Origin of the sequence: Halobacillus trueperi (assembly GCF_003386945.1) — a bacterium.
Classification (GTDB): domain Bacteria; phylum Bacillota; class Bacilli; order Bacillales; family Halobacillaceae; genus Halobacillus; species Halobacillus aidingensis.
Genome location: NZ_QUAE01000009.1, coordinates 115,343 through 161,815, shown reverse-complemented (window position 1 = coordinate 161,815; position 46,473 = coordinate 115,343). Strand labels below are relative to the sequence as shown.

Here is a 46,473-nt window from a genome sequence, read left to right as displayed (position 1 = left end):
CGAGGGAAGTCTCACTAGCCGCTAGGCGCCGGAACCGGATATCTAAGAGGAAGTGCGTGGTAGATGAGACCCCGCAGAGCGTTAGCTCGAGGAGGCTCATCACTCGCCCACGGAAAGCGAACCTTTTTCCGGAGCCCCTAAACTCACACAAAAGTCTCGAATTCGAGCCTTCCGCAATCCTGCCAGTTTGTTTAAGATCCTTTAAAGCTTTCGCATAAACGTGTAGCTATGACAAATGCTATGGAAAAAGGAGCACAAGCTTATGCGATATGGGATTATCTTTTTTACATGCCTATTTATATTGACCGGATTCAGTGCTCCTGAACCGAACGATGAAGTGACCATTATTGTCGAATTAGACGAATCACCCGAGAGTTTCTTAAAGGAAGTAGAACGAAGACTTCCTAGGCTTGAAGTGGTGACGAGTTACGATACGATTTTTTATGGAGTAGCGATTAGAGGGACAGCAGAAGAGTTGGAAAAAGTGGCAAGGATGGAAGCTGTGAAAAATCAATATCCTGTTCACACCTACGAAGCACTAGAGGTGGAAGAAGGTGTGTCTTTTTCTACTGAATCCATCAGAAATCAAATGCGCCATCCGCAAACAGGGGAAGGTGTGAAGGTCGGAATCATAGATACGGGGATTGACTACAACCACCCAGATCTAAAAGAGAATTTCAAAGGTGGCTATGACACGGTTGATTTTGACGATGACCCTATGGAAACCGAGGAGGAGGGGGCGACGATTCATGGCACGCACGTTGCCGGTGTTGTAGGGGCGAATGGAGAAATGAAAGGAATTGCACCAGATGCTGATCTTTATGCATACCGCGCGTTAGGGCCTGGAGGGGTAGGGTCGTCAGTGCAAGTCATTGCTGCGATAGAAGAAGCTGTCAAAGATGGAATGGATGTCATCAACCTTTCTTTAGGAAATGACGTGAATGGTCCAGACTGGCCAACGACCCACGCTGTTAATAAAGCCATAGAGTTAGGAACAGTTGTTGTCGTAGCCGCAGGCAATTCTGGGCCGGATGGCTGGACGATTGGTTCTCCCGCTACTTCTTCAGACGCGATCACGGTAGGGGCTTCTGCTTTATCTATGAAGGCACCTGTTCTGAAGGTCCCGGGTGAAAGGGAAAAGGTTTTGATTCAAACGATGTCTGGATCCGATCCTTGGGAATTAACGAAAAAATATCCGGTCACCTATGCAGGGACGGGGGAAGCAGAGTATGGTGATGTGCGTGGAAAGATTGTCTTGTTTGAAAGAGGTGGCATTCCTTTTAGCCATAAAGCTTTAAAGGCCTACCAAAAAGGTGCGGTCGCTGTACTGATCTTCAATAATGAAGAAGGCAATTTTCAAGGAGGGTTAGATGGAGTGAAACTGCCCATCCCTGTAGCCTCTCTATCGAACGAAGCGGGAAACTGGTTGAAGGAAAAAGTCATACAACAAAATCAATGGGTCGAAACAATAAATGTTTCTTTAGGTGATCAGGTTGCTCCCTTCAGCTCGAGAGGGCCGGTCACAACGAATTGGGAAATCAAGCCGGATATTCTGGCACCTGGGGTCGATATATACAGTACAGTTCCAGGAGGTTATCAATCGTTGCAAGGGACAAGTATGGCTGCCCCTCATGTGGCGGGGATAGCGGCGTTAATTAAAGAGGCCCATCCGGATTGGAAACCTGCAGAAGTCAAACGGGCGCTGACAACTACAGCGGATTTAATCCTGACAGGAAAACAGCCTTTTCCACCTACAGAACAAGGGGCTGGTTATGTCGATCTTAACGAAGCTCTGGAACCTGAACTGCTCATCGAGCAAAGCTCACTCTCTTTCGGAAAAATCGAAGACCGGATTTACCGTAAACAATTGCCTTTAACGATAAAGAACTTAAAAGACGAACCTGTTACCATTTCAATTGAAAAGCCGGTAATGGAAAGTGGAGTTTCTTGGACGGTGCCAATGTCAGCAAAAATAGATCCGGGACAAACGGAGGAACTGCCTGTTGAACTTCGTGTATCTGCCGCTTTTTTAGAAGATGGGGTTCATGAAGGTTTTCTTAAAGTCCAAGAGAGAGAGAAAGTGTACACCATCCCCTATGTGTATGTGAAAGAAACATCAAGTTATGAGATTGTATCAGGGTTTGAACTGGAGACGTCCTGGCAAAACGATCGGGTGGCGGCTTATCGTTTTCACTTAGCTGAAGGTGTAGATGAATTGAGAGTCGATTTATACCGGGCAGGTACGATGTTAACGGCGGGTACTCTATTGGATGTAAAAGATTTGCAAGCCGGACTGATTGAAGGTGAAGTGAATATCGATGACCTGAACTTAGAGGGAAGTTATCTTGCCATCATAACCATTGGGAAAGATAAAAAAGAGTCGATCTATCCGTTTCCTATTTATATAGAAGGAAGCCGGTAAAAACGTTGCGCATAGAAGCGCAGCGTTTTTTAATGAGGGAAAGGATTCTATGCGGAACCAGTGGTTGAAATAGATAAAAATTGTATTGTGTTCCATATATTTGAATGGTGTGTAAATTCGACGTAAATGTGACGAAAATGTGATCGAATTTTGTCTTTCATTTGTACTTTTACTCACAAACTCATTGACATCAAACCACCCCTATTGTATTCTTACATAGTGTGGAATGATAAGGTTTTCATAGGTGACAGACAAGGTTTTCAGCCACTATAAAATTGTGGAGGAAGAGCGGATGAAACAGACCGGACAACCCTTCAAAGCAATGGCGTTAACCAGTATGATCACTTCCCAACTCGCAGGCGGCCCTTTAGCCGGCGTTTTCCTCGGGAAATGGATCGATGGTCACTTTTCCACAGAACCCATTTTCTTAATCATAGGATTACTCCTCGGGTTAGGGGCAGGTACATATGGGACCATTCATTTAGTACGGACGTACACGGGAGACGATTGACATGCAAGGATATCAACAAATGATGACCCGTCAGCGAAAATGGATGTTCTACCTTCTGGCTTTATTTGTACTTGGTTGGGGCATCACCCCTTGGCAACCGATTTTCCTCGGACTTCTGTTAGGAAGTGCATTGAGTTTCTACAACCTCTGGCTCATGCAAAGAAAGATCCGCAAGCTTGGCGAAGCTTCCGCAGATAACCGCTCCGTTAGAGGAATAGGTACGTTTACGCGATTGGCTTCCGGCGCATTAGCCGTAGTCATTGCCCTTCAGTTTGAAGAATATTTCCATTTGATTGCAGTAGTATTGGGCTTAATGGCAGCCTATTTTGTCATTTTAATAGATTATCTGTTCAATAAATCAACAGTTTAGCATGATGGAAGGTAGGTGAACAGTTTGAATCACGAAGCACCGATGTGGGAGGATGCGTTTGGAATCTCTTGGTTGGATTTCAACTTATCAAACGTTCTAATGATGTTTGTCGCGTCATTGATCGTATTCATCCTCGGCGTAGCGGCGACAAGAAACATGCAGCGATATCCGACAGGTTTTCAAAACTTCATGGAATGGCTGATCGATTTCATTAAAGGAATTATCGGTTCCAACATGGATTGGAGAACAGGTAGGCTCTTTTTACCGCTGGGACTGACTTTATTCGCCTACATTTTCGTAGCGAACATGCTCGGGGTTGTCACTAACGGTGTTGTTGGACACACACTATGGTGGAAATCACCGACAGCTGATCCGGGGATCACTTTGACACTCGCGACACTAGTCGTCGTCTTGTCCCATTATTATGGAGTGAAACTGCGGGGCGGTAGAGAATATGCAAAAGGATTTGTACGTCCATTGCCATTCTTGCTACCATTCAAGATTATTGAAGAGTTCTCAAATACGTTGACTCTTGGTCTGCGTCTTTACGGGAACATTTATGCAGGTGAAATCCTATTAAGCTTACTCGTTGGACTTGCAGCGACTGGCGTAGGTGGGTTTATCGGAGCGACCGTTCCGATGATTGCATGGATGGGCTTTAGTACTTTCATTGGTTTCATCCAGGCGTTTATTTTCGTTATGTTAACGATGGTTTACTTGTCTCACAAGGTGAGCGAAGACCATTAATATAAAGCATTATATTAATTTTTTAAAAATATTGAGGAGGATTTTCATTATGGGTCTTTTAGCAGCTGCAATTGCAGTAGGTTTAGCGGCACTAGGTGCTGGTATTGGTAACGGTTTGATTGTTAGTCGTACAGTAGAAGGGATTGCGCGTCAACCAGAATTGCGCAGTGCACTTCAAACAACAATGTTCATCGGTGTTGCCCTAGTAGAGGCGATTCCTATCATCGGCGTTGTTATTGCATTCATCGTAATGGGACAATAATTAGGACGAGCATATACGCTTATGGCGAAGTTCAACTCCATCGATCTTCGCCTTTCCTTTATACCTTACGAAAACTTTATACCCGAAAGTCACGGTAAGAAAACTTCGACGGAAGCTGTATTTACAGCGGAAGCCGGGTTTTTCGCTTGTCTAGCCCTAGCACCAATGAAAGGGCTGCGGAATTAATGAAGTGTAAACCTGTTACGAGATGGTGTGGAGAGGAGTGAAAACTGTGCAAGGATTCACAGAGAGTCTGGTCCTCGGAGCTGGAGGGCTTAATATAGGTGACATGATCATTCAGCTTGTTTTCTTCCTTGGTTTACTTGCTCTTTTAGGTAAGTTCGCTTGGGGACCATTGATGAACATGATGAAAGAACGTGAAGATTACGTAGCAAATGAAATCAACACGGCCGAAAAAAGTCGTGAAGAAGCGCAGCGCATGCAGCGTGAAGCTTCTGAAGAGTTGAAAGCGACACGCCAGGATGCACAGAATATCATTGAGGATGCTCGTAAAACAGCAGGCCAGCAAGAAAGAGATATTCTTGAGTCAGCACGTGCTGAAGCTGAACGCATCAAGGAATCTGCTCGTCAAGAAATCGAGCAGGAGAAAGAAAAAGCTGTCCAAGCCCTTAAAGATCAAGTGGCAACCATGTCTGTCATGATTGCATCGAAAGTCATTGAAAAAGAACTTTCACAAAAGGATCAAGAGGCGCTGATCAACCAATATATTAATGAGGCAGGCGAAGAGCGATGAGTCAATCTATCATTGCTAAACGCTATGCAGACGCACTTTTTCAACTTGGAAAAGAAAAGTCGAAGCTAGAACAATTTGAATCCGAATTGGTAACTTTACGTGATGTTTTTCGTGGCAATAAGGAAATCATCTCATTCCTGAAACATCCACGGTTCTCCTTGGAACAGAAGAAAAAGTTTGTTGGCGATTCTTTTCAGTCTTTTTCTTCGGAAATCGTTAATACTTTGAAGCTGTTGGTGGAAAGACACCGTGAGGATATCATTGTTGATATGATCGGATTTTATATCGAAATGATGAACGATGCGAAAGGCATTGCAGATGCGGATGTTTACTCTGTAAGGGAACTTTCTGAAGCTGAAAAACAGCGCATTTCAGAAACATTTGCACCGAAAGTAGGTAAACAATCCTTGAACCTTACGAATATCGTAGACCCTTCCATTCTCGGCGGCCTTCGTCTGAGAATCGGTAATCGCATATTTGATGGTTCTGTCAGTGGAAAACTTCGCCGCATAGAGCGCAAGTTAGTTTCTGCGAACAATAGATGATAGGGGTGAAATGGCATGAGCATCAAAGCTGAAGAAATCAGTGCGCTGATTAAGCAGCAAATTGAAAACTATGAATCAGATATAGAAGTCAATGATGTGGGAACCGTAATCGAAGTTGGTGACGGTATTGCCCGTGCTCATGGTCTTGATAATGTCATGGCTGGTGAGCTCGTTGAATTCTCTAATGGTGTCATGGGATTGGCACAAAACTTGGAAGAAAGTAACGTTGGTCTTGTCATTCTGGGACCATATACAGATATTAAAGAAGGCGACGAAGTACGTCGTACAGGACGAATCATGCAAGTACCCGTCGGGGAAGAAATGCTTGGTCGTGTCGTAAACCCACTCGGACAACCGGTCGATGGACGCGGTCCGATTGAAACGACAAAAACACGCCCAATCGAATCACCGGCACCAGGGGTAATGGATCGTAAATCCGTTGATGAGCCACTTCAAACAGGTATCAAAGCCATCGATGCTCTTGTACCAATCGGACGTGGGCAACGTGAATTGATCATCGGTGACCGTCAGACAGGTAAAACATCTGTAGCTATCGATGCGATCCTGAACCAGCATGACCAGGATATGGTTTGTATTTATGTAGCGATTGGTCAAAAAGAATCAACTGTCCGTGGTACAGTAGAAACCCTACGCCGCCATGGTGCGCTGGACTACACAATCGTAGTAACAGCAAGTGCTTCTCAGCCTGCTCCGCTACTATACCTTGCACCATATGCAGGTGTATCGCTGGGTGAAGATTTCATGTACAACGGCAAGCACGTATTGGTCGTATATGATGACCTATCCAAACAGGCGGCTGCCTACCGTGAACTTTCTCTACTCCTACGTCGTCCTCCAGGCCGTGAAGCCTTCCCAGGAGACGTATTCTACCTACACTCTCGTTTGCTAGAGCGTGCAGCGAAACTTAGTGATGCGAAAGGCGGCGGTTCCCTGACTGCACTTCCTTTCGTAGAAACACAAGCAGGAGATATCTCTGCATACATTCCGACAAACGTAATTTCCATTACCGATGGTCAGATATTCTTGCAGTCTGATTTATTCTTCTCCGGTGTACGTCCAGCAATCAACGCAGGTCTTTCTGTATCTCGTGTTGGTGGTTCCGCACAAATCAAAGCCATGAAGAAGGTTGCCGGTACGCTGAGACTTGATTTGGCTTCCTATCGTGAACTGGAAGCATTCGCTCAGTTCGGTTCTGATCTGGACAAATCCACTCAGGCCAAATTGAATCGTGGTGCTCGTACGGTTGAAGTCTTGAAACAAGGTCTTCACCAACCATTAGCCGTTGAAAAACAAGTCATGATCATTTATGCACTGACAAAAGGATTCTTAGATGAAATTCCAGTCGGAGATATCACTCGCTTCGAATCTGAATTCCATAACTGGTTGGATAACAACCGCAAAGAGCTTCTTTCTCAAATCCGTGAGACAGGCAAGCTTGCAGAAGATGAAGATATGAGTGGTGCTGTGAACGAATTCAAGAAAACGTTTGTCGTTTCTGAATAAATGAATCATAGCTAGAAAGGGTGGTGAAACAGCGTGGCATCCCTTAGAGATATTAAAGGTCGGATTACGTCAACGAAAAAGACGAAACAAATCACGAAAGCGATGGAGATGGTATCTGCCTCCAAGCTGAACCGTGCCGAACAGAATGCGAAGAAGTTTGTTCCTTATAGTGAGAAAATACAGGAAGTTGTGGCAAGCATCGCCCAAGGTGGCGGAGATGCGAGTCACCCGATGCTTGAGGCCCGCGATGTCAAAAAGACAGGGTATCTTGTCATCACTTCTGACCGTGGTCTTGCTGGAGCATTCAACAGCAGCGTTCTTCGTAGGGTGTACCAGCAAATCCGAAGCAAACATACGTCAGCGGATGAATACACCCTGATTACGATTGGACGTATCGGGCGTGACTTTTTCCGTAAACGGAACATGCCTGTCGATATGGATATCACCGGGATTTCGGATCAGCCAGATTTCTCTGATATCAAAGATATCGCTTCAGATACTGTGCAACTGTACACGGATGAGAGAATAGACCAGCTTTTTATCTATTACAACCATTATGTCAGTGCCATCACTCAAGAAGTGACAGAGAAGAAAATTCTTCCACTGACAGATTTTAATAAAGAAGGCAAAGCGAGTCAAAGTTCGTATGAGTATGAGCCGAACCAAGAAGAGATTTTGGAAGTCTTGCTTCCTCAATACGCAGAGAGCTTGATCTATGGCGCTTTGCTAGACAGTAAGGCCAGTGAGCATGCAGCGCGTATGACGGCAATGAAGAGTGCGACAGATAATGCTGATGATTTGATCGGAGATCTTACTCTTTCTTACAACCGTGCCCGTCAAGCTGCTATTACCCAGGAGATTACCGAAATTGTCGGCGGTGCAGCTGCCCTCGAATAGGATCTCTTGGATTTTTGAACAGTAAGTTAGGAGGGAAATCGATGAGTAATGGACGCGTGACCCAAATCATGGGACCCGTTGTTGACGTAACGTTCGATGATGGACATCTCCCTGATCTTAATAACGCATTGCACGTAAGTTACGAAGCGAAAAACGAAAACGAAAAGAGCGTCGATCTTACATTGGAAGTTGCCCTTCACTTGGGTGACAATACCGTTCGTACCGTTGCCATGTCATCTACGGATGGTGTCATGCGTGGTACCACAGTTACGGATACAGGTAAGCCGATTTCTGTACCTGTAGGGGAAGTAACTCTTGGACGCGTATTTAACGTAGAAGGCGACACGATCGACCTTGATGAGCCACTCGGTGATGTCCGCCGTGACCCAATTCACCGCGAAGCTCCTAAATTTGAAAACCTGGCTACAGAAACTGAAATTCTTGAAACAGGAATCAAAGTTGTAGACCTTCTAGCCCCTTATGTAAAAGGTGGTAAGATCGGTTTGTTCGGTGGTGCCGGTGTAGGTAAAACCGTACTGATCCAGGAATTGATCAACAACATCGCACAGGAGCACGGTGGTATTTCCGTATTCGCAGGTGTTGGTGAACGTACACGTGAAGGAAACGACTTATACTATGAAATGACTGACTCTGGAGTTATCAAGAAGACAGCTATGGTATTCGGACAGATGAACGAGCCACCTGGAGCACGTATGCGTGTGGCCCTATCTGGACTAACGATGGCCGAGTACTTCCGTGATGAAGAAGGACAAGACGTTTTATTCTTTATCGATAACATTTTCCGTTTCACCCAAGGTGGTCTTGAAGTGTCTGCCCTACTTGGACGTATGCCATCAGCCGTTGGTTATCAGCCGACGCTTGCTACAGAGATGGGTCAGCTTCAGGAGCGAATCACATCGACAGACAAAGGATCCGTTACTTCCATTCAGGCGATTTACGTCCCTGCCGATGACTACACGGACCCAGCGCCTGCGACAACCTTCGCCCACCTGGATGCAACAACAAACCTTGAGCGTAAACTGTCTGAACAAGGGATCTACCCAGCCGTGGACCCGCTTGCTTCCACTTCTCGCGCTTTAGACCCTGAAATCGTCGGCGATGAGCACTATGAAATTGCCCGCGAGGTTCAGCGTACGCTTCAGCGCTATAAAGAGCTTCAGGATATCATTGCGATTCTAGGTATGGATGAGCTTTCTGATGAGGATAAATTGACGGTTTCTCGTGCACGTCGCGTACAATTCTTCCTTTCTCAGAACTTCCACGTTGCTGAACAGTTCACTGGCCAGCCTGGTTCTTATGTGCCTGTTTCAGAAACGGTTAAAGGCTTCAAGGAAATCCTTGACGGCAAATACGACGATATTCCGGAAGATGCGTTCCGTCTTGTTGGACGAATCGAAGAAGTCGTTGAAAAATCAAAACAAATGCAATAAACAGGTCTGGTGGATAGAGGGGCTTGAAAAAAAAGTTCCTCTTCCTCTTCATGATCAGCCAAGGAGGAATACGAATGAGCACACTGACGGTGAGTGTAGTCACTCCTGATGGCCCGGTGTTGGAAGATGCATTTGAAATGGTCAGCTGTAAGGCGGAAAGCGGTGAACTTGGAATCCTTCCAGGTCACATTCCGATGGTCGCGCCTTTGACGATCAGCGCTGTTCGTCTTAAAGGGGAAGGCAAATCAGATCGTATCGCGGTAAGTGGCGGTTTCTTGGAAGTTCGTCCAGATAAAGTCACGATTCTTGCGCAATCTGCTGAAAAACCAGCGGATATTGATATTGATCGTGCCCGTATGGCCAAAGAACGTGCCGAACGTCGCCTTCAGGACAAACAAGCCGACATTGATTTCCAACGGGCTGAATTGGCACTCAAGCGTGCCTTAAATCGCTTGAATGTTTATGAGAACAACTTTTAAACTGCTTTCTTTATGAGAGCAGTTTTTTTGTGAAAACTACCAGCTTTTTTCGCTAGCGAAATTTGGATAGTCCCGTCAAAAAGATGTAAAATGTCTATTATTACCCGGGAAATGGAGTGGAATATTTCCTCTTTTGTCAGTTTATCTTGATTAGTTGATGAAGAAATGAGGGATCTCGACATACACCAGGGAAGGAGCAACACCTATGGAACAATACTTCGCGGAAGAAGCGATTCTTAGCATGACCTCACATTTGATATTCATTATCATTACGTGGAGAGTTTTGCAGTCGATTAATTTTGATGCATTCTTCAGGAAAAACAAGGTCTTTGAAGCAAGAGCTTTGCTCATTTTAGTAACCATCGCTCTGGGTACAACAGTCAGCAATTTCTTTCTTGATTTTATTAAGTGGTCAAACAGCCTTATTTATTTATTTTAATGACGATAGGCAAATGTCTAAAGTTGTTAGGAAATGTTTCGTATGAATGTCTTCTTCTCAGGTCAAACTTATAGTAAGAACATGCTTGGGGAGGCATTCAAAATGAAAAGTGTTTTGGCTGGAATAATTGCTCTATTTATTATAGGAACAGGTGCTTATCCACAGGAAATGACAGGAGCTCAAGAAACACTCATGGAGTTTTCGTCATTTGCTGCGGATAAGCAGCTTGAAGTGAGTGGCTGGACGATAACGTTGAAAGAAAAGGTGTCTAGAAAAAAGGCGGACCAATTGAAAAAGGATCTCATGAATTTTTGGTCTGATCCTGTCGTTGCGGAAGAGATTACAATGAATGCCGTGAAGTACACCGTCAAAAACAGTCATAAAAACGAACAAATCATCGAAAGGTTTAGCATGGTTGTTCCAAAAAATGCGTGGAGCGATGTGGAAGTGGTTTATACCACTGAAGGACAGGGAACACCTTCATTAACAAGCATTAATCAAACAAACATGAATGAAATTTCTCGTCGATTTTTCTCAAAAAATGTCACTAAATTCTCTTGTATTAAGGCCAAGTTTAGTGGTATTATTGATGATGTTTTAGTGTATAAAAAATTCAAACAAGCTTTCGACATAACAACAATAGATGAAATCGACGAAAACGGTTGGACGAGCAGGACCGGATACACCAAAAAGTGGGATCAGGCCATTGATGCTGGGGATCGAATGATGAACGTTCAATTCGCAACCCGAACTTTGGGCGGGGAGACAAACATCACGATTGGCACACCCATAATAACTGCTGAATATTAATAATAGTGAATATGGACGCGGAGGAGAATGAACCTTGGAAAAAATCATCGTCCGTGGTGGGAGGCAGCTGAATGGTACCGTTAAAGCAGAAGGTGCCAAGAATGCCGTACTGCCTGTCATCGCAGCAAGTATTATTGCAAGTGAAGGAAAAAGCGTACTGCACGAAGTACCCGCTTTAGCTGATGTATATACGATCAATGAAGTGATCCGACATATGAATGCAGATGTAAATATGGTGGGGAATACAGTCACGGTAGATGCTTCTAGTGAATTGGAAACAGAAGCACCAATAGAATATGTAAGAAAAATGCGCGCCTCTGTTCTTGTATTGGGACCACTTTTGGCCCGGTATGGCCATGCTAAGGTTGCTATGCCAGGAGGATGTGCCATTGGTTCACGTCCGATTGATCAGCACTTGAAAGGCTTTGAGGCAATGGGAGCTGAAGTAACCGTTGGGAACGGCTATGTTGAAGCTGAAGTTAAGGGCCGTTTAAAAGGTGCTAAAATATACTTCGATGTCCCAAGTGTTGGTGCGACAGAAAACGTCATGATGGCTGCAGCTCTTGCAGATGGAAAGACGATTCTTGAGAATTGTGCGAAAGAGCCGGAAATTGTCGACCTGGCAAACTATTTGAATAAAATGGGCGCAAACATTGTCGGTGCAGGAACAGAAACCATTCGCATCGAAGGTGTTGAGAAGCTAGTTGGTACGACTCATACCATCATTCCAGACCGTATTGAAGCAGGTACATTCATGGTAGCTGCAGCGATTACTGGCGGGAATGTTCTCGTACAAGGTGCGATGCACGAACATTTACGTCCCCTTGTTTCCAAAATGGAAGAAATGGGCGTCATCATTCAAGAAGAAGAAAGTGGTTTACGTGTTATCGGACCAGATATTTTACAAGCAACAGATATTAAAACGATGCCACACCCTGGCTTTCCGACAGACATGCAATCTCAAATGATGGCTCTGATGCTGAATGCCGCAGGCACGAGCGTCATTACAGAAACCGTTTTTGAAAATCGCTTCATGCATGTGGAAGAATTCCGTCGTATGAACGCGAATTTGAAAATCGAGGGTCGCAGTGTCATCATTGAAGGACCATCATCCTTACAAGGTGCGGAAGTCGCCGCAACCGACTTGAGAGCCGGAGCAGCCTTGATCCTAGCTGGTTTAGTTGCCGATGGATATACAAGGGTAACGGAGCTTAAGCACCTGGATCGCGGATATGTGGATTTTGCTGAGAAATTAGCTACACTCGGCGCTGATATTGAGCGTGTTAGAGAAGAAGAAGTTTATTCAGAAGATCACGAACCAAGCGAATCAGTATCGACATTATAATATATACATCTTTATAGCTTGCCTGTTTCAATATTTTTGAAATAGGTAAGCTTTTTTAGTTCTATCATCTTCTATTTCTGGATACATTTTTAGTAGAGGGATTTACTTTGTAACCAGGAGGATGCGGATGAAAAAAAACAATGGAATTGGAATACTTGCCTTATGTGGTTTATTTGCAACAATACTTATCCTACCAACGATGATCGTCGTCCCATTTACGAATTCCGGGGGTACGGAAGAAGTGAAGGAAACCCCGCAAACAGAAGAAGTAGCTAGCGTGGAGGACTCTCCATTTGCTGTCAAAGTATTGCGTAGCACCACAAAAGAGATCGAGGAAGTTCCTTTAGAAAGTTATGTTGCTCGAGTCGTTGCTTCTGAAATGCCCGTAAACTTTGAAATGGAAGCATTGAAAGCCCAGGCCCTCGCCGCAAGAACTTATATTACCCGCCACTTGGTCCAGGGTGAAAAAGTTTCTTCAGAAGCAGACGTTACGGATACGGTCAGCCACCAAGTTTATAAAGATGAAGATCAACTCCGAAGTCAATGGAAAGACAATTATGAAGAGAATATGAAAAAAATCACAGAAGCTGTCAACGCGACAAAAGGTGAAATCATTACGTACGATCAACAGCCCATCACGGCAGCGTTCTTTTCAACGAGCAACGGTTTTACAGAAAACGCAGGAGATTATTGGGAGCATGACATTCCATACCTCCAAAGCGTAGAAAGTCCATGGGATCAGGAATCACCGAAGTTCGTCGATCAAAAAATCATTACCGTTGCTGAACTTGAACAGACCTTAGGTGTAAGCATAGGGTCAGGAATTCAACAGACAACGATGACGAAGACAGAAGGAAACCGAGTAGACGAAGTCCATTTTGGGGATCATACGTTTTCCGGAAGAGAAATCCGTGAAAAAATCGGGTTGCCATCCAGTGACTTCAGCATCAAGCAAAAAGGGGAACATGTCATCTTCACAACGAAAGGTTATGGTCATGGTGTAGGAATGAGTCAATACGGGGCCAATGGCATGGCGAAATCAGGTAAGGATTATAAAGAAATCATCCATCACTATTATCAAGACACAGAAATCGCCCCACTAAGCACACAAACAGCTTCGTTAACCATTGAAAAAGAAGACACAGTAAACTAAAGAGCTGCCCTGAGCAGCTCTTTTTCTTTGTTTAAAATGTATCCTCTTAAACAATATGGCAGGATTGTTGAAGACTCAGTTTCGAGACTTTTGTTGAGTGGATGGGGGCTGCGGGGAATGAGTCGCTTTCCGTGGGAGCGCGGTGAGCCTCCTCGGACTGCGTCCTGCGGGGTCTCCCCATGCACTTTTTTCTCTTAGGTATCCGGTTCCGGCGCCTAGCGGCTAGTGAGACTTCCCTCGCTTCTGTACGATAAGTCAACATCGAATCACTCCGTTCTTCGTGTTTCCTTTATCTCCGCCAGCTCAGTCCAGTCCATACGCCGCTGACCAAGGCGCCTCCACACTTAAGGTAGGAGTCTCCCCATTCCCCTCCGCCCTTTACCGTGTGAGGCTCTCGAAACCACTCTCGGAATCACTGCTTGTATGCTCAAGAGAAATAGATAATTTGAAACTCCTCCCATTGGTCATTCCGAGCGTAAAAGGTTGATTTGGAGCGCTTTATGCCTGATCCTGCGTTGGGGTGGAAGACGCCCCATCTTGGTATAGGGGTTCGTTTCTCACCTACATCGAATGGGGTGGTTGGGAAGCTGCGAGACTCCCGCGGGAATGGATTGACTGGCGAGACCCCGCAGAGCGAAGCTCGAGGAGGCTTGCTGTCATCCCCGTAGGAAAGCGAGTAGCTTCCCAGCCACCCCTGACGCCCAACATAGCAACGAAACCCGAAAGAGTCTCGAAACTGAGTCTTCCACAAACGGGAGCTATTGTGGAAGAAGGAGTCTATGATTTAATAAATTTTTCCTTTGGATGTATATAATCCCATAGAAGTGTTCAGAATGGTTTTTGAGGTGATGAACATGAAAGAGGAAGGTAAGAAAAGCGTGACTAAATTAAAGTTCAAACGCTTGATGCGCAAGAAGTGGTTGTATCCAGCATTGTATTTGTCAGTGGCTGCATTAGTACTTGTCGGAGTGTTCTGGTATCAACAAGGAGCTAGTGATTTGGAAGACCAAATCGCAGAGCAACCAGATTCCAAAGTCCAGGACGAGTTTTTGACGGCGGATAATGAGAAAGATACTGTACCAGTAATGGAACATCAGGAAAACTTGGAAATGCCTGTTGCTGATGAAAAGGCAGCATCCATTGTCACTAAATTCTATGATTACGACGCTTCCGAGCAAGATCAAGAAAGTGCACTGGTCCTATACAACAATAAGTATTACCAAAGCGAAGGCGTAGACATTACTAGAGAAGATGGAGAAGCTTTCGAAGTTACCGCAGCTTTGTCAGGAACAGTCACAGAAGTTAAAGAAGATCCGCTATACGGCAATGTTATTGAAATCACACATGATGAAAACATTTCAACTGTGTATGCTAGTTTAGAAGATGTCGATGTATTAGCAGGATCTGATGTAGCACAAGGTGATGTTCTTGGTTCAGCAGGTAAGAACTCCTTCGGTCAAGCGAGTGGTGTTCACGTACACTTTGAAGTACGCAGCGATGGACAGCCTGTCAACCCTGAAGAGTTTTTTGGTCAGCCAATGAGTAACATTATTGAGAATGCTGGACAGGAAGTTCAGGAAGAAGAAGATCCTCCAGCTGAAGAGCCACAAGAAGATGGCGAAGAGCCTTCTGAAGGTACAGAGCAATCTTCTGACGATGCAGAGCAGTCTACGGAAGAAGAATTAAATACGGATGAAGATCCAGCTGGTTCTGAAGATGAAGAGCAAACACCAGATGAAGATAGTGCCTCTTCCATCTCTACCACACAGACTTAAAAAATGAGGGTTCTGCCCTCATTTTTTTATTTGTTTGTATGATTACGGTGAAGCTGGTATCTGTTTGTTAGGGCAATGCGTTTAAGCATGTATGAAGCCTTTTGTGTTACATATGATGAAGAAATGGTTTTCAATGATGTGTATCAAGCATGAAATTACAAGAAATCACACCAGCCCATGCATCATCTGGCATATCTTAGAACTTTTATTAATACAATGAGGATAACCGAGCACTCGGTAACATCCAGGGTGATCCAGCATGAGTTAACTTCCAGAGTACACCCACACAACACAATTGAAACGCTTTCCTAAGAATCCCACCCCCTTGGATAGTCAATCACAGGAGGCGAGTGGAGTGCATGATTACATCAAAGAGAGGACCATCAAGATTGGAGAGCACATTATCGAAACGAAAAAAACGGTGAGAGTGATTGCCAAAGAGTTTGGTGTTTCAAAAAGTACGGTCCATAAAGACTTGACTGAAAGACTTCCGGAAGTGAATCCCGAACTTGCCAAGGAAGTGAAGAAGATACTCGATCATCATAAAGAAATACGCCACCTCAGAGGTGGAGAAGCCACCAGGAGAAAGTACAAAGCCCAATTTGTGGATGATCAACCTGTTCAACCTCTAGCATGAACTCTGATTTCCTCCCTTTGTCACATTTCCTCGATATTTGGTAACTTTTTTCATATCTCAAGAGACGGATTTCGTAATTTTGTGATAGAATAAAGAACTAGATGTGCATGATTTAAATCGAAAATAGAACTTGAAACAATAGGGAAATATAAGTTGAAGGAGATTGATCTCCATTGCCGGTGTAACGTAACGGATTACGAGGGTCCTGTACGTTACTTGGATTATGTTTTTTACAATAGGGAGGATCTACAGAACATGTTTGCTAGAGATATAGGAATTGACCTGGGTACAGCGAACGTACTCATCCACGTGAAAGGCAAAGGAATTGTATTGAACGAACCGTCCGTGGTTGCCATGGACCGTAACACTGGAAAAGTGCTCGAGGTAGGTGAAGAAGCCCGCCGGATGGTCGGACGTACGCCAGGCAACATTGAAGCCATCCGACCGTTGAAGGACGGTGTCATTGCAGATTTTGACGTTACGGAGGCGATGCTGAAGCACTTTATCCAAAAAACGAACGTGAGAGGATTCTTATCTAAACCGCGCATGTTGATCTGTTGCCCTACGAACATTACGAAAGTGGAGCAAAAAGCGATCAAAGAAGCGGCTGAGAAATCTGGTGGTAAAAAAGTATATTTAGAAGAAGAGCCTAAGGTAGCAGCGATTGGTGCCGGTATGGATATCTTCCAACCAAGCGGGAACATGGTTGTCGATATCGGAGGTGGCACAACGGATGTCGCTGTTTTGTCCATGGGCGATATTGTCACGGCTTCCTCCATTAAAATGGCCGGTGATAAGTTTGATCATGAGATTCTACAATACATTAAAAAAGAGTATAAATTGTTGATCGGAGAGCGGACAGCTGAAGACATTAAGATCAGCGTGGCGACGGTTTTCCCTGGGTCAAGAAACGAGGAAATCGAAATTCGCGGTCGAGACATGGTGTCCGGATTACCACGTACAATCTCCGTCAACTCTGAAGAAATTGAAAGATCTTTACGTGAGTCTGTACAGGTCATCGTTCAAGCAGCTAAACAAGTGCTGGAACGTACACCACCTGAATTGTCTGCGGATATTATTGACCGTGGAGTCATTATGACGGGCGGCGGGGCTCTACTACATGGCATCGATCAACTGCTCGCCGAAGAATTGAAGGTTCCTGTTCTTGTAGCAGAATCTCCGATGGATTGTGTCGCTACAGGTACAGGCATCATGCTTGAAAATATCGATAAGCGTATTTCAACGAAGCTATAGATTAGATGGGACGGAAGGAGTGAAGACACCTTGTTAAGGGGATTTTACACAGCAGCAGCAGGTATGATGGCCAACCAGAGGATGCAGGAAACGTTGTCGAATAATATGGCGAACGCGTACACACCAGGGTACAAAGCAGACCAGGGGACGATGCGTGCTTTTCCAGAGCTATTGATAGAGCGGATGGGAAGCAAGACGATCCCGACGAAGAATGGATTCAAAATACCTGATGGCGGCCATGTAGGATCCCTTAACACAGGTGTGTATATGCAGGAAGCGATTCCTTCTTTTGTTCAAGGAGACCTGAAAGAAACTGGGGTGGGGACAGACCTTGCCCTTGTCCAAAATGCAGTACCTGACGAATCCGGTTCTCTTTTCTTTCGTGTTCAGAATGAGGATGGGGAAGAACGTTACACACGTAATGGGAACTTCACCGTAGATGGCGAAGGTTTCTTGACGACAAATCTCGGGTATTATGTTTTGGATGGAAACGGAGACCCGATCGATACGGGTGGCATGGAGTTTAATGTTTCACAAACTGGAGAGCTTACGGTGGATGGACAGGCATTCACACTTGGGCTGTCTTATACACCGGATGCTTCTCAAATGGTCAAAGAAGGAAACGATCTATTTCGTCTTTCTGAAGAGGGGGATATCATTGTAAACCCTGGAGCGGAAGAGGGAGTGGATTACTCGATCCTTCAACACCATCTGGAGCGTTCAAATGTCGATCCAAACAGGACGATGACAGAAATGATGAATACATACCGTTCATTCGAAATGAACCAGCGTGTCTTAAAAGCTTATGATCAAAGCATGCAAAAAGCAGTGACGGAAATCGGAAGAATTAGTTAAGGAGTGTGGCATCTTTCATGAATCGTTCAATGATCCAATCGGCTGTGACGATGGGACAACTGCAGAAGAAGCTGGACCTTGTCGGAAACAACTTGTCCAACAGTGAAACGACAGGATACAAAAGCCGCAACGCCGATTTTTCTTCATTATTGTATCAACAAATCGACAACCAGTCTCATTCTGATGCAGAGGTCGGCCGGCTGACACCGGAAGGCATCCGGATTGGTTCAGGAGCAAAGCTTGGTCACACAAACCTCGACCTGACTCAAGGGAGCTTGAAAAATACGGGCAGGGAGCTGGATGTGGCTTTATTGGAAGACAGCCATATGTTCGGCCTTCGAGTCACAACGGAACAAGGGGAAGAAGTTCACTATACACGTGCAGGAAACTTCTATTTGAACCCGGTCGATGACGGTCAATTGCTGCTGACAGATGATAATGGTCACCCTGTAATGGGAGCGGACGGTGAAAATATTATACTTGAAGACAACTTTCAAGCCATCAATATCGATCCAAATGGAAGAATTCTCGTCACAAGAGACCAGAACCAAGTGGTGGAAGGTACGTTGGATGTTAGTGAAGCTGTCCGACCTCGTATGTTAGAATCGGTAGGGGCGAATCGTTTCCGTATTCCTGACAATGTAGAAGAGGATGGAATTATGGGAGATGTGCTTTCTGGAGATGTAAAAATGCAGTCCCAGACGCTTGAAACATCGAATGTGGATGTCGCGAAGCAAATGACAGAAATGCTGATGGCTCAGCGTGCCTATCAATTCAACGCCAAATCCATATCCACAGGTGATCAAATGATGGGGCTTGTGAGTCAACTGAGATCATAAACGTAAGGAGTTTGACGGACCATGGCAACAGATCCTAAATCAAAAGGCAAAAAGCTAAATAAAGAGCAGGAAAGAGAAAAAAAGCGTCAAGCTTTAGATGAAGCCACGAAGCAGAAGCCTGCGAAAGCATCGTCCAAAAAGCAGGAATCGGGAGCAAAAGAGAAAGCTCCGAAAAAAGGACGGCGGCGAGTCCTGCCGATATGGCTGCGTATCATTCTTGTCCTTCTTTTCAGTGCGGCTGCCTTACTGATTGGATTGATGGTCGGATATGGAGTTATTGGTGATGGGAACCCGACAGACGCGCTTGAAATGGATACATGGCGCCACATTTGGGATATCGTTACGAAAACAGAATAATCTTTAGCTTGTACTTCATTCTATGATATAAGCCTATTCAATATGCAGAACACGAGTCGTTACGGCTCGTGTTCTTTTTGGTTACATTTGTGATTACTTGAACACAAAGCCTGGTACCTCGCATACGGTTGAAGGTGCCTGGCACTGTTCACCGCCGATAGCATGGAGGTACGAATATTTCTGTCCTCGTACCGGTTAAGCGAAGCATCGAATGTTTTCAAGCTATGGATTAGGGAATTACATCCGTACAGAGGACAAAGCAGCGGGGAGGGATCATAATCATGAAGACAGATGTATTCATTGCAGGCGGTGGCGTAGGAGGGCTTGCTCTTGCTGCGAAGCTGGCGAGCCGTGGTGTTCACGTGGTCATAGCGGAACAGCTGAAAAGAGAATCTCCTGTATATAAAGGTGAACTTTTGCAACCGAAGACTTTGGCTATTCTTGAAAGGTTAGGCGTACTGGACGAAGTGGAAGAAAACGGTCATGTTATCGACCAGTTGCGTTTTCAGGAAGTTCATCGCAACCGCGGCAGTACTCCTGAAGAGATCAACCTGACAGAGTTGAGTTACAGCCGTGTGGCAAGCGTCTACGATCACGCGTTGATGGTTCCGCATGAAAAAACAAAAGAGATTCTCAGGAATAAGGGGAAGGAGTTTGATGAATTTTTTCACTACCTCCCTGGTGCAAGGTTCCTGGGGTTTGAAAAAGGGATGGCAAAAGTGAAGCGCAAGAAAGAGACATTCTACGTCCAGGCTCAAGTGTACATAGGGGCAGAGGGGCGGAGCTCACCGACGCGTGACGCAATGAATGTCCACGTTAAAAGAAAAGACTACAATCATCATTTTCTCACTGTCACTATTCCCCGGCCAGAATCATTCACAAAAGGGAAGATCATTACGACATCCAGCTGTTTTCTAGGGTTATTCCCTCTGCCTGATAATGAAGTACGGACCGTATTCTTAATCAAAGCGGGAGAGTATAAAAGAATCCAGGAAAAAGGTTTGGAGTCCCTCTATCAAGCTTACAGTGAACTTGAACCTGAGCTTGCAGAAGGGGTGCGGACCATTGAAGATTGGAAAACGGTCCAACTGATGATTCCGTTTACGTATCATGTCGATCGCTATTATTCCGGAAATTTAGCGATTATAGGGGACGCAGCGCACACCGTTCACCCCATGGCCGGAGAAGGGATGAATCTTGCCATCCAGGATGCTGATGTTTTAGGTGAGCTCCTGGCTTGGTGTAAGGAAGAGGGGAAAAATTACACGGATTACCTTCATTATTATGAAGACATTCGCAGACCCCGTGTAGAATTTTTACTCAACTTGAGTCATTTATCTGCTCTTGTGTATTCGTTCCAATACGAATGGTGGAGGAAGTTGCGAATGAAAGCTGTCCAGAGAATTTATGATGATGACCAACTCCACGTTAAACAAATGTTGAACATATCAGGACTGGGAAAATGGGATTTCACTTTGGTGGACAGAGCCGTCCAAGGCAGTATGCTTCCAACTAGACAAAAAAGGGTATCAGATCAGAAACAGCGTCAGTATCTCTTTTCTGAAGCAGAAGATTATCCTTGGAAAAGAAACGGGAAAGGAAGGATATCATGAATGAATGGGTAACAGCGATGCAGGCAAGGAAATGGATGAAAAAGAACGAATCATTCTTACCAAGCTGGCACGCATATGTGGGATCAGAACTCGGTCTTTTTGATGAATTCAGAACAGCACGGACGGTTGAAGCGATCAGTGAGAAGACGGGCTACCCTTATGACCTGCTCAGCTCCTGGGTTAAGGTGGGTGTGGCGGTCAAGCACATGAAGAAACGCCCGAACAACCGCTATCGAACATCAAAGAGAAAATGCGCAAGCTTGATGGGGGATGACCAGTCACCTGGAGTCAAAGCCTTGCTGAAAGAAATGATGGAACTACACCTGCCGACATTGTTGAAGTATCCAGACATCATGAAATCCCATGAACGGGCGGAATTTAATCATGAGCGCCATGGAGAAGTGGTAGCAGAAACGTCCGCTCTCCTTGAGCATTTTGCCATTAAGAAAATTAAGCGGATGATCAAAGATAAACAAGTGACTTCTGTCGTTGATTTAGGTTGTGGACATGGAGGTTATTTAAGGAAGCTCGCCATGGAATATCCACATCTGGAGATGATCGGAGTAGATATCAATCAGAAGGTCATTGAAAAAGCGCGTACCTTATCAGAAGGTTATCCGAACATCAGCTTCGAAGTCGGGGATATTAATGAGTGGAAACCACGTGAAGGTGAGAATGTGGATGTTGTTTTACTGCATAACATCTTTCATTATATCCATCCGGCAGACCGCAGGGATCTATTGAATCACCTCCATACCTATGTGAAAAATCAAGGGCTGATATCAGTGATTACACCAATCAATGAAACGGAACATGGAGAAGCATTCTCTTCAGCATTTAACAGCTTCTTTGTCGCTCACTCCAACCTTTTTGCCTTGCCAAACAAAGGAGAATTGAAAGAGATCTCTCAAAACTGCAAATATGAACTGTTCGACCTTGATCCAATTATTAAAGAGGGATCGTGGTACACGTGTTGGTTGACCCCTACGAGTCCGGTAAGGGAAATGAAACATACGCAGATGGCAGGAAGTAGTGAACAAACACTTTCTACAAGCACTTCCTCTACAAATGAACTGACACGCAGCTCATAAATAAAAACCGCTATGGACGCGTCCATAGCGGTTTTTTTACATTTGACTATAATCGCCCACGGCCTTGTACAAGACGGACAATAAGAACAACGAGGGCTACCACAAGCAAAATATGAATCAAGTTTCCTGCAATACCCCCGAGTAAGCCTAATAGCCATAGAACGAGGATAATAATTAAAATCGTCCAAAGCATCGCAGCGGCCTCCTTTTTTTGTAATAAGTAAACTTACTAGTATATTTTCCCTGAAGTGCATATTTAAAACGGACCCTCAGAAAAAACTTTGTCCCTGGCTTGTGCTTCTTTTATAATGAAAGCATGGAATAGGAAAGGAGACAGATTATGCTGGATATACAACAAATCAAAGAAATTATCCCACACCGTTATCCCTTTCTACTGATTGACCAAGTAGAAGAGATTGTAGAAGGCGAGCGCGCGGTCGGATACAAGAATGTAACAATGAACGAACCGTTTTTCCAGGGGCACTTCCCTGATTACCCTGTCATGCCAGGAGTCCTGATTACAGAAGCCCTCGCCCAAATGGGTGCGGTCGCTATGTTGAAAAAGGAAGAAAACCAAGGGAAGCTGGCCTTTTTTACAGGAATCGACAAATGCCGTTTCAAGCGCCAAGTAAAGCCTGGTGACCGTTTGAAATTGGAAGTGGAAATCGTCCGTTTGAAAGGTCCTGTAGGAAAAGGAAAAGCAACAGCCTCTGTCGATGGAGAAGTCGCATGTGAAGCGGAAATCATGTTTGCTTTGAAATAACTAAGAAAAAGAATGCAGCAGCCGCTGCGTTCTTTTTTAGTATATCGCAGGATTGTGGAAGACTCAGTTTCAAGACTTTTGTGTAAGTGGATGGGGCTGCGGGGAATGACTCGCTTTCCGCGGGAGCGCGGTGAGCCTCCTCGGACTGCGTCCTGTGGGGTCTCACCATGCACTTTTTTCCCGCAGGAGTCTCCCCATTCCCCTCCGCCCCTTTACCATGTGTGGTCTCTCGAAACCACTTCTCAGAATCTCTGCTTGTATGCTCAAACGAAGCCCGGAAACATCTCGAAACTGAGTCTTCCACAAACGGGAGCGTTACTGGAATAAGGGGAGAGATGAAAAAATTTTAGTATATATGGATGAACTTACAGGATATGGACATACTAGTTTGGGAAATCATTAAAAGGAGGAAACACCGATGAAAGCATTACTTATGAAACTTTTGGTCGCGTTTTTTGCCGTATCCCTACTAGGAGCTTGTGCTTCTGAAGAAGAGCCTCAAGAAGAAGAGAACAACATGGAAGAAGAAGAAAATATGGAAGAAGGCAACAACAACGAAGAGGACAATATGGATGACGCTACGGATGAAGAAGGCGACATGAACGATGAAGAAAAAGAACAAGATGATATGACTGACGGCGAAAATGGCGGAAATGGTGAAGACGGCCAAGACGGCATGACAGATGATGGTGCCACAACAGACGAAGAAAATAATAACGAATAAAAGAAAGCCGCCCTCTCAGCGGCTTTTTTTCATGGACAGAAAGTTGGCAATGGCAAGCATACATATTCCTCCAATTGTAAAAACAGGGATGAATAAATCCAAAATGTTTAATGGTTCGAGGAGGTAGAGCCCTATGCCTACAAAAAATAAAGTGAAACCGCTCAACGCTAACCCTTTCCCTATTGACATCACCCTCTTAAAGAGGAGCCAGTAGAAAAGTTTCCTACCAGCTCTAACTTTTTTATCCCTTTAAATCAATCCGGTTGCCGAGATCAGGGTGAGGAATGGATTGGTTAAGCATTTCCACCATTTGGTTCCCCTTTTCTTCTGTATCCCCTTTTACTTTATCCATCAAAGCCAGACTGGATTGTTGCTTCAGGCTTGTTGTACTCATAGCCATTGATATTGCTGCGATGTCCATCTTATCCCTCCTTTTCTAATACCATCGGTTGGTTCTTCATAAAATCAAGCGAGAGAGGGGACGAACTATATCTTAGTCCGGATTTTTGAAAACCTTTGGAAAACGTTAGAATCTTATGTAGAATGGAAGTAGAAATATTCATAAAAACTTTACAATCAGGAGTTTTCAGGTTTCTCATGTGTGGAATAAGCGAATAGAGGTGATTATTGATGAAATACAGAACGGCAAGCGACCTGAAAGATTTGATCTTGGAAGACTATGAAAAAGTGGTGAACAAGATTCCACTGGAAAAATTGGATGTGTATCTCTATCTTCATACCGTCTTTCAAGATACTTATGTACCGGACGATACGCTCTATCAATTCATCTTTCGGCACTTCTTCCGCCTCGACAATCCAAGTCTGACGAAGGAGTTTGAAACGTACTATTTCAAACTGATGGAAGAACAACGTGGATATGAACGCCCGAACATCGTCCACATTACGAAAAGCCTTTACGAGGTGAAAAATCACAAAGGAAACCCGACGATGCAATTTCCATTAGCTGCTTCTATGCTGCATACGATTAATCCGAGTTTCCCAACGTACGATAGTGATATTGTCAAAGCCTTCGACTACTCATCTACGTATCATTTATCAGGCTTTGATAAAAAAATGAAGCGTTATATCGGACAGTATCAACATACATTCCGGACTTATGAAGAACTACTGGAAGATGAAGCACTGGAACCTGTTTTCGCCCACTTTGATGAACGTTTTCCGGGCTATGAGCTCCCGAAGGTCAAAAAGTTGGACTTGATCGTCGCCCAGCTCGGTAATAATCTGCAATAATACGAAGAAGCTGAACCTAATTCATGAGGTTCAGCTTTTTTGTGCACTTTTTTATGCCATTCATTTGATAACTAACTATTCATAACCGGTACCAGGTTCATGTCGGTCGGTACCGGGTACAGCTGTTTATCCTGCCATACCTGGTACCGGAAAAAGCAATGGAGGGGCCAGGTATGAAAACAAATCACTTCCAAAATTAGTCACAATTTTGTCATTTTCGTAGGAATACTACAAGTTGCATTACAAATCGCGATTTAGTAACATTAATCGTAATTATGACTACATGGTCAGTGCGTTTGAATAGGGTATCCTCTCATCGATTGAGGGGGAAAATAGAGAAGAAAAAGAAGATAAGTCCGGGAGATTTACGAGAGTCTGATATGGAGAGGAAGTCTTAGATGAAACGGTTGATTTTCATGTTCATGGTGCTCTTCTTTGTAACCGCTTGTAATCAGGAAGAAGCCAATGAAGAAATAGAGGAGCGGATCACGCCGGTCAAAGTGGAGTCCGTGAAAAAAGAAGATTTTGTTGTGGAACGTAAACTGGTGGCCCGTGCGACCGCTGCTGATACTTCACCTGTCCTGCCTGAAACCCCAGGAGAATTGGCGACCTTGAACGTTGCCAAAGGGGACAGAGTAGAAGAAGGAGAAACAGTGGCCGTCGTCCGTCCAGGAGGCAATGTAGATAATCAGGTGGAATTGCAGCAAATCGCCCTGCGTCAAGCAGAAACTCAGCTTGAAAATGCTCAAGTATCAAAAGAGCAAGCGGCACAAGGTGTTGAAAATGCGAAGGAGCAGGTCGACCTTGCTAAACAGGCCTCGCAATCGGAGGCAAGTCAAACCGCTCAGGCAGCGGAAGCAGCGAAGCAACAATACGAACAAGCCAAGCAACTGGCTGATGAAACGAAAAAATTGGCTGATGAAGGGACCATTCCTGATGCGCTCTATCAACAAGCGAAGAACCGTGCTGATCAAGCGTATGCTCAATACCAGCAGTTAAATGGACAGCAGCCTCAGTCTTCGTCTGCAGTAGCGCAAGCAGAGGCGCAAGTCGATCAAGCAGAACAACAATTGGAGCAGACGCGTGTAGGCGTTGAGCAGGCTGAGCTTCAGGTGGAACAAGCCAATGTTCAATTAAACCAGGCTCAGGAACAAGCAGAGAATGAAGCGATCACTGCACCTACTTCCGGCGAAGTGTCGACATTGAATGCAAGTGAAGGGGATATGGTAAGCAACCAACAGCCACTTGCCACCATCGTCAGTCTGGATCCCATGACGATCACAGCTTCTGTCACCGCCGATCAACTCTCTCTTTTTGAAAAAGGAGCGGAGCTCACCGTCGATCTTCCTTCTTTGGAAGAACAGGTCACATCAACCGTCAGCTACGTCTCTTCCGTTCCAGATGATACTGGACTTTACCCGGTCGAAGCAACGGTGAGTAATGGAGATGAAAAGATTAAACCAGGAATGATGGCGACTTTCTTACTTCCAGAGAATGTGGTGGAAAATACACTTATTGTTCCGACAGACAGTCTGGTAGAACAGAATGATGAAACCTTCGTTTATCAGGTTGTCGATGAAAAAGCAGTCCAGGTTCTCGTATCAGTTTTAGAATCTCAGTCGGACTTTACAGCGGTGTCCGGAAACATCCCTGAAGATGCGACGGTGATTACGACAGGACAGCTGACCCTGTCAGACGGGGATCAAGTCACCATCATGGAGGAGGATTCCTGATGAAGCTTGTGAACCTTTCTGTCAAAAGGCCTGTCGGAGTCATCATGATCGTTGCTGCGATACTTGGTCTGGGATTTGTATCTCTAAGAAGTTTGACCATTGATTTATATCCGGAAATTGACTTGCCGATTGCAGTGGTATCGACTTCTTATGAAGGAGCAGCACCGCAGGAGGTCGAAAAACTCGTCAGCAGACCAGTGGAGTCTTCCGTCAGTAGTATTGAAGGACTCGAGGTGCTCCAGTCTCAATCACAGGCTGGGGCCTCGCTCGTTCTTATGCAGTTCAATACAGGAGTGAATCTTGACAGCACGCTCTTACAAGTCAGGGAAAACGTCGATCAGGTGACAGGACTTTTACCTGAAGGGGCGTCAGATCCAAGTGTGCTCCGTTTTGATCCGCAACAGCTTCCAATCATGACGGTGGGCCTTTCAGGGGATACGCCGGATGAGCTGCAAAAAGTAGCAGAAAATCGGCTGGTTCCTTTTCTTGAACGGCAAGAAGGAGTCGCCTCGGTCAGCATTGAAGGCGGACAGACAAAAGAAGTGCAAGTTCTCGTCGATCGTGCCCAAATGGCTACATATGGCTTGGATTCCCAAACGTTGATTCAGGCGCTGAATGCAGCCAATCAATCAGCCTCAGCAGGAACCATCGAGAAAGGGCAGAAGGATCTGCAAATCCGGATTGATGGAGAATTCACCTCTGTGGAAGATGTGAGAAACACAAGGATTCAATCTCCTTCAGGGGCACAAGTGACGCTTGATCAAATTGCTGAAGTGAACGATACGCTTACCAATTCCAACACCATCAGCAAGGTCAACGGTTCGTCTTCTGTCGTACTTTCCATTTTGAAGAAGACGGATGCGAACACCGTTGAAACCGCCGATAACGTGAGGGAAGCGATGGATGAGCTGGAAGCCGATCTTCCCGAAGGTGTTGGCACAAGCATTGTTTTAGATACATCAGAATTTATTAAAATATCGATCAACAGTGTTGTGTTGAACATCATCCTCGGCGGTATTTTTTCCGTCTTGATTCTGCTGTTGTTTTTGAAAAGTGTACGCGCCACGCTCGTCATCGGGTTGTCGATACCGATTGCGATTATATCGACATTTACTTTAATGTACTTCACCGGTGAAACATTGAACGTGCTGACGATGGGGGGACTTGCCCTCGGGATTGGGATGATGGTCGACAGTTCTATCGTCATTTTAGAAAACATCGTCAGCTACCGTCAGCGAGGGTATTCGATGGTCGAAGCGGCTAAACAAGGGGCATCAGAGCTTGCCCCCGCTGTTGTGGCCTCAGCGACAACGACACTCGTCGTCTTTTTACCGATTATCTTCGTAGAAGGCATCGCATCTGAATTGTTCACACCACTTGCGTTGACGATCATGTTTGCGCTCATTGCTTCCTTAGCGGTTTCTGTGACTTTGATTCCCATGCTATCTTCGAAACTGTTAACAAAATCTTTGAAAGAAGAAGGACGCCGGTACTGGTTTAACCGCTTTTTAGAAAAAGTGAATGATGGCTACCGCTCGATTTTAAGGTGGGTATTGAAATTCAGAAAAACGACCATTGCGATTACATTTGCTCTTATCGCAGGGAGTGTAGCCCTCATTCCATTGATTGGAACAGAATTCATCCCCCCTTCCGATCAAGGGCAGGTGGAAGTGCGAGTGAACATGCCTGAAGGGACATCTCTAGAGGAAACGGAAGCCCTCACAGAAGAAATTGACACAGAGATTGAGAACTATAGTGAAATCATAGATGTCAGCTACCTTTCCATTGGCGGGGGTTCCATGGGAAGCATAGGGAACGGCTCGTCTGACTTTGCTTCCTATACGATTCAGCTTGTCGAACCTTCACAGCGGGAAAAAACGACCCAAACTGTCATGGAGGAAATGAGTGAATCCCTCTCCAACATTCCAGGTGCTGAAATAGAAGTGAGTGAATTGGATGCTGGTCTCGGAACGGGTGCACCATTGCAAGTGCAAATCAATGGTGGAGAATATGAAGTATTGGACGAGCTTGCTGGCCAAGTTGCTTATTTGATGAATGAAATTGACGGGGTGCAAAATGCTACGTCATCGACGGATGAAGGACGTCCTGAAATGCAGATTGAAGTGGATCAAGATAAAGCGGCCCAATACGGACTGACTGAGCAACAAGTGATCAGCCAGGTGCAGATTGGTTTCAATGGTCAGGTGGCGACACGATATCGGAATGGAACGGATGAAATTGATGTGCGCTTCATCCTCCCGGAAGATGAGCGCCAGACGATTGCAGATTTAGAAGGAATGTCGGTCCAAACACCGAATGGGTCCCTCATTCCACTCGCCACCATTGCGGAGTTGAACCAAGTTCAGGGACCTGTGTCTCTGCTCCGTCAAAACCAACAGCCACAAGTGAATGTGGAAGCAGAGATTTCTAATATTGATCTAGGGACGGCAACAGAAGAAGTGCGTGCAGAGTTGGAGCGTCTGAATTTTCCTGACGGCTACTCCTATACCATAGGAGGACAGGCGCAGGATATGCAGGAAGCTTTTGGCGACTTGTCTCTTGCCTTGATTTTTTCGATTTTCCTTGTCTATGCCGTTATGGCGATTCAATTTGAGAACTTCTTGTTCCCATTTATTATCATGTTTTCTTTACCGGCAACCATTATCGGAATCTCAGGCGGATTATTTGTGACCGGCCTGCCATTCAGCTTGCCGGCCTTTGTTGGAATCATTATGCTCGCGGGGATTGTCGTCAACAATGCCATCGTGCTTGTTGATTACATCAACATCCTGAGACGGAAGTCGTACGATCGTTATGAAGCCATTTTAGAGGCGGGACCTAACCGCCTTCGTCCTATCCTGATGACGACCCTGACGACAGTACTCGGCATGGTCCCATTAGCAATAGGAATTGGACGAGGCGCTGAAGCACAACAACCTCTAGCGGTCACCATCATTTTCGGCCTGACCGTATCAAGCTTTTTCACGCTTGTACTCATCCCTGTCGTTTACACATACTTTGACGACCTATCCAACAAAATCACCGGCTTCTTCCGAAAAAGAGCCCAAAAAGAATAACTTACATTTTTTGGCGTACCAGGTCATCCAAATATTGGATGACCTGGTACGCCATTTTTTTACATATTAACGATTCAATGCGTGGCACCGCTAAGAGATCCTTAAGTGCCAGGCACCAAAATGCATAAAACAGTGCCAGGCACTCAAAAGCAATGGCAAAAGGACACCAATCAATTAAAGCAAAATAAAAAAGCCTCCATTACGGAGACTTCGTTTCCATTGAATCATTCTGAACATCCTTAAGTGAATCCCCAAGCTTTGCAATGATCTCTTTTAGTTGATCTGGATATTCAAACACGTGTACACCACACGTCATATGCTCCTCTTCCGTTTTCATCCAAATGAGTCGCCCTTCAGCTGTAAATGTCTTATTTTCATAAATGAAGGTGAGGAACAACTCATCTTTCATAGACAATCCAGGTTGAGAATCACAGGAAAAACGTAATCCGTTCATACTGATGTCTTTCACTTCCATAGGACCTGACAAATGGCTGCTGAACTTCTTGTTGTAAAAACCCGGGAGAGGTGTTTGGAATGGGTACCGGAAGGGTTCATGTCTGCGTTCATTCATGCTTACATCCCTCTTCCTAAACTAGGATGGTTTTATCATATCCTCTCAAGGATGAACGTTCAATAATTTTCGCTTTATAACTTCGAAAAAACTCAATCTTCCTCACTTTCACGTCTGTCCACTTTAATCAAATCCCATGTAGTCACAATTCCCATCGGCAGGTCATCAGGGCTTCCTGTTTCGGTCAAAATAACAGCCTTCAATTTTCGGTTTTCATTTAAACTTCTCTCAAACCGTTCTTCCAGGTCAAATACAGTAGCACCCGCTTTTAAAAATTCTACACTACGATCCTTTTCAACGGGGAGGACGTCTGAAGCGCAAATGTTCTCAAGGACGATTCTTTCATTTTTATGATTTTGAGACAACCAACGGACGATGCCGTCATTGGTTAGTAACCCTGAAAAGGCCCGTTCTTTTGTGTAGATAGGGAACTGAGAGATCCCGTGCTGGTCGAACGCCTCCATCACGTGACTGAGCGCTGTATCTTCTTTGAAAAAGAGGACGGGACGAGTGGCGAATTCCAGGGCTTCGGGCGGTTGGTCAAGCGTTCGTTTAATTCGTTTCAATGCGTTTACGACATCCTCATGAGGTGTGGCGATAAAGTAATCCCCACTGATCCGTTCATGAACGATCGCATTTCGGAGTTTCGCGTACTGCTTCAACTGGTCAAAGTGGATACGGATGACGCTATGCTTCAGTTTGGAACGCTGAAGAAGCTCCACGAAATTATCATTCTTCGGGAAGCCATTCAGTTCTTTCAAATGTTGATGGATCTGGTTGAATGTGATTTCAAACTGCTCCACAATGTCATTCATCTTGTTCACCTTTTTCCTAAGGATTCTCACTCATTTTTACAGTTAGTGTGTGAATCCTACACAAAAGTGATTCATAATCACCTCAATTCGACTTGTGATTTATCAAATGTCTATTGAAGTATAGCTCCCGATTGTGGAACACTAAGTTTCGAGACTTTTGTTGAGTGGATGGGGCTGCGGGGAATAGCTCGCTTTCCGCGGGAGCGCGGTGAGCCTCCCGTGGGAGAAGGAGATAGGCGAGATCCCGCAGGACGTAGTCCGAGGAAGCTCGGCACTCCCCCACAGGAAAGCGAGTAGCTTCCCAGCCACCCCTGACGCTCAACGTGGCAAAATCCCCCCGAAAAGTCTCGAACTCACGTCTTCAAGAATACTGCCATATACTTGAACAAAGCTAAAAAATGTTCGTTAAAGTAAAACTTTCACTAAATAATTTGTATGATTGTACGATAATAAAAGATAGGGAATAGGAAGTATACACATAGAGGAAACGAAAGCATACATAGGACTCCGTATTGATTTTCGTGCTTTAAATAGAACGGTTGTTCAATCTGTGCTATACTCATATCAACAGGAAAGAAGGTGAGATCATGATCGGTGAACGCATTCAAAAAATTCGTAAAGACCGACATATGTCGCTATCTGAATTAGCCGAAAGGGCGGGAGTCGCAAAATCTTACTTGAGTTCGATTGAGCGGAATATCCAGACCAATCCTTCCATTCAGTTCTTGACTAAAATATCCCAGGAACTAGACGTTTCGATCAACTTTTTACTCCACGGAGAAAATGAACCCCAAGATGAAACGTTAGACAAAGATTGGATGAATTTAGTTCAGGAAGCGATGAATTCAGGGATCTCTAAAGAACAATTCCGTGAATATCTGGAGTTTAATAAATGGAGAATCCACCAGAATAAATAAAAGCCTGACTCTTTTTTAAGAGGTCAGGCTTTTCTCTTTTTCTACCGGGAAACTCTGCCGGCTGCTGAAAAATTTATAAACGGTAACGAAAAGAACTCCACCTAAAACAGCCCCGATCAGTACATCTGAAACATAATGATGACCAAGGTACACTCTTGAAACTAGAATGACGAATCCAAGAAGGCACCCCACCCATTTCAGTCTACTTCCGATTACCCACAGCAAGGCGATAAAGATGCCGACAAATAATGCTTGCTCACTGGGAAAAGAGGCGCTCGCTTCTTTTTCTATCAATGGCGTGATCTCTTCAAGGGCTGCGAAAGGTCTTTCTCTTGGCGCAATCCAGCGAATGGTCCTGCTAATGACTAATCCCATCACAGATGCAGCAATGGCCGTAAGTCCGAGCTTCCGCGTCGTTTTCAACAAAACCAACAAAAAGAATGAAGCGATTATCGCTTTGTATCCCCATGATGAAAAGAAGATCATGAGTGCATCCACCCATTCGGCTTCAGAAAAATCATAAATCCATGATACGAATGCTTTGTCCATTTGGTTCTCCTTACATAAAGAAGGAGCGTGAAGAAATCACGCCCTTCCGTTTATTTATTCAATTGAGGGAACTTCTCTTTTAAGTAATTCATACTAATTTCCAAGCTTTCTAAAGGTGTGCGTCGGCTTTCATCTTGCTCGACGATCCAATACTTTACCCCGGCTTTCTCACCAAGAACAAACACCGTATCCAAATCAACGCCGCCTGTCCCGAGCTCAGCGAAATATTGTTCTTCATCAAGGGTCATGTCCTTCAAATGAATCAATGGCGTACGTCCCTGGTAGCGGTCAATCCACGCAGAAGGTTGATCGCCTGCTTTTTGAAGCCAGTAGATATCAAATTCCGCCTGAACCTGGTTCTCATCGGTTTCCTCAAGAATCGCTTCCAGTGGTTTTCTTCCATCCGGCAGCGGCTCCAATTCGAAGTCATGATTATGATAGCACAAAGTAAGACCATGTTGACGGCATTCATCACCGATTTTTTTCAAATCCTCAATTAAATTCACATAATCAGCTTCACTGCGGTCCTCGATGTACGGACATACCACATATTCGCTCCCAATCGTTTTTTGATCCGCGATGACCTGTGGGAGATTGTTCTTCAGTTCATCCAAAGGCACGTGACTGGAAGCAGCTTTTAAACCAAGTTCATCTAATAAACGTTTGACCTCAGGAGCTGTCAGATCGCCAAAACCGGCAAACTCCACTGCATCAAAGCCTAATTCGGCGACTTTCCTTAATGTGCCAGCAAAGTCTGCGGCTGTTTCATTTCGTAAAGTATAAAGCTGTACGGCAATAGGTATAGGTGTATTCATATCGATCCCTTTCCTTTCATCCTCATTTCATTTAATTTTCTACTCTTATCAAAATTAGATTTCCATTGTCGAATTCCCTTCCGAAAACGAAAAATAACCAGAAGAAAGTAGAAAAAGAACAACCAAAGGTAGGGGACAAAGGGCATTTTGCTGATTTTGAAAGTGTCTGGGTACCGCGTAAGATAACGCTATAGCCAAACAATCAAAGGTGGGATACGAATGGGTTGGAAAGAGACGATGCAAGAAATGAATGAAGTTCACAGCGTTTGCTGGATGTGTAAAAAAGAGCTTCGTGAGTATGAAGTGTGTACGGTTACAGATGGAGCGGCTCTTGAGATTGACTTTTGCTTTGAATGTTACGGGAAGCATGGGGGAGATGTAGGTTTGTCCGAAAAAGACACATTCCAAATGTTCTAGAATAGGATATCAGAAGAAAAGGTGAGGTGAATAGGAATGCCCGTATCTGTCGTCTTCAATCAGATCGCTGTCAACTCCATTACTGAAAATGGAATCATATCCACAGGGCAGAACAATCAGCCGGATTGGTCCTGGCAAGGGAAGAACAATAATGCTGCCGGAATTCCCGTCGGTTTTTTCATTGCGACCAACAATGTGAATACGATTATTGATAATGATGTTAATGATACACCGATCGTTAACCCTACCGTCAGCAACCCTCAACCAAACGTCCAATATTAGGGGGGCTTCTGATCGATATTCAATTTGACTCCATCTATGTCAATCACATGACGAATAACTCCGGCATATTTGTCGGTCCGAACACCCAAACCCATTGGGAATCGCAGGAAAAGCAAAATGCTGCCCTTGGTACAGTCGTAGGGGATGGAAACATCATTTCTTACAATGTTAATGTGATTCATGATAACGATAATATCGATATGCCGATTACGAAAATGGCACGTCCATCTAAAAAGGAGAATGGAGCCGATCAATCTGCAGGATGATCCTCCATTTTCTTTTCCATGAGTTTTTGTACCCACTCCGGGATTTCCTGGCCGTTTTCTTGGGACATCAGGTCAAGAATGGCTGAGTCACTTAAAATGGAACGTAACCCTTCGAGGGTATTGCCATCTCCATAGACGTTCCCAAAGCCCTGGTTATGTTTTTGGTAACTCTCAAATCCTGTCGGGATATTGTTTCCCATATTCAAACAGGAGGCATTTTCAATCGTTCCAATCCTTATGTTCCCTATGAAAAAGTAAGGAGACAGACCGGCCATATTAGGAATCCTCCTTTGATTTGAAGCTGAATTTCAGTCCATTGTCCGTTCGGCTCAAGGTAGGTCGTGAAGAAGTTTTCGGTTTCACATTCACACCGAAATTGTTCCCCATATTAAGAGCTCCACTCAATTCATCGATATCTAAATGATCCAGCTGGAACGTCAGTTGTTCAAGATTCGGATCATGGATATCGACTTGATCAAAATGGATGTGGTATTCCACATGCTTTCCCTGCATCCCTTGGATCACTTGTTTTAATTCATGAATCTCTTTTACAAGGTCATCGATATCCGCTTCCTTGTCACGACGTTTTTTAAAGAACATGCCGGCTACACTCTTTTAGAAGGCCGTTTGATGACTAGATGTTTATTATGTTGGAGGGTGTTTTTATGACCAATGATTTTCCCGTTTCCCTCCCATCTTTGTTCCACGGCCTTAAATCCGGATTGGAGGTTTGTTCCTGAAAAGATTCCAGATGCATCAGTGATTTGGTCAACGGACAAATTCTTAAATTGAATGTGACTCATATCATCACCTCCTATGACTAATGTATGAAAGGAAAAGATAAGCATGAAAGACATTATGAATTGGTTCAATCCTTTGGGGAAAGAGAGCTCTTTTCTTCCTGATGATCTAATGGATATGGGGAAAATGAATGATTTCGTGCAAAAGTCGATTCAGGATGCTCTGACACCAAAAGATCAACAAAAACCAAGCCATCCGAGCAGTGATTATAGAGTGATGGAGCTGATGAAGGAAGTTGTCGTTACCATCCCTGTTCCTTACGAAGTGGATGTAGAAGCGATAAGATTGAGTGTTGGAAGCGGGAAACTGTTTGTTAGCGGGATATGGGCTGAAAGGATGGAGATTGCGCTTCCTGCTCAGACGAGCAGAAGAAATGGGTATGCACAGTACCAGGACGGGGCAATTGAAGTTCGTTTACAAAAAAAGAGCTCTGATGAAAAAGAGATATTTCTGCATTATTGATGATCCTCTAATTCAATGGGAATATCCCTGTTTTTGTGGCGTTTGAAAATGGTGACGATCAACAGACCTTCTTTGTAGGCGGTCACGATATCTTCCGCAGTAAAATGAAAGGGCACTGGGATCACACGTTTGAAGCTCCCTTTCAATCGTTCGTTATGGATTAAATCTTCTTCCGCTACGGGGTAATCGGGAGTAATCTCCCCCCGGATAATCATGGACGTGCCTTCCTGGGTCAGATAGACCGGGTCGTTCTTTGTTAAACCTGGCAATTCAATCACAAGGACAGCCTGATCTTCCGTTTCAAAAAAGTCATAAGAAGGGCCGCGTTTTGGAATAACATGATGCATGTCGTTCCAGAAATCTTCTCCTAACACCTTCTCCACATTTTCTGAAAAAGCCTCCCAATTGATCGGACCATTCTTTTTCTTCATTTCTTTCACCTCACTCTTACAAAGTATGTGGAATCGCTTATGTTCATGACACGACCATAGAAGACGGAAAAAAACGAATCTATGTAAACGCTGTCTATTTGGAGAATTATTTGAAAAATGTTGTTGTATTTGTATGACCCTCGTGTTATGATTTACTCAACTTCATTAATCAATGAATTTTGTGCAAACGTATTCACATCTTAATCAAAAGCATTTTTATAACTCATTGTTGGACAAGCGGATGAGTTTTTTAACTGCCATTTGCGCAAACGTATGCGCGCATGTTGCACAAGTTAGAAAACTCTTTTCTTAGATGTGATATGTAAGCGGATTCAAAGATTAATAAATTAATAGGGGTGGATCAGATGAAAAGAAACAAATTTTATTCTGGGATTGCGACAGCATTGTTGGCGTCTACTGTAGCTCTTACTGGTTGTTCATTTGGGTCAGACGACAGCAGCAGTTCAGATGACAATGCTTCAGGCGATGCCGTTACCGTCGATGTCTTTCAGTTTAAAGTAGAGTTCAAGGACCAGTTTGAAGAGCTTGTCTCCATGTATGAAGAAGAAAACCCAAACGTGAACATCAACGTGAAAACCGTCGGTGGAGGAAACGACTACGGGGCTTCATTGAAGACTTCTTTCTCTTCTGGAGAAGAGCCTGACATTTTCAACGTCGGTGGACCGACAGATGTCGATGAGTATGAGCAGTACTTAGCAGACCTTTCTGATACAGATGCAGCAAACGCAGCACTTGAAGGGACGCTTTCCGGCGTATCCCGTAATGACCAAGTATTAGGACTTCCTTTCAACCAGGAAGGATACGGTCTTCTTTATAACAAAAAAGTTTTTGAAGAAGCAGGAATCAATGCTGAAGAAATCACAACATTTGAAGCTCTAGAAGAAGCTGTTCAAACGCTGGAAGATCAAAAAGGCGAGCTTGGAATCGATGCACCATTTGCCTTCCCTGCTAAAGAAAAGTGGGTCATCGGTAACCACTTAGCCAATGCGTATATTGCAGATGAATTCAACAATGACATTATGGAAGCTTATGAAGCGGACACAATTGAGTTTCAGATGGGTGACCAAATGAAACGTTTCGTAGACCTTCAAAATGAGTACTCTGTTCAGCCAACACTTAGCCTTGACTATTCTCAACAGGTTGAAGAAAACTTCTCTCTTGGAAAAGTTGCGATGATTCAGCAAGGAAACTGGGTTTATAACACGATTGAATCCATGGATCCTGAATTTGCTGAAAACAACGTCGGCCTTCTTCCAATCCCTGTAGAAGGGTACGAAGGCAGCATCCCTGTTGGTGTACCAAACTACTGGGTTGTGAACAAAGAGTCTGAAGACGAAGTCGTACAAGCTAGTAAAGATTTCTTGGATTGGATGTACACGTCTGATCAAGGTAAGAAATTCGTAACGGAAGAATTCAAGTTCATTCCGGCATACGAAGGTTATGAAGATCAGGAAATCGCAGATCCGATTTCTCAGGAAATCTATGAGTATGCGAACGAAGGCAACACCCTTGGATGGGTTTTCCTTGGAGCGCCGACGGGCTGGACTGAGGACGCATTCGGTATCGCTGTACAAGAGTATCTTTCTGGGGATATTAGCTGGGAAGAAGTAGAGCAGAGAGCAACAGATGCCTGGGAGAAATCCCGTAAGTAAGTAGTATGAATGGAACCAGTGAGGGCTTCCGGCCCTTACTGGTACTATAAAAGATCCCCTCTATTAGGATATTTAAATAGGTAAGTATGTTAATAGATGGGATGTTTTATCCAATCATATGAGATCGATATCATAACGCGCGGTTCGTGCCGCTTAAAGCATTGGAGGAGTAATACATGCAGAATCGAAGTTTATCTTTCTGGCTGTTCCTGACCCCGGTGATCATGGGTCTTGGTATAGTCGTCGTCATTCCTTTCTTATATGGTCTCTTCTATTCCTTCACGGATTGGAACGGGATTACAGCAAATGCATTCATAGGTTTTGAGAATTACATCAACCTTTTCCAAGAAAGTGAATTCATGGATTCGATTTGGTTTACGGTTAAATTCGCCGTTGTAACCGTCATCCTCTTGAACATCATGGGCCTTGGACTGGCTCTTCTTGTTACACGTAACATCAAGTCAGGCAATCTTCTGCGTACTGTATTCTTTATGCCGAACTTGATCGGTGGTCTGATTTTAGGATTTATCTGGCAGTTCATCTTCATCAGCGTGTTTGGAGATATTGCCGGTCTTACTGGAATTGAAGGATTGAACGGTTGGTTGTCTACGACGAACACTGGTTTCTGGGGTCTCGTCATCCTAACCGCATGGCAGATGGCTGGGTATATCATGATCATTTACATTGCTTACCTTGAAAACATTCCGAAAGAGTTGATCGAAGCAGCGAAAATCGACGGAGCAAGCAGCTTCCAACGCTTCAAAAATATCACGTTCCCGCTCGTTGCACCGGCCTTTACGGTCAGTATGTTCTTGACGCTTTCCATGGCCTTCAAGATTTATGACCAAAACTTGTCCCTGACAAACGGCGGACCATTCAACTCGACGCAAATGGTTGCGATGGAAATTGTTCGTACCGCGTTCTCTGATAATCAAATGGCTTACGCTCAGGCAAAAGCCGTTATCTTCTTCTTGATCGTTGCTGTCATCGCATTGACACAAGTGTATTACAACAAGAAACGGGAGGTTGAGATGTAATGAAAAAGAATAAAGAAAAACGGAATTTAATCTCCATTGAAATTCTCGGCCTTCTGCTTGGTCTCATCTGGATTGCGCCTTTCTATTTGATGATTGTCAATGCATTCAAAACAAAGCGTGATATCTTCTCGGGCGTTTTAGGGTTCCCGGAAGAAGTTGTATTCTCAAACTTTGTAGAAGCATTCATTGATTTGGCATTCTTGAAGTCACTGTTCAATTCTGTCTTGATTACAGGCTTGAGTATCGCCATCATCATCCTGTTCTCTTCCATGGCAGGATATGCCCTAGCAAGGAACAAAAGTAAACTCAGCGGCATCATCTTCTTCACTTTCGTTGCTGCGATGTTGATTCCGTTCCAGTCAGTTATGATTCCACTCGTTTCAATTTTCGGACAAGCGGACATGCTGAACGCTGGTGGATTGATCTTCATGTACCTTGGTTTCGGTTGTAGTTTGTCGATCTTCCTTTACCACGGAGCAATGACAGGGATTTCGAAGTCCATGGACGAAGCGGCCATCATCGATGGAGCGAACCGTTTCCAAACGTTCTGGTACATCATTTTCCCATTGTTGAAGCCGATTTCCGTAACCGTAGCGATCTTGAACGTCATTTGGATCTGGAACGACTATCTCCTTCCATCTCTTGTATTGAGTGAGTCCAATGCGACGATTCCATTGAAGATGTTCTACTTCTTCGGGCAATACACGAAACAATGGCACCTGGCACTTGCAGGTCTGACCATCGCAATCCTGCCAGTCATCGTCGGCTACTTCTTCGCTCAGAAACAAATCATCAACGGCGTATCTGAAGGAGCCGTTAAATAGGGTTGGAAAATGAAAGATGAATAGAGGAAAGGAGGCGATGGGCGTGTCTGTCACGATTAAAGATGTGGCTAGAGAAGCGAATGTCGCTCCTTCTACGGTATCCAGAGTCATCTCCGATAGTCCGCGTATCAGCGAACAGACAAAACGGAAAGTCAGAAAAGTGATGGAGGAACTGGGGTATCACATCAATTACAACGGGCGCGTCCTCGTCAGTCAATCGACACAGACGATCGGCATTGTAACCAAAGTTTCTACCGTCCACTCTTTCGATAACCCCTTTTTTTCAGAATTGTTGAGGGGAATCAGCGATGCATGTCATGAAGAGGATTACAGCATTTATTTGACGACAGGCAACACGGAAGAAGCGATCTTCAAAGAGGTTGTCAAAATGGTGCAGGGGAAGCGGGTCGATGGTGTCATCGTCTTGTATTCCCGTGAAGATGACAAGGTCGTTCCGTATTTAAGGGATTGCAATTTTCCTTTCGTGATGATCGGAAAACCTGTGAATCGAGCAGGTGAAACGATGTTTGTAGATAATGACAACATTCTCGCAAGTAAAGAAGTGACGGATTATTTGATTCAACTTGGTCATGAGAGGATCGGCTTTATCGGAGGGGATTCTCATTTTGAAGTAGCCAGGGACCGTTTAGAAGGATTTCGACAAGCTTTGGCGAATGGTCATTTAGAGGAAGACAAGAATTTACAAAAAAATATTCAATCGGGACTGGCGGATGCCGACCAAGTGGTGGAAGAACTGCTTCAGGTAAAGGACCCACCGACGGGCCTTGTCATCACCGATGATTATAATGCATTGACCGTCATGAGAGCATTAACCTCCAAAGGTTTGAAGCTGCCGGAGGATATGAGCATCGTCGGGTTCAACAACACGATGATTGCCCGTTTATCAAATCCCGCACTAACAACAGTAGATACACAGTCGTTTCAATTGGGGCATGAATCAGCCAGGAGCTTGATCGATTTATTGAACCGTCCGGACATGATCAAAAAAAGTGTGATTATCCCGACGGTCATCGTAGAACGGGATTCCTGTCACCCAAGGAAAACGATCAAACAAACAGATTAATTTTTTTCGCAGAAAGAAAGCGCTTATTTTACAGAAAAGGGGAATGAACATGAACGTACTAGTATGGAATGAAAACCGTCACGAAAAAGAAAACCAGGTCGTTGCTGATATTTATCCAGAGGGCATTCATAGTGCGATTGCTGATTTTCTTGGGGAAGATCATGAGAATGTGAAAACAGCGACATTGGATGAGGAAGAGCATGGATTGACCGATGAAGTACTTGCAGAAACGGATGTACTCGTTTGGTGGGGACACAAAGCCCATGATGAAGTGCAGGATGAAATCGCTGAAAAAGTTAAACAGCGCGTGCTCGAGGGCATGGGACTTGTCGTTCTTCACTCTGCCCACTTTTCTAAGCCGTTCAAAAAGTTGATGGGCACGTCCTGTGACTTGAAATGGCGAGAGGCGGATGAGAAAGAACGCATCTGGGTCGTCGATCCAAGCCACCCGATCACAGAAGGCATCGGCGAGTTCATTGAAATTGAAAAAGAAGAAATGTATGGCGAACATTTTGATATCCCGACACCTGAAGAATTGATTTTCGTCAGCTGGTTTGAAGGTGGAGAAGTGTTCCGTAGTGGGGCTACTTTCCGTCGTGGCAGAGGAAAGGTCTTTTACTTCCGTCCGGGACATGAAACGTATCCGACGTATTACAACAAAGAAGTACAAACCGTCATCCGTAATGGTGTGAAATGGGCGAACAACACAGAAACGCCGACACCTGTTTACGGGAATGCTCAACCTTTAGAAGAAATTTCAACTAAATCATAAAGGAGCTTTTAATATGACACAATTGAAAATTGCTGTAATTGGATGCGGAAGTATTGCTCAAAATCGTCACCTTCCGGAATATGTTGCAAATGAAAATGTTGAAGTCACAGCCGTATGTGACATCGTTGAAGAGCGCGCGAGAGAAGTAGCGCAATTGCACGGTGCGACTCTTTATACAGACTATGAAGAGCTATTACAGAAAGAAGAAGTGGACGCGGTGAGCGTGTGCCTGCCGAACTACTTGCATGCACCCGTTTCAATTGCTGCACTGAATGCCGGTGCTCATGTCCTTTGTGAAAAGCCAATGGCAACGTCCAAAGAAGAAGCAGAAGAAATGATTCAAGCGGCTGAGAAGAACGGAAAGAAATTGATGATCGCTCACAACCAACGTTTTGTTCCATCTCACGTGAAAGCGAAAGAACTGATTGAATCAGGCGCCATTGGAAAAGTGTACAGCTTCCGTACGGCCTTCGGTCACGGTGGACCAGAAGGATGGAGTGCAGAAGGGGAAGACAGTTGGTTCTTCAAAAAAGATCAGGCGTTCATCGGTGCCATGGGTGACTTGGGAGTACATAAGGCAGACTTGCTCCGCTACATCCTAGGCGAAGAATTCGTCGACGTGGCAGGTTTTGTCGAGAACAATGCGAAGAAAGACATCACTGTCGATGATAATGCCGTCTGTATTCTACGTTCTCAATCTGGCGTTGTCGGAACGATGGCAGCGAGCTGGGCCTACAATCCGAACGAAGACAACTCAACAGTGATCTACGGGGAAAAAGGAACACTTCGCCTTGAAGACGATCCAGAATACTCCTTGATCGCTCAATACACGAATGGCGATATCGTCAATTATCAGCTTGGAAAAATTCAATCCAACGAAGAAGGCGGACAAAGTAATTCTCATGTCATCGACCATTTCGTTGATAGCATTGTGAATGATACCGAGCCGCTCATCACTGGCGAAGAAGGTATGAAATCACTGGAAGTCATCCTCGGTGCCCTCCGCTCAGGCGAAACGAGACAAATCAGCAGCCTGGAGAAAATCACGAAATGACTCGCTTGAAAATGGGAATCATCGGAGTAGGGGGAATTGCCCAAGGACGGCATATTCCCTCTTTCCTTGATTTAAAAGACAAAGTGGAGCTTGCGGCTGTCCAGGATGTGAATGAAGAACGAGCGGAAGAAGTAGCCGAAGCCCATCAGGTTCCCTATGTTTTCAAAGATTATAAAGATATGTTCTCAAAAGTTGATGCGGTCACAATCTGTACGCCTAACAAGTTCCACGCGGAGATTTCTATTGCCGCCCTTGAAGCTGGTGTGCACGTGTTGTGTGAGAAACCGATGGCGATTACGACAGAAGAATGCGAAGCGATGATGAAAGCGGCGGAGAAGAATGACCGTCTTTTATCGATTGCTTATCATTACCGGTACACACCGGAAGCGCAGCTGGCTAAAAAAGCGATCCTCAATAATGAAATTGGCGATCCTCTTGTTACGAGAGTCCAGGCCATGCGACGCCGGAAAGTCCCAGGTTGGGGTGTATTTACGAATAAAGATTTGCAAGGCGGCGGCAGTTTGATTGATTTTGGCTGTCACTTGCTTGACCTTGCGCTTTGGCTTCTGGATGATCCAAAACCTATAGAGGTGATGGGGCGCACCTACGATCGATTGAGTAAAACGCCGGGACAGGTGAACGATTGGGGCGCGTTCGATCATGAAACGTTCAATGTCGATGACCATGTGACGAGTTACATTACTTTTGAAAACGGAGAGTCGCTTCAGTTTGAGTGTTCATGGGCGGCTAATATCAAGGAAGACCACACGTCACTTTCGATTTCTGGTGTCGACGGTGGCCTCAGTGTTTATCCATTTGAACTCTATCAAGCCAAATACGGGGCTCTGCTCGATAGTACAGCGAAAATTCGTGAAGGCGAACCGGCTCCTGGTCTCGCACAGGCAGAAAATTTTATCGATAGTTGCTTAGGGAATGACGAATTAGTCGTGAAGCCGGAACAAGCGTTGAAAGTGACGAAGCTGATGGAAGCGATCTATCAAAGTAGTGAAACAGGAACGAGTGTGAAACTATAAACCTAGCAGGAGGAGATTGTTCATGAAATTAGGCGTTTTTACTGTATTATTTTCCGATAAATCCTTTGAAGAAATGTTGGACCATGCAAAAGAAGCAGGCTTGAAAGCGGTCGAAATCGGGACAGGCGGCTATCCTGGCAATGCGCACTGTAACGTAGATGAGCTCTTGGAAAGTGAAGAGAAACGAAACGAGTACTTAAAGAAAGTTCATGATCGCGGACTGACCATCAGTGCTTTCAGCTGTCATGGAAATCCGGTTTCACCGGACAAAGCTTTCGCAGAAGAGTCTCATGAAGCGTTTGTAAAATCGGTGAGACTAGCAAGCTTAATGGATGTCCCTGTCGTGAACACCTTCTCAGGTACACCAGGCGGGCACGAGAACGATACCGCTCCCAACTGGCCGGTCACTCCATGGCCACCGGAGTATTCAGATGTGTTAGAATGGCAGTGGAACGAAAAACTGATCCCTTATTGGAAAGAACAAGGGAAGTTTGCCGAAGAACATAACGTAAAAGTCGGTCTTGAATTGCACGCAGGATTCCTTGTCCACACACCTTACACGATGTTGAAGCTTCGTGAAGCAACAAGTGATGCCATCGGGGCGAACCTTGATCCAAGTCACTTATGGTGGCAGGGCATCGATCCAGTAGCGGCTATCAAGATTTTGGGTAAAGAAAATGCGATCCATCACTTCCACGCGAAAGACACGTACATCGATCAAGATAATGTCAACATGTACGGTCTGACAGACATGCAGAATTACGGAAACGTGCAGACACGCGCATGGAGTTTCCGCTCCGTCGGGTATGGACACGGAATTGAAGAATGGTCCAACATTATCAGTGCACTTCGTACGTACGGCTATGATCATGTCGTCAGTATCGAGCACGAAGATCCGATCATGTCGATCAACGAAGGATTCAATCAAGCCGTGAAAAACTTGAAGTCTGTGCTGATTGAAGAACCAGCAACGGAGATGTGGTGGGCTTAATTTAGAAACAGCAAAACCCCTCTGACTTTTGAGGGGTTTTGCTGTTTAGGAAGGGGAAACGTATGAAACAAACATCAGGAATCAGAGGCGGCCTTTATGCCGTCAGCGAGTGGATCAGTAAATTCGCATTAACCAACCTTCAGTGGGCGTTGTTCAATCTGCCTGTCGCGCTATTACTATTGAGTTTATTGAACATCCGAGACACAAAAGAATTGTGGTATTTGCTGCCACCACTTGTCCTTTTGCTGCCTTTCATATTTTTCCCTGCTACCACCGCCATGTTTGCAAAAGCGCGAGATTGGGTGAGGAAGGATCATAAAGAAGCCGCTGATCGGTCTTATCTCAGCTATTACAAAGAGAATTATAAAAACAGTATGAAGGCTGGAATCGTTCTTACAATCTTATGGAGTGTGCTCGCAGCCGATCTTTATTATTTTTCTACGACGAGTTCCCTGTTAATGAATCTGTTTCTGATCTTGGGAATCTTATTGTTCGTGTACACGATTAACACATTCAGTACGCTTGTCCATTTTGATTTGAAAGCAGGAGCGGTGCTGAAAAAAGCGTTTATGCTTACGTTTGTCAGTCCGGTGTTGTTTTTGACGGTCGCGATTAGTTCAGGGTTCATACTGGCCGTCAGTCTGTACATCTTCCCGCTGATCATTCCGATCTTCACAGGATCCATCATCGCCTTTCTCGCCTTCTCCGCCTACTACAGACTCTATTTGAAACTGAATAATATGGAAAATACTGTATGACCTGGTCCATTTGGATGAGGTCATCTTTTTTGTATTGCGGACAATGAAGAAAGCGGTTACAATTTAAGTAGTTATTAGTGATGAGCAGGGTGGAGATGAGATGATCCAAACAGTGAAAATAGGGAAGCTTGCGATGTTGCTCGCTTCTTTGGATGAGAACGAGATGGAGCTTTTTGCGCCCGCGTTCGAACAGGTGGATTACTGCCAGGGGAAAGCGGGCTCAATGGAAGTCCAAAAAGTGATTGCAGCAGTCGAGACCGCTGCCAAACGGAACGGCATCATTGCAGAAAACGTCTACAGGGAGACGCATGCGCTATATCATGCGATCTTAGAATCCTTACAGGGCGTGACACGGGGGCAGATTGGGGTAGGCAATATGATGCGCACCGTCGGTTTGCGCTTTGCTGTCGTGCGTGGTAAACCTTATGATCGGAAGGAAGAAGGCGAGTGGATCGCCGTTGCTTTTTATGGAACAATCGGGGCTCCGGTAAAAGGTTTGGAACATGAGACATTTGGACTCGGTATCAATCATATATAAAGAATAGGTGGCCTATAGTCATGAGCGATGAGGGGGCGACAATGGTATTTCCCATGCCATTGTCGCCTCTTTTTGTAGAAAATCCACCAGAATCTTTTCGTGTGAAAGGGGGATTGTGGATGATCGAACTGAATGGAAGAGACTTATCGATGGAGCAAATGAAGGAAATCTGTTTCGATAATGCCAAAATCGGCTTATCAAAAGCGAGTCTGATCGATGTCAGGGCAAGTAGGGAAACCGTCGAAGATATCGTGACCCGAGGGCACTCGGTGTACGGCATAAACACAGGGTTCGGAAAATTAAGTGATGTCCGAATTGCTGCGGAAGACGTCGACAGTCTGCAGCACCATCTGATCCGTTCACATGCGTGCGGAGTGGGGGAACCTTTTCCTGAAAAAGTGAGCCGTGCCATGATGGTGCTTCGATTGAATGCGCTCATGAAAGGTTATTCAGGCGTCCGGGAAGTGCTTGTTCAGAGGCTGTGCGACCTTGTTAATCTTCATGTCCATCCGGTCATTCCTTCGCAAGGCTCGCTCGGAGCTTCCGGGGACTTGGCTCCACTCGCCCATTTAGCCCTCGTCCTGATGGGCGAAGGGGAAGTTTTTTATGAAGGAAACCGGCACGCAACAGAAGATATATTGGAGAAGTTGGCGCTGAAACCATTATCGTTAAAGGCAAAAGAAGGGCTTGCGCTCATTAACGGA

54 protein-coding genes (1 of these 54 running past the window's edge) are annotated in these 46,473 nt (G+C 44.8%); 44 read left to right on the top strand and 10 right to left on the bottom strand.

Translation table 11 applies throughout. The annotated features are described in order from the left end of the window. Positions 1–262 precede the first annotated feature (262 nt). The 23 genes from DYE48_RS12850 to DYE48_RS12740 all read left to right on the top strand — a co-directional run bounded on the left by DYE48_RS12850 (position 263) and on the right by DYE48_RS12740 (position 22,130). Positions 263–2,422 carry a S8 family serine peptidase gene (locus DYE48_RS12850; RefSeq protein WP_115823982.1) on the top strand — a complete coding sequence of 720 codons (2,160 nt, stop codon included), beginning with the start codon at positions 263–265 and terminating at the stop codon, positions 2,420–2,422. A 292-nt stretch (positions 2,423–2,714) separates the two neighbouring features. Then, a complete protein-coding gene (locus DYE48_RS12845) occupies positions 2,715–2,933 on the top strand; it encodes an AtpZ/AtpI family protein (RefSeq protein ID WP_115823981.1) in 219 nt (72 codons plus the stop codon). A gap of 1 nt (position 2,934) precedes the next feature. Then, entirely contained in the window at positions 2,935–3,303 is a 369-nt protein-coding gene (locus tag DYE48_RS12840) for an ATP synthase subunit I (protein WP_115823980.1), read from the top strand. 24 nt (positions 3,304–3,327) lie between these two features. Then, positions 3,328–4,050, top strand: coding sequence for a F0F1 ATP synthase subunit A (gene atpB / locus DYE48_RS12835; RefSeq protein ID WP_089652063.1), 723 nt, complete (start codon positions 3,328–3,330; stop codon positions 4,048–4,050). A gap of 49 nt (positions 4,051–4,099) precedes the next feature. Continuing rightward, complete coding sequence (atpE, locus tag DYE48_RS12830; RefSeq protein ID WP_014644824.1) at positions 4,100–4,312, top strand: F0F1 ATP synthase subunit C; 213 nt, start codon at positions 4,100–4,102, stop codon at positions 4,310–4,312. 232 nt (positions 4,313–4,544) lie between these two features. Then, the gene (atpF, locus tag DYE48_RS12825) at positions 4,545–5,066 is read left to right on the top strand and encodes a F0F1 ATP synthase subunit B (RefSeq protein ID WP_115823979.1); all 522 of its coding nucleotides are present in this window, start codon (positions 4,545–4,547) and stop codon (positions 5,064–5,066) included. Next, positions 5,063–5,611 carry a F0F1 ATP synthase subunit delta gene (locus DYE48_RS12820; protein WP_115823978.1) on the top strand — a complete coding sequence of 183 codons (549 nt, stop codon included), beginning with the start codon at positions 5,063–5,065 and terminating at the stop codon, positions 5,609–5,611. The genes atpF and DYE48_RS12820 overlap by 4 nt, the downstream gene beginning before the upstream one ends. Positions 5,612–5,626: 15 nt before the next feature. After that, positions 5,627–7,135: a F0F1 ATP synthase subunit alpha gene (gene atpA / locus DYE48_RS12815; RefSeq protein ID WP_115823977.1), complete on the top strand. Its 1,509-nt coding sequence runs from the start codon at positions 5,627–5,629 to the stop codon at positions 7,133–7,135. Positions 7,136–7,168: 33 nt separating this feature from the next. Continuing rightward, on the top strand, positions 7,169–8,032 hold the full coding sequence (locus DYE48_RS12810) for a F0F1 ATP synthase subunit gamma (protein ID WP_115823976.1): 864 nt from the start codon (positions 7,169–7,171) through the stop codon (positions 8,030–8,032). A 41-nt stretch (positions 8,033–8,073) separates the two neighbouring features. Further along, complete coding sequence (gene atpD, locus DYE48_RS12805) at positions 8,074–9,483, top strand: F0F1 ATP synthase subunit beta (RefSeq protein WP_089652058.1); 1,410 nt, start codon at positions 8,074–8,076, stop codon at positions 9,481–9,483. A gap of 74 nt (positions 9,484–9,557) precedes the next feature. After that, on the top strand, positions 9,558–9,962 hold the full coding sequence (locus DYE48_RS12800; protein ID WP_115823975.1) for a F0F1 ATP synthase subunit epsilon: 405 nt from the start codon (positions 9,558–9,560) through the stop codon (positions 9,960–9,962). Between the two features lie 205 nt (positions 9,963–10,167). Further along, positions 10,168–10,401, top strand: a complete 234-nt coding sequence (locus tag DYE48_RS12795; RefSeq protein WP_089652055.1) for a DUF1146 family protein — start codon at positions 10,168–10,170, stop codon at positions 10,399–10,401. Positions 10,402–10,503: 102 nt separating this feature from the next. Beyond that, entirely contained in the window at positions 10,504–11,211 is a 708-nt protein-coding gene (locus tag DYE48_RS12790; RefSeq protein WP_167449512.1) for a YwmB family TATA-box binding protein, read from the top strand. A gap of 34 nt (positions 11,212–11,245) precedes the next feature. Further along, complete coding sequence (murA, locus tag DYE48_RS12785) at positions 11,246–12,556, top strand: UDP-N-acetylglucosamine 1-carboxyvinyltransferase (RefSeq protein WP_089652053.1); 1,311 nt, start codon at positions 11,246–11,248, stop codon at positions 12,554–12,556. Positions 12,557–12,683: 127 nt separating this feature from the next. Next, positions 12,684–13,709 (top strand): stage II sporulation protein D, encoded by a 1,026-nt coding sequence (spoIID, locus tag DYE48_RS12780; RefSeq protein WP_115823973.1) that lies wholly within the window; start codon positions 12,684–12,686, stop codon positions 13,707–13,709. An 878-nt stretch (positions 13,710–14,587) separates the two neighbouring features. Then, positions 14,588–15,484, top strand: coding sequence for a stage II sporulation protein SpoIIQ (spoIIQ, locus tag DYE48_RS12775; protein ID WP_244199424.1), 897 nt, complete (start codon positions 14,588–14,590; stop codon positions 15,482–15,484). A gap of 355 nt (positions 15,485–15,839) precedes the next feature. Beyond that, positions 15,840–16,121, top strand: a complete 282-nt coding sequence (gene spoIIID, locus DYE48_RS12770) for a sporulation transcriptional regulator SpoIIID (protein ID WP_115823972.1) — start codon at positions 15,840–15,842, stop codon at positions 16,119–16,121. A gap of 255 nt (positions 16,122–16,376) precedes the next feature. After that, positions 16,377–17,375, top strand: a complete 999-nt coding sequence (mreB, locus tag DYE48_RS12765) for a rod shape-determining protein (protein WP_089652050.1) — start codon at positions 16,377–16,379, stop codon at positions 17,373–17,375. Positions 17,376–17,405: 30 nt separating this feature from the next. Beyond that, complete coding sequence (locus DYE48_RS12760) at positions 17,406–18,230, top strand: flagellar hook-basal body protein (RefSeq protein ID WP_115823971.1); 825 nt, start codon at positions 17,406–17,408, stop codon at positions 18,228–18,230. A gap of 17 nt (positions 18,231–18,247) precedes the next feature. Then, positions 18,248–19,069, top strand: coding sequence for a flagellar hook-basal body protein (locus tag DYE48_RS12755; protein WP_115823970.1), 822 nt, complete (start codon positions 18,248–18,250; stop codon positions 19,067–19,069). Positions 19,070–19,090: 21 nt separating this feature from the next. Beyond that, on the top strand, positions 19,091–19,426 hold the full coding sequence (locus DYE48_RS12750; protein ID WP_089652047.1) for a DNA-directed RNA polymerase subunit beta: 336 nt from the start codon (positions 19,091–19,093) through the stop codon (positions 19,424–19,426). A 281-nt stretch (positions 19,427–19,707) separates the two neighbouring features. After that, complete coding sequence (locus DYE48_RS12745; protein ID WP_115823969.1) at positions 19,708–21,039, top strand: FAD-dependent oxidoreductase; 1,332 nt, start codon at positions 19,708–19,710, stop codon at positions 21,037–21,039. Beyond that, entirely contained in the window at positions 21,036–22,130 is a 1,095-nt protein-coding gene (locus DYE48_RS12740) for a class I SAM-dependent methyltransferase (protein WP_115823968.1), read from the top strand. The genes DYE48_RS12745 and DYE48_RS12740 overlap by 4 nt, the downstream gene beginning before the upstream one ends. 46 nt (positions 22,131–22,176) lie before the next feature. On the opposite strand, the gene DYE48_RS12735 is transcribed toward DYE48_RS12740, so the two are convergent. After that, positions 22,177–22,323, bottom strand: a complete 147-nt coding sequence (locus DYE48_RS12735) for a lmo0937 family membrane protein (RefSeq protein ID WP_115823967.1) — start codon at positions 22,321–22,323, stop codon at positions 22,177–22,179. 147 nt (positions 22,324–22,470) lie between these two features. On the opposite strand from DYE48_RS12735, the gene fabZ reads away from it, so the two are divergent. Beyond that, a complete protein-coding gene (gene fabZ / locus DYE48_RS12730) occupies positions 22,471–22,893 on the top strand; it encodes a 3-hydroxyacyl-ACP dehydratase FabZ (protein ID WP_089652044.1) in 423 nt (140 codons plus the stop codon). Between the two features lie 418 nt (positions 22,894–23,311). After that, positions 23,312–23,617, top strand: a complete 306-nt coding sequence (locus DYE48_RS12725; protein WP_115823966.1) for a hypothetical protein — start codon at positions 23,312–23,314, stop codon at positions 23,615–23,617. A 241-nt stretch (positions 23,618–23,858) separates the two neighbouring features. On the opposite strand, the gene DYE48_RS12720 is transcribed toward DYE48_RS12725, so the two are convergent. Beyond that, a complete protein-coding gene (locus DYE48_RS12720; protein WP_115823965.1) occupies positions 23,859–24,038 on the bottom strand; it encodes a YjfB family protein in 180 nt (59 codons plus the stop codon). A 209-nt stretch (positions 24,039–24,247) separates the two neighbouring features. Between DYE48_RS12720 and DYE48_RS12715 the strand changes: the two genes are divergently transcribed. From DYE48_RS12715 to DYE48_RS12705, 3 genes are all read left to right on the top strand, one after another. Next, positions 24,248–24,868, top strand: coding sequence for a hypothetical protein (locus DYE48_RS12715; protein WP_115823964.1), 621 nt, complete (start codon positions 24,248–24,250; stop codon positions 24,866–24,868). Positions 24,869–25,266: 398 nt separating this feature from the next. Further along, the gene (locus DYE48_RS12710) at positions 25,267–26,601 is read left to right on the top strand and encodes an efflux RND transporter periplasmic adaptor subunit (protein WP_115823963.1); all 1,335 of its coding nucleotides are present in this window, start codon (positions 25,267–25,269) and stop codon (positions 26,599–26,601) included. Next, positions 26,601–29,678 carry an efflux RND transporter permease subunit gene (locus DYE48_RS12705; protein WP_115823962.1) on the top strand — a complete coding sequence of 1,026 codons (3,078 nt, stop codon included), beginning with the start codon at positions 26,601–26,603 and terminating at the stop codon, positions 29,676–29,678. Before DYE48_RS12710 ends, DYE48_RS12705 begins: the two co-directional genes overlap by 1 nt. A gap of 199 nt (positions 29,679–29,877) precedes the next feature. Here the strand turns inward: DYE48_RS12705 and DYE48_RS12700 are convergent, their stop codons facing one another. Continuing rightward, positions 29,878–30,249, bottom strand: coding sequence for a PilZ domain-containing protein (locus tag DYE48_RS12700; RefSeq protein ID WP_115823961.1), 372 nt, complete (start codon positions 30,247–30,249; stop codon positions 29,878–29,880). 92 nt (positions 30,250–30,341) lie between these two features. Beyond that, positions 30,342–31,064 carry a CBS domain-containing protein gene (locus DYE48_RS12695; RefSeq protein WP_115823960.1) on the bottom strand — a complete coding sequence of 241 codons (723 nt, stop codon included), beginning with the start codon at positions 31,062–31,064 and terminating at the stop codon, positions 30,342–30,344. A gap of 587 nt (positions 31,065–31,651) precedes the next feature. Here DYE48_RS12695 and DYE48_RS12690 point away from each other — a divergent pair. Further along, a complete protein-coding gene (locus tag DYE48_RS12690; protein WP_089652036.1) occupies positions 31,652–31,981 on the top strand; it encodes a helix-turn-helix domain-containing protein in 330 nt (109 codons plus the stop codon). A gap of 15 nt (positions 31,982–31,996) precedes the next feature. Here DYE48_RS12690 and DYE48_RS12685 read toward each other — a convergent pair whose 3' ends face one another. Together DYE48_RS12685 and DYE48_RS12680 are read right to left on the bottom strand one after the other, a co-directional pair. Then, positions 31,997–32,530, bottom strand: coding sequence for a phosphatase PAP2 family protein (locus tag DYE48_RS12685; protein ID WP_115823959.1), 534 nt, complete (start codon positions 32,528–32,530; stop codon positions 31,997–31,999). 50 nt (positions 32,531–32,580) lie between these two features. Next, complete coding sequence (locus DYE48_RS12680; protein ID WP_115823958.1) at positions 32,581–33,345, bottom strand: sugar phosphate isomerase/epimerase family protein; 765 nt, start codon at positions 33,343–33,345, stop codon at positions 32,581–32,583. A 219-nt stretch (positions 33,346–33,564) separates the two neighbouring features. On the opposite strand from DYE48_RS12680, the gene DYE48_RS12675 reads away from it, so the two are divergent. The 3 genes from DYE48_RS12675 to DYE48_RS12665 are packed head-to-tail and all read left to right on the top strand — an operon-like array spanning position 33,565 to position 34,310. Next, positions 33,565–33,762, top strand: coding sequence for a hypothetical protein (locus DYE48_RS12675; RefSeq protein ID WP_115823957.1), 198 nt, complete (start codon positions 33,565–33,567; stop codon positions 33,760–33,762). A 36-nt stretch (positions 33,763–33,798) separates the two neighbouring features. After that, positions 33,799–34,044, top strand: a complete 246-nt coding sequence (locus DYE48_RS12670; protein WP_089652032.1) for a hypothetical protein — start codon at positions 33,799–33,801, stop codon at positions 34,042–34,044. Between the two features lie 47 nt (positions 34,045–34,091). Further along, complete coding sequence (locus DYE48_RS12665; protein ID WP_115823956.1) at positions 34,092–34,310, top strand: hypothetical protein; 219 nt, start codon at positions 34,092–34,094, stop codon at positions 34,308–34,310. On the opposite strand, the gene DYE48_RS12660 is transcribed toward DYE48_RS12665, so the two are convergent. From DYE48_RS12660 to DYE48_RS12650, 3 genes are read right to left on the bottom strand one after another with little or no spacing between them, the layout of a single operon-like run. Next, the gene (locus tag DYE48_RS12660; RefSeq protein ID WP_115823955.1) at positions 34,295–34,585 is read right to left on the bottom strand and encodes a hypothetical protein; all 291 of its coding nucleotides are present in this window, start codon (positions 34,583–34,585) and stop codon (positions 34,295–34,297) included. The genes DYE48_RS12665 and DYE48_RS12660 overlap by 16 nt on opposite strands. 1 nt (position 34,586) lies before the next feature. Then, positions 34,587–34,910, bottom strand: coding sequence for a hypothetical protein (locus DYE48_RS21180; RefSeq protein ID WP_167449511.1), 324 nt, complete (start codon positions 34,908–34,910; stop codon positions 34,587–34,589). Between the two features lie 5 nt (positions 34,911–34,915). Beyond that, positions 34,916–35,113 (bottom strand): hypothetical protein, encoded by a 198-nt coding sequence (locus tag DYE48_RS12650; RefSeq protein WP_115823954.1) that lies wholly within the window; start codon positions 35,111–35,113, stop codon positions 34,916–34,918. Positions 35,114–35,156: 43 nt separating this feature from the next. Here DYE48_RS12650 and DYE48_RS12645 point away from each other — a divergent pair, with 43 nt between their 5' ends. Continuing rightward, positions 35,157–35,573: a hypothetical protein gene (locus DYE48_RS12645; protein ID WP_115823953.1), complete on the top strand. Its 417-nt coding sequence runs from the start codon at positions 35,157–35,159 to the stop codon at positions 35,571–35,573. Here the strand turns inward: DYE48_RS12645 and DYE48_RS12640 are convergent. After that, positions 35,567–36,004, bottom strand: coding sequence for an Hsp20/alpha crystallin family protein (locus tag DYE48_RS12640; protein WP_115823952.1), 438 nt, complete (start codon positions 36,002–36,004; stop codon positions 35,567–35,569). The genes DYE48_RS12645 and DYE48_RS12640 overlap by 7 nt on opposite strands. A 365-nt stretch (positions 36,005–36,369) precedes the next feature. On the opposite strand from DYE48_RS12640, the gene DYE48_RS12635 reads away from it, so the two are divergent. The 11 genes from DYE48_RS12635 to hutH form a co-directional block, all read left to right on the top strand. After that, the gene (locus DYE48_RS12635; protein ID WP_115823951.1) at positions 36,370–37,677 is read left to right on the top strand and encodes an ABC transporter substrate-binding protein; all 1,308 of its coding nucleotides are present in this window, start codon (positions 36,370–36,372) and stop codon (positions 37,675–37,677) included. A gap of 176 nt (positions 37,678–37,853) precedes the next feature. Then, positions 37,854–38,714 (top strand): carbohydrate ABC transporter permease, encoded by an 861-nt coding sequence (locus DYE48_RS12630; RefSeq protein ID WP_089652024.1) that lies wholly within the window; start codon positions 37,854–37,856, stop codon positions 38,712–38,714. Beyond that, positions 38,714–39,538 (top strand): carbohydrate ABC transporter permease, encoded by an 825-nt coding sequence (locus DYE48_RS12625; RefSeq protein ID WP_115823950.1) that lies wholly within the window; start codon positions 38,714–38,716, stop codon positions 39,536–39,538. Before DYE48_RS12630 ends, DYE48_RS12625 begins: the two co-directional genes overlap by 1 nt. A gap of 43 nt (positions 39,539–39,581) precedes the next feature. Beyond that, positions 39,582–40,622: a LacI family DNA-binding transcriptional regulator gene (locus DYE48_RS12620; RefSeq protein WP_115823949.1), complete on the top strand. Its 1,041-nt coding sequence runs from the start codon at positions 39,582–39,584 to the stop codon at positions 40,620–40,622. A 49-nt stretch (positions 40,623–40,671) separates the two neighbouring features. Then, a complete protein-coding gene (locus DYE48_RS12615) occupies positions 40,672–41,394 on the top strand; it encodes a ThuA domain-containing protein (protein WP_089652021.1) in 723 nt (240 codons plus the stop codon). A 13-nt stretch (positions 41,395–41,407) separates the two neighbouring features. Then, positions 41,408–42,448 carry a Gfo/Idh/MocA family protein gene (locus DYE48_RS12610; protein WP_115823948.1) on the top strand — a complete coding sequence of 347 codons (1,041 nt, stop codon included), beginning with the start codon at positions 41,408–41,410 and terminating at the stop codon, positions 42,446–42,448. Beyond that, the gene (locus DYE48_RS12605; RefSeq protein ID WP_115823947.1) at positions 42,445–43,482 is read left to right on the top strand and encodes a Gfo/Idh/MocA family protein; all 1,038 of its coding nucleotides are present in this window, start codon (positions 42,445–42,447) and stop codon (positions 43,480–43,482) included. The genes DYE48_RS12610 and DYE48_RS12605 overlap by 4 nt, the downstream gene beginning before the upstream one ends. Before the next feature lie 22 nt (positions 43,483–43,504). Further along, positions 43,505–44,473 (top strand): sugar phosphate isomerase/epimerase family protein, encoded by a 969-nt coding sequence (locus DYE48_RS12600; protein WP_089652018.1) that lies wholly within the window; start codon positions 43,505–43,507, stop codon positions 44,471–44,473. A gap of 62 nt (positions 44,474–44,535) precedes the next feature. Continuing rightward, positions 44,536–45,231 carry a YesL family protein gene (locus DYE48_RS12595; RefSeq protein ID WP_115823946.1) on the top strand — a complete coding sequence of 232 codons (696 nt, stop codon included), beginning with the start codon at positions 44,536–44,538 and terminating at the stop codon, positions 45,229–45,231. Between the two features lie 100 nt (positions 45,232–45,331). Then, positions 45,332–45,769 (top strand): hut operon transcriptional regulator HutP, encoded by a 438-nt coding sequence (gene hutP / locus DYE48_RS12590; RefSeq protein WP_115823945.1) that lies wholly within the window; start codon positions 45,332–45,334, stop codon positions 45,767–45,769. Between the two features lie 119 nt (positions 45,770–45,888). Further along, positions 45,889–46,473, top strand: the start of a protein-coding gene (gene hutH / locus DYE48_RS12585) for a histidine ammonia-lyase (protein ID WP_115823992.1). Its footprint extends 957 nt past the window's final position; the window shows 585 of its 1,542 coding nt (coding positions 1–585); the start codon lies at positions 45,889–45,891; the stop codon falls past the right edge of the window.

Excerpts from the sequence above, each read along its gene's own strand:
- DYE48_RS12850 (WP_115823982.1), top strand. The coding sequence starts at position 263 with ATGCGATATGGGATTATCTTTTTTACATGCCTATTTATATTGACCGGA.
- DYE48_RS12845 (WP_115823981.1), top strand. The coding sequence starts at position 2,715 with ATGAAACAGACCGGACAACCCTTCAAAGCAATGGCGTTAACCAGTATG.
- DYE48_RS12840 (WP_115823980.1), top strand. The coding sequence starts at position 2,935 with ATGCAAGGATATCAACAAATGATGACCCGTCAGCGAAAATGGATGTTC.
- atpE (WP_014644824.1), top strand. The coding sequence starts at position 4,100 with ATGGGTCTTTTAGCAGCTGCAATTGCAGTAGGTTTAGCGGCACTAGGT.
- DYE48_RS12820 (WP_115823978.1), top strand. The coding sequence starts at position 5,063 with ATGAGTCAATCTATCATTGCTAAACGCTATGCAGACGCACTTTTTCAA.
- atpA (WP_115823977.1), top strand. The coding sequence starts at position 5,627 with ATGAGCATCAAAGCTGAAGAAATCAGTGCGCTGATTAAGCAGCAAATT.
- atpD (WP_089652058.1), top strand. The coding sequence starts at position 8,074 with ATGAGTAATGGACGCGTGACCCAAATCATGGGACCCGTTGTTGACGTA.
- DYE48_RS12800 (WP_115823975.1), top strand. The coding sequence starts at position 9,558 with ATGAGCACACTGACGGTGAGTGTAGTCACTCCTGATGGCCCGGTGTTG.
- DYE48_RS12795 (WP_089652055.1), top strand. The coding sequence starts at position 10,168 with ATGGAACAATACTTCGCGGAAGAAGCGATTCTTAGCATGACCTCACAT.
- DYE48_RS12790 (WP_167449512.1), top strand. The coding sequence starts at position 10,504 with ATGAAAAGTGTTTTGGCTGGAATAATTGCTCTATTTATTATAGGAACA.
- spoIID (WP_115823973.1), top strand. The coding sequence starts at position 12,684 with ATGAAAAAAAACAATGGAATTGGAATACTTGCCTTATGTGGTTTATTT.
- mreB (WP_089652050.1), top strand. The coding sequence starts at position 16,377 with ATGTTTGCTAGAGATATAGGAATTGACCTGGGTACAGCGAACGTACTC.
- DYE48_RS12755 (WP_115823970.1), top strand. The coding sequence starts at position 18,248 with ATGAATCGTTCAATGATCCAATCGGCTGTGACGATGGGACAACTGCAG.
- DYE48_RS12750 (WP_089652047.1), top strand. The coding sequence starts at position 19,091 with ATGGCAACAGATCCTAAATCAAAAGGCAAAAAGCTAAATAAAGAGCAG.
- DYE48_RS12745 (WP_115823969.1), top strand. The coding sequence starts at position 19,708 with ATGAAGACAGATGTATTCATTGCAGGCGGTGGCGTAGGAGGGCTTGCT.
- DYE48_RS12740 (WP_115823968.1), top strand. The coding sequence starts at position 21,036 with ATGAATGAATGGGTAACAGCGATGCAGGCAAGGAAATGGATGAAAAAG.
- DYE48_RS12735 (WP_115823967.1), bottom strand. The coding sequence starts at position 22,323 with ATGCTTTGGACGATTTTAATTATTATCCTCGTTCTATGGCTATTAGGC.
- fabZ (WP_089652044.1), top strand. The coding sequence starts at position 22,471 with ATGCTGGATATACAACAAATCAAAGAAATTATCCCACACCGTTATCCC.
- DYE48_RS12725 (WP_115823966.1), top strand. The coding sequence starts at position 23,312 with ATGAAAGCATTACTTATGAAACTTTTGGTCGCGTTTTTTGCCGTATCC.
- DYE48_RS12720 (WP_115823965.1), bottom strand. The coding sequence starts at position 24,038 with ATGGACATCGCAGCAATATCAATGGCTATGAGTACAACAAGCCTGAAG.
- DYE48_RS12715 (WP_115823964.1), top strand. The coding sequence starts at position 24,248 with ATGAAATACAGAACGGCAAGCGACCTGAAAGATTTGATCTTGGAAGAC.
- DYE48_RS12710 (WP_115823963.1), top strand. The coding sequence starts at position 25,267 with ATGAAACGGTTGATTTTCATGTTCATGGTGCTCTTCTTTGTAACCGCT.
- DYE48_RS12705 (WP_115823962.1), top strand. The coding sequence starts at position 26,601 with ATGAAGCTTGTGAACCTTTCTGTCAAAAGGCCTGTCGGAGTCATCATG.
- DYE48_RS12700 (WP_115823961.1), bottom strand. The coding sequence starts at position 30,249 with ATGAATGAACGCAGACATGAACCCTTCCGGTACCCATTCCAAACACCT.
- DYE48_RS12695 (WP_115823960.1), bottom strand. The coding sequence starts at position 31,064 with ATGAATGACATTGTGGAGCAGTTTGAAATCACATTCAACCAGATCCAT.
- DYE48_RS12690 (WP_089652036.1), top strand. The coding sequence starts at position 31,652 with ATGATCGGTGAACGCATTCAAAAAATTCGTAAAGACCGACATATGTCG.
- DYE48_RS12685 (WP_115823959.1), bottom strand. The coding sequence starts at position 32,530 with ATGGACAAAGCATTCGTATCATGGATTTATGATTTTTCTGAAGCCGAA.
- DYE48_RS12680 (WP_115823958.1), bottom strand. The coding sequence starts at position 33,345 with ATGAATACACCTATACCTATTGCCGTACAGCTTTATACTTTACGAAAT.
- DYE48_RS12675 (WP_115823957.1), top strand. The coding sequence starts at position 33,565 with ATGGGTTGGAAAGAGACGATGCAAGAAATGAATGAAGTTCACAGCGTT.
- DYE48_RS12670 (WP_089652032.1), top strand. The coding sequence starts at position 33,799 with ATGCCCGTATCTGTCGTCTTCAATCAGATCGCTGTCAACTCCATTACT.
- DYE48_RS12665 (WP_115823956.1), top strand. The coding sequence starts at position 34,092 with ATGACGAATAACTCCGGCATATTTGTCGGTCCGAACACCCAAACCCAT.
- DYE48_RS12660 (WP_115823955.1), bottom strand. The coding sequence starts at position 34,585 with ATGGCCGGTCTGTCTCCTTACTTTTTCATAGGGAACATAAGGATTGGA.
- DYE48_RS21180 (WP_167449511.1), bottom strand. The coding sequence starts at position 34,910 with ATGTTCTTTAAAAAACGTCGTGACAAGGAAGCGGATATCGATGACCTT.
- DYE48_RS12650 (WP_115823954.1), bottom strand. The coding sequence starts at position 35,113 with ATGAGTCACATTCAATTTAAGAATTTGTCCGTTGACCAAATCACTGAT.
- DYE48_RS12645 (WP_115823953.1), top strand. The coding sequence starts at position 35,157 with ATGAAAGACATTATGAATTGGTTCAATCCTTTGGGGAAAGAGAGCTCT.
- DYE48_RS12640 (WP_115823952.1), bottom strand. The coding sequence starts at position 36,004 with ATGAAGAAAAAGAATGGTCCGATCAATTGGGAGGCTTTTTCAGAAAAT.
- DYE48_RS12635 (WP_115823951.1), top strand. The coding sequence starts at position 36,370 with ATGAAAAGAAACAAATTTTATTCTGGGATTGCGACAGCATTGTTGGCG.
- DYE48_RS12630 (WP_089652024.1), top strand. The coding sequence starts at position 37,854 with ATGCAGAATCGAAGTTTATCTTTCTGGCTGTTCCTGACCCCGGTGATC.
- DYE48_RS12625 (WP_115823950.1), top strand. The coding sequence starts at position 38,714 with ATGAAAAAGAATAAAGAAAAACGGAATTTAATCTCCATTGAAATTCTC.
- DYE48_RS12615 (WP_089652021.1), top strand. The coding sequence starts at position 40,672 with ATGAACGTACTAGTATGGAATGAAAACCGTCACGAAAAAGAAAACCAG.
- DYE48_RS12610 (WP_115823948.1), top strand. The coding sequence starts at position 41,408 with ATGACACAATTGAAAATTGCTGTAATTGGATGCGGAAGTATTGCTCAA.
- DYE48_RS12605 (WP_115823947.1), top strand. The coding sequence starts at position 42,445 with ATGACTCGCTTGAAAATGGGAATCATCGGAGTAGGGGGAATTGCCCAA.
- DYE48_RS12600 (WP_089652018.1), top strand. The coding sequence starts at position 43,505 with ATGAAATTAGGCGTTTTTACTGTATTATTTTCCGATAAATCCTTTGAA.
- DYE48_RS12595 (WP_115823946.1), top strand. The coding sequence starts at position 44,536 with ATGAAACAAACATCAGGAATCAGAGGCGGCCTTTATGCCGTCAGCGAG.
- hutP (WP_115823945.1), top strand. The coding sequence starts at position 45,332 with ATGATCCAAACAGTGAAAATAGGGAAGCTTGCGATGTTGCTCGCTTCT.